General features: G+C 61.5%; 65 protein-coding genes, 1 tRNA gene and 1 pseudogene (2 of these 67 only partly in view). 40 read left to right on the forward strand and 27 right to left on the reverse strand.

The genetic code is table 11. The annotated features are described in order from the left end of the window. From paaC to J2X56_RS25075, 4 genes are all read right to left on the reverse strand, one after another. On the reverse strand, nt 1–341 hold the start of the coding sequence (gene paaC, locus J2X56_RS25060) for a 1,2-phenylacetyl-CoA epoxidase subunit PaaC (protein WP_121040452.1). The gene continues 412 nt to the left of window position 1, outside the view; 341 of the gene's 753 nt are visible here — the first part of the coding sequence; the start codon lies at nt 339–341; the stop codon falls past the left edge of the window. A gap of 12 nt (nt 342–353) precedes the next feature. Further along, complete coding sequence (gene paaB / locus J2X56_RS25065) at nt 354–638, reverse strand: 1,2-phenylacetyl-CoA epoxidase subunit PaaB (protein ID WP_008332574.1); 285 nt, start codon at nt 636–638, stop codon at nt 354–356. Nucleotides 639–731: 93 nt separating this feature from the next. Next, the gene (gene paaA / locus J2X56_RS25070; protein WP_121040450.1) at nt 732–1718 is read right to left on the reverse strand and encodes a 1,2-phenylacetyl-CoA epoxidase subunit PaaA; all 987 of its coding nucleotides are present in this window, start codon (nt 1716–1718) and stop codon (nt 732–734) included. Between the two features lie 128 nt (nt 1719–1846). Then, a complete protein-coding gene (locus J2X56_RS25075; RefSeq protein WP_121040448.1) occupies nt 1847–2449 on the reverse strand; it encodes a phenylacetic acid degradation protein PaaY in 603 nt (200 codons plus the stop codon). Between the two features lie 586 nt (nt 2450–3035). Here J2X56_RS25075 and J2X56_RS25080 point away from each other — a divergent pair. The 6 genes from J2X56_RS25080 to J2X56_RS25105 all read left to right on the forward strand — a co-directional run bounded on the left by J2X56_RS25080 (nt 3036) and on the right by J2X56_RS25105 (nt 10847). Beyond that, nucleotides 3036–3656 (forward strand): TetR/AcrR family transcriptional regulator, encoded by a 621-nt coding sequence (locus J2X56_RS25080; protein WP_039786324.1) that lies wholly within the window; start codon nt 3036–3038, stop codon nt 3654–3656. A 72-nt stretch (nt 3657–3728) separates the two neighbouring features. Beyond that, nucleotides 3729–4874 carry an ABC transporter substrate-binding protein gene (locus J2X56_RS25085; RefSeq protein WP_310163674.1) on the forward strand — a complete coding sequence of 382 codons (1146 nt, stop codon included), beginning with the start codon at nt 3729–3731 and terminating at the stop codon, nt 4872–4874. A gap of 72 nt (nt 4875–4946) precedes the next feature. Next, a complete protein-coding gene (paaZ, locus tag J2X56_RS25090) occupies nt 4947–7007 on the forward strand; it encodes a phenylacetic acid degradation bifunctional protein PaaZ (RefSeq protein ID WP_310163678.1) in 2061 nt (686 codons plus the stop codon). 156 nt (nt 7008–7163) lie between these two features. After that, nucleotides 7164–8216, forward strand: coding sequence for a branched-chain amino acid ABC transporter permease (locus J2X56_RS25095; protein WP_310163681.1), 1053 nt, complete (start codon nt 7164–7166; stop codon nt 8214–8216). 10 nt (nt 8217–8226) lie between these two features. After that, complete coding sequence (locus J2X56_RS25100) at nt 8227–10017, forward strand: branched-chain amino acid ABC transporter ATP-binding protein/permease (protein WP_310163683.1); 1791 nt, start codon at nt 8227–8229, stop codon at nt 10015–10017. After that, nucleotides 10017–10847 carry an ABC transporter ATP-binding protein gene (locus J2X56_RS25105; RefSeq protein WP_409025229.1) on the forward strand — a complete coding sequence of 277 codons (831 nt, stop codon included), beginning with the start codon at nt 10017–10019 and terminating at the stop codon, nt 10845–10847. The genes J2X56_RS25100 and J2X56_RS25105 overlap by 1 nt, the downstream gene beginning before the upstream one ends. Nucleotides 10848–10938: 91 nt before the next feature. Here the strand turns inward: J2X56_RS25105 and J2X56_RS25110 are convergent. From J2X56_RS25110 to J2X56_RS25135, 6 genes and pseudogenes are all read right to left on the reverse strand, one after another. Then, a pseudogene (locus J2X56_RS25110) lies at nt 10939–12271 on the reverse strand (purine-cytosine permease family protein). Nucleotides 12272–12470: 199 nt separating this feature from the next. Continuing rightward, entirely contained in the window at nt 12471–13448 is a 978-nt protein-coding gene (locus J2X56_RS25115; protein WP_034330710.1) for a biotin-dependent carboxyltransferase family protein, read from the reverse strand. Beyond that, nucleotides 13438–14337 carry an allophanate hydrolase subunit 1 gene (locus tag J2X56_RS25120; RefSeq protein WP_204727029.1) on the reverse strand — a complete coding sequence of 300 codons (900 nt, stop codon included), beginning with the start codon at nt 14335–14337 and terminating at the stop codon, nt 13438–13440. The genes J2X56_RS25115 and J2X56_RS25120 overlap by 11 nt, the downstream gene beginning before the upstream one ends. 1 nt (nt 14338) lies before the next feature. Further along, the gene (locus tag J2X56_RS25125; RefSeq protein ID WP_310163693.1) at nt 14339–15727 is read right to left on the reverse strand and encodes an acetyl-CoA carboxylase biotin carboxylase subunit; all 1389 of its coding nucleotides are present in this window, start codon (nt 15725–15727) and stop codon (nt 14339–14341) included. 10 nt (nt 15728–15737) lie between these two features. Next, nucleotides 15738–15986, reverse strand: coding sequence for an acetyl-CoA carboxylase (locus J2X56_RS25130; protein WP_121040433.1), 249 nt, complete (start codon nt 15984–15986; stop codon nt 15738–15740). A gap of 30 nt (nt 15987–16016) precedes the next feature. Then, on the reverse strand, nt 16017–16775 hold the full coding sequence (locus J2X56_RS25135) for a 5-oxoprolinase subunit PxpA (RefSeq protein WP_310163698.1): 759 nt from the start codon (nt 16773–16775) through the stop codon (nt 16017–16019). A gap of 129 nt (nt 16776–16904) precedes the next feature. On the opposite strand from J2X56_RS25135, the gene J2X56_RS25140 reads away from it, so the two are divergent. After that, nucleotides 16905–17822 (forward strand): LysR family transcriptional regulator, encoded by a 918-nt coding sequence (locus J2X56_RS25140; RefSeq protein WP_039786340.1) that lies wholly within the window; start codon nt 16905–16907, stop codon nt 17820–17822. A gap of 194 nt (nt 17823–18016) precedes the next feature. On the opposite strand, the gene ychF is transcribed toward J2X56_RS25140, so the two are convergent. Next, nucleotides 18017–19108 carry a redox-regulated ATPase YchF gene (gene ychF, locus J2X56_RS25145; RefSeq protein WP_034330723.1) on the reverse strand — a complete coding sequence of 364 codons (1092 nt, stop codon included), beginning with the start codon at nt 19106–19108 and terminating at the stop codon, nt 18017–18019. Nucleotides 19109–19518: 410 nt separating this feature from the next. Between ychF and J2X56_RS25150 the strand changes: the two genes are divergently transcribed. From J2X56_RS25150 to tatC, 24 genes are all read left to right on the forward strand, one after another. Then, nucleotides 19519–20322, forward strand: coding sequence for an ABC transporter ATP-binding protein (locus tag J2X56_RS25150; RefSeq protein WP_310163834.1), 804 nt, complete (start codon nt 19519–19521; stop codon nt 20320–20322). Continuing rightward, nucleotides 20319–21098, forward strand: coding sequence for a lipid asymmetry maintenance ABC transporter permease subunit MlaE (gene mlaE / locus J2X56_RS25155; RefSeq protein ID WP_121040431.1), 780 nt, complete (start codon nt 20319–20321; stop codon nt 21096–21098). Before J2X56_RS25150 ends, mlaE begins: the two co-directional genes overlap by 4 nt. A gap of 73 nt (nt 21099–21171) precedes the next feature. Beyond that, nucleotides 21172–21648, forward strand: coding sequence for an outer membrane lipid asymmetry maintenance protein MlaD (gene mlaD / locus J2X56_RS25160; RefSeq protein ID WP_034330727.1), 477 nt, complete (start codon nt 21172–21174; stop codon nt 21646–21648). Then, nucleotides 21645–22382, forward strand: a complete 738-nt coding sequence (locus J2X56_RS25165; RefSeq protein WP_121040429.1) for a VacJ family lipoprotein — start codon at nt 21645–21647, stop codon at nt 22380–22382. Before mlaD ends, J2X56_RS25165 begins: the two co-directional genes overlap by 4 nt. 292 nt (nt 22383–22674) lie before the next feature. Continuing rightward, nucleotides 22675–23316, forward strand: a complete 642-nt coding sequence (locus J2X56_RS25170) for a phospholipid-binding protein MlaC (RefSeq protein ID WP_134223472.1) — start codon at nt 22675–22677, stop codon at nt 23314–23316. Between the two features lie 45 nt (nt 23317–23361). Next, nucleotides 23362–23655 carry a lipid asymmetry maintenance protein MlaB gene (locus J2X56_RS25175; protein WP_034330732.1) on the forward strand — a complete coding sequence of 98 codons (294 nt, stop codon included), beginning with the start codon at nt 23362–23364 and terminating at the stop codon, nt 23653–23655. Nucleotides 23656–23982: 327 nt separating this feature from the next. Beyond that, nucleotides 23983–24903 carry an ABC transporter ATP-binding protein gene (locus J2X56_RS25180; RefSeq protein ID WP_039783846.1) on the forward strand — a complete coding sequence of 307 codons (921 nt, stop codon included), beginning with the start codon at nt 23983–23985 and terminating at the stop codon, nt 24901–24903. Further along, a complete protein-coding gene (locus J2X56_RS25185) occupies nt 24900–25664 on the forward strand; it encodes an ABC transporter permease (protein ID WP_034330737.1) in 765 nt (254 codons plus the stop codon). The genes J2X56_RS25180 and J2X56_RS25185 overlap by 4 nt, the downstream gene beginning before the upstream one ends. Before the next feature lie 47 nt (nt 25665–25711). Beyond that, the gene (locus J2X56_RS25190) at nt 25712–25948 is read left to right on the forward strand and encodes a BolA family protein (RefSeq protein ID WP_039783960.1); all 237 of its coding nucleotides are present in this window, start codon (nt 25712–25714) and stop codon (nt 25946–25948) included. Between the two features lie 9 nt (nt 25949–25957). Then, nucleotides 25958–27208 carry a UDP-N-acetylglucosamine 1-carboxyvinyltransferase gene (gene murA, locus J2X56_RS25195; protein ID WP_204727031.1) on the forward strand — a complete coding sequence of 417 codons (1251 nt, stop codon included), beginning with the start codon at nt 25958–25960 and terminating at the stop codon, nt 27206–27208. A gap of 30 nt (nt 27209–27238) precedes the next feature. Further along, nucleotides 27239–27889 (forward strand): ATP phosphoribosyltransferase, encoded by a 651-nt coding sequence (gene hisG / locus J2X56_RS25200; RefSeq protein ID WP_134223469.1) that lies wholly within the window; start codon nt 27239–27241, stop codon nt 27887–27889. Nucleotides 27890–27928: 39 nt separating this feature from the next. Then, nucleotides 27929–29245 carry a histidinol dehydrogenase gene (gene hisD / locus J2X56_RS25205; protein ID WP_034330743.1) on the forward strand — a complete coding sequence of 439 codons (1317 nt, stop codon included), beginning with the start codon at nt 27929–27931 and terminating at the stop codon, nt 29243–29245. 4 nt (nt 29246–29249) lie between these two features. Continuing rightward, nucleotides 29250–30083: a site-specific DNA-methyltransferase gene (locus J2X56_RS25210; RefSeq protein ID WP_204727033.1), complete on the forward strand. Its 834-nt coding sequence runs from the start codon at nt 29250–29252 to the stop codon at nt 30081–30083. Beyond that, entirely contained in the window at nt 30064–31170 is a 1107-nt protein-coding gene (gene hisC, locus J2X56_RS25215; RefSeq protein ID WP_310163837.1) for a histidinol-phosphate transaminase, read from the forward strand. The genes J2X56_RS25210 and hisC overlap by 20 nt, the downstream gene beginning before the upstream one ends. Before the next feature lie 72 nt (nt 31171–31242). Continuing rightward, nucleotides 31243–31839, forward strand: a complete 597-nt coding sequence (gene hisB / locus J2X56_RS25220; RefSeq protein ID WP_121040419.1) for an imidazoleglycerol-phosphate dehydratase HisB — start codon at nt 31243–31245, stop codon at nt 31837–31839. A gap of 61 nt (nt 31840–31900) precedes the next feature. Then, nucleotides 31901–32539 (forward strand): imidazole glycerol phosphate synthase subunit HisH, encoded by a 639-nt coding sequence (gene hisH / locus J2X56_RS25225; RefSeq protein WP_034330775.1) that lies wholly within the window; start codon nt 31901–31903, stop codon nt 32537–32539. Nucleotides 32540–32617: 78 nt separating this feature from the next. Further along, nucleotides 32618–33415: a 1-(5-phosphoribosyl)-5-[(5-phosphoribosylamino)methylideneamino]imidazole-4-carboxamide isomerase gene (gene hisA / locus J2X56_RS25230; protein ID WP_039783854.1), complete on the forward strand. Its 798-nt coding sequence runs from the start codon at nt 32618–32620 to the stop codon at nt 33413–33415. Between the two features lies 1 nt (nt 33416). Continuing rightward, on the forward strand, nt 33417–34181 hold the full coding sequence (gene hisF, locus J2X56_RS25235; protein WP_034330780.1) for an imidazole glycerol phosphate synthase subunit HisF: 765 nt from the start codon (nt 33417–33419) through the stop codon (nt 34179–34181). After that, nucleotides 34178–34681 (forward strand): phosphoribosyl-AMP cyclohydrolase, encoded by a 504-nt coding sequence (gene hisI / locus J2X56_RS25240; RefSeq protein WP_121040417.1) that lies wholly within the window; start codon nt 34178–34180, stop codon nt 34679–34681. Before hisF ends, hisI begins: the two co-directional genes overlap by 4 nt. After that, a complete protein-coding gene (locus J2X56_RS25245; protein ID WP_069374928.1) occupies nt 34678–35016 on the forward strand; it encodes a phosphoribosyl-ATP diphosphatase in 339 nt (112 codons plus the stop codon). Before hisI ends, J2X56_RS25245 begins: the two co-directional genes overlap by 4 nt. A 45-nt stretch (nt 35017–35061) precedes the next feature. Further along, nucleotides 35062–35442 carry a histidine triad nucleotide-binding protein gene (locus tag J2X56_RS25250; RefSeq protein WP_121040415.1) on the forward strand — a complete coding sequence of 127 codons (381 nt, stop codon included), beginning with the start codon at nt 35062–35064 and terminating at the stop codon, nt 35440–35442. 71 nt (nt 35443–35513) lie between these two features. Continuing rightward, a complete protein-coding gene (gene tatA, locus J2X56_RS25255; protein ID WP_039783860.1) occupies nt 35514–35723 on the forward strand; it encodes a Sec-independent protein translocase subunit TatA in 210 nt (69 codons plus the stop codon). Between the two features lie 122 nt (nt 35724–35845). After that, the gene (gene tatB / locus J2X56_RS25260) at nt 35846–36370 is read left to right on the forward strand and encodes a Sec-independent protein translocase protein TatB (protein WP_134136891.1); all 525 of its coding nucleotides are present in this window, start codon (nt 35846–35848) and stop codon (nt 36368–36370) included. A 42-nt stretch (nt 36371–36412) separates the two neighbouring features. Beyond that, on the forward strand, nt 36413–37186 hold the full coding sequence (gene tatC, locus J2X56_RS25265; RefSeq protein ID WP_121040411.1) for a twin-arginine translocase subunit TatC: 774 nt from the start codon (nt 36413–36415) through the stop codon (nt 37184–37186). Between the two features lie 88 nt (nt 37187–37274). Here tatC and J2X56_RS25270 read toward each other — a convergent pair whose 3' ends face one another. Beyond that, nucleotides 37275–37964: a DUF2461 domain-containing protein gene (locus tag J2X56_RS25270; protein WP_121040409.1), complete on the reverse strand. Its 690-nt coding sequence runs from the start codon at nt 37962–37964 to the stop codon at nt 37275–37277. A gap of 18 nt (nt 37965–37982) precedes the next feature. Further along, complete coding sequence (locus tag J2X56_RS25275; protein ID WP_034330798.1) at nt 37983–39164, reverse strand: Do family serine endopeptidase; 1182 nt, start codon at nt 39162–39164, stop codon at nt 37983–37985. Between the two features lie 49 nt (nt 39165–39213). On the opposite strand from J2X56_RS25275, the gene J2X56_RS25280 reads away from it, so the two are divergent. After that, nucleotides 39214–39978, forward strand: a complete 765-nt coding sequence (locus tag J2X56_RS25280) for a Nif3-like dinuclear metal center hexameric protein (protein WP_121040407.1) — start codon at nt 39214–39216, stop codon at nt 39976–39978. A gap of 70 nt (nt 39979–40048) precedes the next feature. On the opposite strand, the gene mscL is transcribed toward J2X56_RS25280, so the two are convergent. Continuing rightward, nucleotides 40049–40486, reverse strand: coding sequence for a large conductance mechanosensitive channel protein MscL (gene mscL / locus J2X56_RS25285; RefSeq protein WP_039783869.1), 438 nt, complete (start codon nt 40484–40486; stop codon nt 40049–40051). 292 nt (nt 40487–40778) lie between these two features. On the opposite strand from mscL, the gene petA reads away from it, so the two are divergent. The 6 genes from petA to J2X56_RS25315 all read left to right on the forward strand — a co-directional run bounded on the left by petA (nt 40779) and on the right by J2X56_RS25315 (nt 45005). Further along, nucleotides 40779–41387 carry a ubiquinol-cytochrome c reductase iron-sulfur subunit gene (petA, locus tag J2X56_RS25290; RefSeq protein WP_034330802.1) on the forward strand — a complete coding sequence of 203 codons (609 nt, stop codon included), beginning with the start codon at nt 40779–40781 and terminating at the stop codon, nt 41385–41387. Nucleotides 41388–41389: 2 nt separating this feature from the next. Beyond that, nucleotides 41390–42796: a cytochrome bc complex cytochrome b subunit gene (locus J2X56_RS25295; RefSeq protein WP_121040402.1), complete on the forward strand. Its 1407-nt coding sequence runs from the start codon at nt 41390–41392 to the stop codon at nt 42794–42796. 23 nt (nt 42797–42819) lie between these two features. After that, entirely contained in the window at nt 42820–43584 is a 765-nt protein-coding gene (locus J2X56_RS25300) for a cytochrome c1 (protein ID WP_310163729.1), read from the forward strand. A 98-nt stretch (nt 43585–43682) separates the two neighbouring features. Further along, complete coding sequence (locus J2X56_RS25305; protein WP_017453790.1) at nt 43683–44294, forward strand: glutathione S-transferase N-terminal domain-containing protein; 612 nt, start codon at nt 43683–43685, stop codon at nt 44292–44294. A gap of 121 nt (nt 44295–44415) precedes the next feature. Then, nucleotides 44416–44904, forward strand: coding sequence for a ClpXP protease specificity-enhancing factor (locus tag J2X56_RS25310; protein WP_039783873.1), 489 nt, complete (start codon nt 44416–44418; stop codon nt 44902–44904). A 25-nt stretch (nt 44905–44929) separates the two neighbouring features. Further along, a tRNA-Thr gene (locus J2X56_RS25315) sits at nt 44930–45005 on the forward strand. 119 nt (nt 45006–45124) lie between these two features. Here J2X56_RS25315 and J2X56_RS25320 read toward each other — a convergent pair. The 12 genes from J2X56_RS25320 to J2X56_RS25375 form a co-directional block, all read right to left on the reverse strand. After that, entirely contained in the window at nt 45125–45976 is an 852-nt protein-coding gene (locus tag J2X56_RS25320; RefSeq protein ID WP_310163738.1) for a hypothetical protein, read from the reverse strand. Nucleotides 45977–46070: 94 nt separating this feature from the next. Beyond that, nucleotides 46071–47087 (reverse strand): tyrosine-type recombinase/integrase, encoded by a 1017-nt coding sequence (locus J2X56_RS25325; protein ID WP_310163741.1) that lies wholly within the window; start codon nt 47085–47087, stop codon nt 46071–46073. 70 nt (nt 47088–47157) lie between these two features. Beyond that, nucleotides 47158–47400 carry a hypothetical protein gene (locus tag J2X56_RS25330; RefSeq protein WP_310163744.1) on the reverse strand — a complete coding sequence of 81 codons (243 nt, stop codon included), beginning with the start codon at nt 47398–47400 and terminating at the stop codon, nt 47158–47160. Continuing rightward, complete coding sequence (locus tag J2X56_RS25335; RefSeq protein WP_310163747.1) at nt 47397–47795, reverse strand: hypothetical protein; 399 nt, start codon at nt 47793–47795, stop codon at nt 47397–47399. Before J2X56_RS25335 ends, J2X56_RS25330 begins: the two co-directional genes overlap by 4 nt. Then, nucleotides 47792–47938 (reverse strand): hypothetical protein, encoded by a 147-nt coding sequence (locus J2X56_RS25340; protein ID WP_008331387.1) that lies wholly within the window; start codon nt 47936–47938, stop codon nt 47792–47794. Before J2X56_RS25340 ends, J2X56_RS25335 begins: the two co-directional genes overlap by 4 nt. After that, a complete protein-coding gene (locus tag J2X56_RS25345) occupies nt 47935–49986 on the reverse strand; it encodes a replication endonuclease (RefSeq protein ID WP_310163750.1) in 2052 nt (683 codons plus the stop codon). Before J2X56_RS25345 ends, J2X56_RS25340 begins: the two co-directional genes overlap by 4 nt. Further along, the gene (locus J2X56_RS25350) at nt 49976–50332 is read right to left on the reverse strand and encodes a hypothetical protein (RefSeq protein WP_310163753.1); all 357 of its coding nucleotides are present in this window, start codon (nt 50330–50332) and stop codon (nt 49976–49978) included. The genes J2X56_RS25345 and J2X56_RS25350 overlap by 11 nt, the downstream gene beginning before the upstream one ends. An 85-nt stretch (nt 50333–50417) precedes the next feature. Continuing rightward, nucleotides 50418–50639, reverse strand: a complete 222-nt coding sequence (locus J2X56_RS25355; RefSeq protein ID WP_310163755.1) for a hypothetical protein — start codon at nt 50637–50639, stop codon at nt 50418–50420. A 103-nt stretch (nt 50640–50742) separates the two neighbouring features. Continuing rightward, the gene (locus tag J2X56_RS25360) at nt 50743–50988 is read right to left on the reverse strand and encodes an ogr/Delta-like zinc finger family protein (RefSeq protein ID WP_310163757.1); all 246 of its coding nucleotides are present in this window, start codon (nt 50986–50988) and stop codon (nt 50743–50745) included. Further along, complete coding sequence (locus J2X56_RS25365; RefSeq protein WP_310163759.1) at nt 50979–51179, reverse strand: hypothetical protein; 201 nt, start codon at nt 51177–51179, stop codon at nt 50979–50981. Before J2X56_RS25365 ends, J2X56_RS25360 begins: the two co-directional genes overlap by 10 nt. Next, complete coding sequence (locus J2X56_RS25370) at nt 51172–51414, reverse strand: hypothetical protein (protein ID WP_006461600.1); 243 nt, start codon at nt 51412–51414, stop codon at nt 51172–51174. The genes J2X56_RS25365 and J2X56_RS25370 overlap by 8 nt, the downstream gene beginning before the upstream one ends. A 15-nt stretch (nt 51415–51429) precedes the next feature. Beyond that, entirely contained in the window at nt 51430–51630 is a 201-nt protein-coding gene (locus tag J2X56_RS25375; protein ID WP_310163760.1) for a hypothetical protein, read from the reverse strand. An 88-nt stretch (nt 51631–51718) separates the two neighbouring features. Here J2X56_RS25375 and J2X56_RS25380 point away from each other — a divergent pair, with 88 nt between their 5' ends. Together J2X56_RS25380 and J2X56_RS25385 are read left to right on the forward strand one after the other, a co-directional pair. After that, nucleotides 51719–52165, forward strand: a complete 447-nt coding sequence (locus tag J2X56_RS25380; RefSeq protein ID WP_310163762.1) for a helix-turn-helix transcriptional regulator — start codon at nt 51719–51721, stop codon at nt 52163–52165. A 255-nt stretch (nt 52166–52420) separates the two neighbouring features. Then, nucleotides 52421–52780, forward strand: a complete 360-nt coding sequence (locus J2X56_RS25385; RefSeq protein WP_310163764.1) for a hypothetical protein — start codon at nt 52421–52423, stop codon at nt 52778–52780. 366 nt (nt 52781–53146) lie between these two features. On the opposite strand, the gene J2X56_RS25390 is transcribed toward J2X56_RS25385, so the two are convergent. Continuing rightward, nucleotides 53147–53745, reverse strand: partial view of a hypothetical protein gene (locus tag J2X56_RS25390; protein WP_310163767.1) — the 3' portion only. Its footprint extends 193 nt past the window's final position; only the last 599 of its 792 coding nucleotides appear in the window; its start codon lies off the right edge, out of view; its stop codon occupies nt 53147–53149.

A 53745-nucleotide genomic window follows, 5' to 3' on the forward strand; every position in this document is an offset into this window, starting at 1 on the left:
TCACAGAGTCCCTCAAGCAGGAAGTAATGCCACACGTCGAAGAGGAACTGGCGCGCCAGCGTATCGGCATAGCTGCCATTGGGCAGCTCCACCAGCAGCAGGTTGTGGAACTGATGGGCATCGCGCAGGAAGGCCAACTGGTCTTCGTTGCGTCCTGCACCTTCCAGTTCAGCGGCGTAGGCCAGCCACAGGCGCGCCTGGCCGATCAGGTCCAGCGAGACGTTGATCAAGGCCATGTCTTCTTCCAGGGCCGGGCCCTTGCCACACCATTCGGAGAGGCGTTGCGAGAGCACCAGGACGTTGTCGCCCAGGCGTCGCACGTAATCGGTTTTGTGGGTCATGGTGCGCGCCTCTTACAGGTTCTTCAGTTCGGCCGGCATGGGGAAGAATGTCGGGTGGCGATACACCTTGCTGTTGGCCGGTTCGAACAGCGGGGCCTTGTCGCCGGGGCTGGAGGAGACGATGTCGGCGGCGCGCACCACCCAGATGCCCACGCCTTCATTGCGGCGGGTGTAGACGTCGCGCGCGTTGTTGATGGCCATCTCGCCATCGGGGGCATGCAGGCTGCCGACGTGTTTATGGGCCAGACCGTGCTGGCTGCGGATGAAGACTTCCCAGAGAGGCCATTCCTTGCTCATGATGCGTTTCCTTGTTGGCGGGCCGCCCGGTGATGTCGGGCGGCCACTGGCAGGTTGTGAGATGAAGCGATTCAGAAACAGACGATGGGCGACTCACGCCGCCTTGCGTGCGGCACGCTTGTCGGCGTGCGCCACCAGCGCATCGCGGAACCACGCACCGTCGTCATAGGCTTTCTTGCGGGTGGCCAGGCGTTCGCGGTTGCAGGGGCCATTGCCGCGCAGGACGTTGTGGAATTCGTCCCAGTTGATTTCACCGAAGTCGTAGCGGCCACGTTCTTCGTTCCACTTGAGATCGGGGTCGGGCACGGTCAGGCCCAGGTATTCGATCTGCGGGATGGTCTGGTCGACCATGCGCTGGCGCAGTTCGTCATTGGAGAAGAGCTTGATGCGCCACTGCATCGATTGCGCGCTGTTGACCGATTCCGCATCGGAGGGACCGAACATCATCAGCGCCGGCCACCACCAGCGGTTCAGCGCATCCTGCGCCATCTGCTTCTGCTCGGACGTGCCACGGCACAGCGCCAGCATGATGTCGTAGCCCTGGCGGGCGTGGAAGGATTCCTCCTTGCATACGCGCACCATGGCGCGCGAATAGGGACCATAGGAGCAGCGGCACAGCGGGATCTGGTTGATGATGGCCGAGCCATCCACCAGCCAGCCAATGGCCCCCATGTCGGCCCAGCTCAGGGTCGGATAGTTGAAGATGCTGGAGTACTTGGCCTTGCCGGAATGCAGGTCGCCCAGCAGCGCATCGCGCGACACGCCCAGGGTTTCTGCCGCGCTGTAGAGGTAGAGGCCGTGCCCGGCTTCGTCCTGGATCTTGGCCAGCAGGATGGCCTTGCGCTCCAGGGTCGGGGCGCGCGTGACCCAGTTGGCCTCGGGCAGCTGGCCGACGATTTCCGAGTGGGCGTGCTGCGAGATCTGGCGCACCAGCGTCTTGCGATAGGCCTCGGGCATCCAGTCCTTGGGCTCGATCTTGACGCCCGCATCGATGCGCGCCTGGAAGGCCTGTTCTTCGGGGGACATGTCATCGGCGCTGCGCACCTTGGCCAGTCCGGTTTCTACGAGTTGTGCATACATGCTGCTTCTCCATGAAGGTGGATCACGCGGAGGCAGGACGAACACGGTCCTTGCCGCAGGGACCAGCCCAGCGTCTGCGTGAGGTGTAAGCGTGAATCTTGAAACTGAAAAAAATGTGCTGCCGTCTGCTAAGCCCGTCTGGCCGCGATCAGCGGTTCGACGAAGGGCGCAGCCAGGCTCGGCCGGTTCTCTTCGATCTGCGCCAGGGGGCTGACCTCCCGCAGGCTCTTCAGGCTGCGCTTGGCGAGGTCGTGATACGTCTCGGTACCGGCCCGTTTCCAGGCCATCTCTTCTTCCGTCAGGTCGCGTACCACCTTGGCCGGCAAACCGGCCACCAGGGTGCGCGCGGGAATCTGCATGCCGGCGCGCACGAAGGCGCAGGCCGCCACGATGGACTGTGCGCCCACCACTGCCTCATCCATCACCACCGCATTCATGCCCACCAGCGCATCGCGTTCGACGGTGCAGCTGTGCAGCACCGCACCGTGGCCGATGTGGCCGTTCTCGCCCACCACCGTCGCATGGCCGGGGAAGCCGTGCACCACGCAGGTGTCCTGTACGTTGGCACCGCGTTCCAGCACGATGCGGCCGAAGTCGCCGCGCAGGCAGGCGGCCGGGCCGACGTAGCAATCGGGACCGACGATGACGTCGCCAATCAGCACTGCCGTGGGATGGACATAGGCGGCCGGGTCGACCACCGGGATCACGCCTTCGATCGAGTAACAGGGCACAGCGTCTCCTTGGCCGGCGCTTTCACTGCAGGCGCCAGCAGCTTGTGGTTGCAGCGTGCTGAACTTTGCTTGTCTTTCCCGGTTGAAACGCATGGAAAAAAGCATTTGCCTGCCGCTGTTTTTTGAGGAATAATAATTTCGACCGACCGGTTGGTCAATAATGTTTTGAAGATTTTTTTCTGACCGTGTTGAGGACGCAGGGAAGTCAGGGGCCTGTTCCCATTCAATCTGCGAGTGCGAGAGGTCGCCAAGCGTTGACTGCCTAGGCGCAGCGACGCGCCGTGGTGGTGCCACGGCAAGGAGCTGCAACAACGGCAGGCGACGCTTGGCGGCCTCTCCCGGAGGGTTGCCCCCAGAAGGCGTGCTGGCCGCGTTGCACGTCAGGGCTGGTGGCACCACCACCAGCCCTGACGCGCGCCTTGCCACCACGCCTTCTGGGGGCAACGCATCTCGCAGATTGAATGGGAACAGGCCCTGGGCAGGGCAGGGAGGCTGGCAGAACAGGATGTCTCCGATAGATGTTTCGTAAGAGTTTTGATTTACGGCACAATCATGACTTTGCGGAAATATCGACGAGGAAGCATTTATGCCACGCAAGCGAGCAGCGGGATACGACAACCAGCGCGAGACCATCATCGAACAGGCGGCAGCCCTGTTCGCGCGCAATGGTTTCGTGGGCACATCGATGAATGAGGTGGCGCTGGCGTGTGGCCTGTCCAAGGCGTCGCTGTATCACTACTTTGCCGACAAGCACCAGTTGCTGATGCACATCTGCGAAGACCACATCGATCGCCTCTGTGCGCTGGTCGATGAAGTCGCGCAGCAGGAGCTGGACCCCGAGCCGCGCTTGCGCCTGCTGATCCAGCGCTTCGTGGAGGAATATCGCGATGCGCAGAACGAGCATCGCGTCCTGACCGAGGACGTGCGTTTCCTGGAACCGGGAGACCAGAAGCGCATCCTCACCGGCGAGCGCAAGGTGGTCAAGGCGGTGGCCGAGGCCATGTGCGCGGTGCGGCCGGAACTGGATCGCAGCCGCATGGCCAAGCCGCTGGCCATGCTGTTGTTCGGCATGATCAACTGGATGTTCATGTGGTTGAAGCCCGATGGCGAACTGACCCATGAACGCATGGCCGTGGTCGTGTCCGATTTGTTGTTTGGCGGAATCGGTGCCGTCAGCCTGGAAGGCACCGGGAAGAAGAAACGATGACGTGAGCCCTTGATCGGTAGCGTCATTGCAGGCATGCAGCACCACAATGACAAAATCATCAAGGAGACCTCCATGCAGTTTGCTCGCCCTTTGCTGGCGCTGGCTTTGGCCGGCTGCGCGCTCGTCGCACACGCCGACATCAACGTCGGCGTCACCGTATCCACCACCGGCCCGGCCGCTTCGCTGGGCATCCCCGAAAAAAACACCATCGCACTTCTGCCTGCCACCATCGGCGGGCAGAAGATCAACTACATCGTCCTCGATGACGCCTCCGACACCACGCAGGCGGTCAAGAACGCACGCCGCTTCGTCTCCGAAAACAATGTGGATGTGATCGTCGGTTCGTCGGTGAGCCCCAACTCGATCTCGATGATCGAAGTGGCCGCCGAAGCGCAGACGCCGATGATCTCGCTGGCCGCGGCCGCGCGCATCGTCGAGCCCATGGACGCCAAGAAGAAGTGGGTCTTCAAGACCCCGCAGAACGACATCATGATGTCGCTTGCCATCGCCAAGGACATGGTGGCGCGCGGCTACCAGCGCATCGCCTTCATCGGTTATTCCAACGCCGATGGCGAAGGCTGGTACGAAGAATTCAAGAAGGCCGCCGGCCTCAAGAAACTGGAACTGGTGGCCAATGAACGCTTCGCCCCCAACGATACCTCGGCCACCGCGCAAGCCCTGAAGCTGGTGGCGGCCAAGCCGGATGCCATCCTCATCGCCGCCTCCGGCACCCCGGCCGTCGTGCCGCAGCGTGCCTTGAAGGAGCGCGGCTTCAAGGGCCAGATCTACCAGACCCACGGCGTGGCCAATGCCGACTTCCTGCGCGTGGGCGGCAAGATGCTCGACGGCACCCTGCTGCCGGCCGGCCCCGTGCTGGTAGCGGCGCAGCTTCCTGCGGCCAACCCCATCCGCAAGGTGGCGCTGGACTACACCGCCAAGTATGAAGCCGCGCATGGCAAGGACAGCGTCTCGCTCTTCGGCGGCTATGCCTGGGATGCCGGCGTGCTGCTGCAGTCGGCCATTCCGGTGGCATTGAAGCGCGGCAAGCCGGGTACGCCGGAATTCCGCGCCGCCCTGCGCGATGCGCTGGAAGCCACCAAGGAAGTCACCGGCGTGCATGGCGTCTACAACATGTCGGCCACCGATCACCTGGGCCTGGACCAGCGTGCTTCGGTGATGGTCAAGATCGTTGATGGCGCCTGGCAGTACCAGCCCTGATCCACCTTTGTCCGGCGCTGCGTGGCTGCATTGCCCGCAGCGCAGCGTTCACCCTGCCTACAGGAGTTTTCGATGTCCGCCCGTCCCCCTCTGCTCCAGAGTTTCATCGCCGGCCGCTGGTTCGGTGAAAGCCCGGCCCAGGCACTGCACAGCGCAGTCAATGGCCACACCGTCGCCAGCACCCACCAGGAATCCATCGACTTCGGCGAAGCGCTGGAGCACGCCCGCAAGAAGGGCCTGCCGGCGCTGATGCAGCTGGACTTCCAGCAACGTGCAGCGATCCTCAAGGCGCTGGCCAAGTACCTGGTCGAGCACAAGGAAACGCTCTACGCCGTCTCCGCCCACACGGGCGCGACCCGCACCGACAGCTGGATCGACATCGAAGGCGGCAGCGGCACGCTGTTCACCTATGCCAGCATCGGCACCAATGAATTCCCCTCGTCCAACCTGGTCCACGAAGGCCCGGCCATCTCGCTGGGCAAGCAGGGCCGCTTCGCCGGGACGCACATCCTGGTGCCGCGTGGAGGCGTAGCGGTGCACATCAATGCGTTCAATTTCCCGGTCTGGGGCATGCTGGAAAAATTCGCCCCGACCTTCCTGGCCGGGATGCCCTGCATCGTCAAGCCCGCCACCGCCACCAGCTACCTGGCTGAAGCGGCGGTGCGCCTGATCCAGCAGTCGGGCCTGCTGCCCGAGGGCAGCCTGCAACTGGTCATCGGCAGCACCGGCGACCTGCTCGAGCGCCTGCAGGCGCAGGACGTGGTGACCTTTACCGGCTCGGCCGATACGGCGGCCAAGTTGCGTGCGCATCCCAACCTGATTGCGAATTCCATTCCCTTCAATGCCGAAGCCGATTCGCTGAACTGCGCGATTCTTGGCCCTGACGTCAATGCCGACGATGAAGAATTCGATCTCTTCGTCAAGGAAGTGGCGCGCGAGATGACCACCAAGGCCGGCCAGAAATGTACCGCCATTCGCCGCGCGATCGTGCCGCGCCAACACTTAGATGCAATTTCGGAAAAACTCGTCGCGCGCCTGTCGAAGACCGTGATCGGTGACCCTGCGCTGGAGTCGGTGCGCATGGGACCGCTGGCCTCACGCGCACAACAGCGCGATGTGGAAGAGCGCGTGGCCTTGCTGAAACAAAGTGCCGAGCTGATCCTGGGCGCTGGCAGCAGCTTCCAGCCGCAAGGAGAAGGCGTGGGCGAGGGCGCGTTCTTCGCGCCGACCCTGCTGCTGGCGCGCGATACCTCCGCCGGCAGCCCGGTGCATGAAGTGGAAGCCTTCGGTCCGGTCAGCACGCTCATGCCCTATGACGATCTCGATGAAGCCCTGGCGCTGGCCGCACGCGGACGCGGCAGCCTGGTGGCCAGCCTGGTCACGCGCAGTCCATCGGTGGCCGCGCGCGCCATTCCTGTAGCGGCTGCCTGGCATGGCCGCCTGCTGGTGCTCGATCGCGAAGCAGCTCCGGAATCCACCGGCCACGGCTCGCCCCTGCCGCAGCTCAAGCACGGTGGTCCTGGCCGCGCCGGTGGCGGTGAGGAACTGGGCGGCTCGCGCGCCGTGAAGCATTACCTGCAACGCACGGCGGTGCAGGGTTCACCGACCATGCTGGCCGCAGTCGTGGGCGAACACGTGCGGGGCGCGAAGGTGCGCGAATCGGATATCCATCCCTTCCGCCACTATTTCGAGGATCTGCAGATTGGCGACTCGCTGGCTACGCACCGCCGTACCGTCACCGAAGCCGACATCGTCAATTTCGGTTGCCTCTCGGGCGACCATTTCTACATGCACTTCGACGACATCTCGGCACGCCAGTCGCCGTTCGGCAAGCGCATCGCGCATGGCTACTTCGTGCTGTCGGCAGCGGCCGGCCTGTTCGTCTCGCCGGCGCCGGGTCCGGTGCTGGCCAACTACGGACTCGATACGCTGCGCTTCGTCAAGCCGGTGGGCATCGGCGACACCATCTCGGCGCGCCTGACCTGCAAGCGCAAGATCGACCGCAACAAGAAGGATGCCAACGGCCAGGGGCAAGGTGTGGTGGCCTGGGATGTGGAGGTGAGCAACCAGGACGGCGAGCTGGTGGCGTCCTACGACATCCTGACCCTGGTGGCGAAGAAGCCGCAGGCTTGAGCCATCCGGTTTTTTGCAGAAAGCTTCATGCTCCATCCGGTATTCCGCGCCAGACACAAGAAAGCAGCCCCAAAGGTTCATCTCTGACAAGAACCGGGCCTATCCCGGCCAGTCGCAGCCCGATCTGCGGCGGCCGGCATCAACAGGAGGAGACAAGTGGATACCAGCATTCTGACCGTGCTGATCCAGGACGGCATCACGACCGGCGCGATCTATGCGCTGCTGTCGCTGGCGCTGGTCCTGGTGTTTTCAGTGACACGGGTGATTTTCCTGCCGCAGGGCGAGTTCGTCGCCTTCGGCGCATTGACTCTGGCGGCCATCCAGAACGGGCAGGCCCCCGGCACCGCCTTGCTGCTGGTGGCGCTGGGCGGTGTGACGCTGGCCGTTGAAGGCGGCAACGCGCTGCGCCTGGCCGCAACGCGCGCGCGTTTTCTGCGCCGCCTGCCGTCGCTGCTGGCGATGCACATCGGCCTGCCGCTGGTGCTCTACGCACTGACGCGCTACGTGGACCTGCAAGCGCTGGCCATGCCCTGGCAGATCCTGCTGACGCTGCTGATCGTGGTGCCGATGGGGCCGATGATCTATCGCGTGGCTTACCAGCCGCTGGCGCATTCGAGCGTGCTGGTGTTGCTGATCGTCTCACTCGGTGTGCATCTGGCCATGGTCGGATTGGGACTGCTGATGTTCGGCCCCGAGGGGACCAACACCAAGCCCTTCACCGAGATGCAATTCAACCTGGGCGAGAGCCCGGTCTCGGGCCAGAGCGTGATCGTGCTGGCGACGGTGGCGGCCCTGATCGCCGTGATCTACGTCTTCTTCGAGCGCACCCTGACCGGCAAGGCCCTGCGTGCCACTGCCGTCAATCGTCTCGGTGCGCGGCTGGTGGGGGTGGGCATCAACCAGGCGGGCAAGCTGTCCTTCGCGATGTCGGCTGGGATCGGTGCGCTGTGCGGGATCCTGATTGCGCCCTTTACCATCGTCAACTATGAGTCCGGCTTCATCATCGCCCTGAAAGGCTTTGTGGGGGCCATCTTCGGCGGACTGGCGAGTTATCCGATTGCGGCATTGGGCTCGGTGTCGGTGGGGCTGATCGAGAGTTTTTCTTCCTTCTGGGCCAGTGCCTTCAAGGAGCTGATCGTCTTCACGGTCATCATCCCCATCCTGCTGTGGCGTTCGCTGACCAGCCACCACATCGACGAAGAAGCCTGAGGACGCCGCCATGACTGCATTCACATCGCATCGCGCCGCCTTGCCGGTGCTGTTTTTCGCCATCGTGCTGGTACTGCCGCAATTGGGCCTGGCGCCGTTCTGGGTCACGCTGCTGTCCTATGTGGGCCTGTATGCCATCGTCGCGCTGGGGCTGGTGCTGCTGACCGGCGTGGCGGGATTGATCTCGTTCGGGCAGGCGGCGTTTGTCGGCATCGGTGCCTACACCACCGCCTATCTCACGACGCAGTTCGGACTCTCCCCTTGGGTAGGATTGCTGGCCGGGATCGGGCTGACGGGCTTGTCGGCCTTCCTGATCGGCACGCTCACCATGCGCATCTCCGGCCATTACCTGCCGCTGTCCACGATTGCCTGGGGCCTGTCGCTGTACTACCTGTTCGGCAACCTGGAGATGCTGGGCAAGCATGACGGCATCAATGGCATCCCGCCGATTGCCATCGGCCAGTTCACCTTCGGCAACGGGGCCTCGATGTATTTGCTGATCTGGGCCGTGGTGATCCTGGCGCTGGTATCGGTGGTCAATTTCCTCGATTCGCGGGCGGGGCGCGCGGTGCGTGCGCTCAAGTTCGGCACCGTCATGCCGGAAGCCATGGGGGTCGATACGGCGCGGCTGAAGATCGTCATCTTCGTCTACGCGGCCGTGCTGGCCGGCATTTCCGGATGGCTCTACGCGCACCTGCAGCAGGCGGTCAATCCCACGCCCTTCGGTTTGAAATACGGCATCGACTACCTGCTGATGGTGGTGGTCGGTGGTGCCGGCCATGTGTGGGGAGCGATCCTCGGTGCGGGCCTGCTGGCGGTGCTGAGCAATTTCCTGCAGGAGTGGTTGCCGGGGGTGCTGGGCACCGGCGGCAATTTCGAGGCCATCGTCTTTGGCATCGCGCTGGTGATCTTTTTGCAGTTCGCCAACGAGGGCTTGTGGCCGCGTCTGCAGGCGCGATTCGGGCGTCGCCTGCCGCGTCAGCTGCCGGCGGATGCTGCGCCATTGACGCAGATTCCCAAGCCAGCGCGGGGCGAAGTGATCCTCGAAGTGGAGGCGGCGCGCAAGCAGTTCGGTGGACTGGTGGCGGTCAATGATGTGAGTTTCTCGGTGAAGGCCGGAGAGATCGTGGGACTGATCGGACCCAATGGCGCGGGCAAGTCGACGACCTTCAATCTGGTGACCGGTGTGCTCTCCATCACAAGTGGCAAGCTCAATTACCGCGGGCAGTCGCTGGCGGGCTTGTCCTCGCGCGAGATTTCCAGCCGTGGCATTGCGCGCACTTTCCAGCATGTGCGGCTGGTGCCGGGCATGAGCGTGCTGGAGAACGCGGCCATGGGCGCATTCCGGCGCGGCCAGTTCGCGCCCCAGCGCGGCATCCTGGCCAGCCTGGCGCGGGCCAATCGCAAGGAGGAGGCGCGCATCCTCAGTGAGGCGCGGCGGCAGCTGGAGCGTGTCGGCCTGGGCGATCTGATTGACCGGCCTGCGGGCAGCCTGGCGCTGGGCCAGCAGCGCATTCTGGAGATTGCACGGGCGCTGTGCTGTGATCCGGCGCTGTTGTTGCTGGATGAACCGGCGGCCGGTCTGCGCCTGAAAGAGAAGCAGGCGCTGGCGGCATTGCTGGACAAGCTGCGCGGCGAGGGGATGGCGGTGCTGCTGGTGGAGCACGACATGGACTTCGTGATGCAATTGACGGACCACATCGTGGTCATGGAATTCGGCACCAAGATTGCCGAGGGCACGCCGGCCCAGATCCAGGTCCACCCGGCGGTGCTGGAAGCCTATCTGGGAGGAGCCCAATGATGACCGCCGCGACCATGATGAACCCTGCCAGTGTGGAAACTGAAGTGCGGGCGGCGAGTGCGCCGCTGATGCTGGAAGTCAGCGGGCTCTCGGCGCGCTATGGCAAGGTGGCGGCCTTGACCGAGGCGGCGCTGTCGCTGCGGGCCGGGCAGATCGTGACCGTGATCGGGCCCAATGGGGCGGGCAAATCGACCTTGCTCAACGCCATGATGGGCGCGATGCCGGCGGGTGCGGCGGCCAGTGGACGGATCGCCTTCCAGGGCGAGGATGTGAGCCAGATGGAGGTGGAGGAGCGCGTGGCGCGCGGGCTGTCGCTGGTGCCGGAAAAACGTGAATTGTTTACGTCCATGAGCGTGGAGGACAATCTGCTGCTGGGTGCGTACAAGCGGCGGCGCAATGGCGAATCCGGTTATCTGGATCAGCAGGAGTTTGTCTATGCCTTGTTCCCGCGCCTGAAGGAGCGGCGCAAGCAGGCGGCCGGGACGCTGTCCGGTGGCGAGCGCCAGATGCTGGCCGTGGGGCGCGCCTTGATGGCCAAGCCGCAGGTGCTGATGCTGGATGAACCCAGTTTGGGGCTGGCACCGTTGATCACCAAGGAAATTCTTTCCATCATCAGCCAGTTGCGCAGCACCGGCGTGGCCACCTTGCTGGTGGAGCAGAATGCGCGGGCGGCCTTGCAGGTGGCTGATTACGGGTATGTGCTGGAGATGGGGGAGATCGTTTGTGAAGGGCCGGCGGGGGTGCTGGCGGCGGACAAGAAGATTGTGGAGAGTTATCTGGGGGTGGCGCGGGAGCCGGTGGAGCTGATTCAGCGCAGCGCGGTTTCCTAGCGGACCAGTTGCCCGGCAGCCCGAGAGCACAGGTCATTCGGACATCAAAAAAGGGCAGCCATGGCCGCCCTCGTGTTGCGCCGGAACGCAATCACTTCGCCGTCTGCCAGGTCTTGCCTGTGCGTCCCCGCTGCTGCCACAAGGCATACACCCCCATTGACGCCACGAAGGTCAGCGGTGCCGACAGCGATGGCCAGAAGCCCGTCATCTCCATCAGCACGAAGCCCGGCACCACGCCGCAGAACCATGCACCCAGTCCGACACGATTGATGCCGGCCGACCCTTCACCGGTGCCAGCGTGATCCGGTACGGTGAGAATATGCGCCAGCGCCACGCCCACCCAGGCCACCACGAACACGCCCTGATAGGCCAGTGCCTTGAGCAGATAGGAAAACACGTCCGCCAGCATCAGCGCATAGACCACTGCCCCCGACCACCACCGACCACACCAGGCGCGAGGCGTGCAGGCCCAGCAGGTTGCCGAAGAAGGCCTGCATGTTGACCGTTGCCAGATAGTAGTTGGCGGTATTGATGCGCGTCTGCGTGACCCAGACGAAGAGCAGTCCCCAGAAGCCCATCAGCTTGAGGATGGCCATCACCACCGACACCTCGGACAGCGGGCCATCCTGCGGAATGCTGCTGGCCAGGTAGATGCCGGCGGCGCCATTGAGCAGGATGGTGACCAGGTAGAAGGGCATCCCGAAATTGAAGCGGCCGTGATACGTCGCATCTTCCGGCTTGCCGAAGCGGGCGTAGTCGAAGGTGAACATCATCAATACCCACACGCCCATGTAATACGTGAAGCAGCTCCACCAGCCATCTGCCGGCGGCACTGCCGGGCCGAAGTCCAGCCACTGCGGCTGGTAGCCATACTGGCTCACCGCCAGCACCAGCGCCATCAGCAGGCCCAGCAGATAGAACGGCAGCAGCACGCCGTTGAACTTGTCCAGCCAGTTCTGCACGCTGCCAAACACCAGCGGCACGCTGTAGAGCACCACGATCAGCGCCGCGACCGGATAGAGCAGTGAGGGATAAAGATGATGCAGGGCCACCGCAATCACCGAGCCCTCGAAGACGGCGTAATAGATCGCGGTGGAAAAGAAGATCAGCGTGGCCAGCGAGGCCCCGAGCCGGCCGAACAGGATGCGCGAGAACAGGGCCACCGACAGGCCGGTGCGCATGGCGTAGCGGCTGATGCAGGCATTGATGAGTCCGTAGCTGATGACCGAGAGCACCATGCCGATCAGGGCATTGCGCGCGCCGTAGGTCAGCGCCAGCGATGCGCCCACGACGATGTAGAAGATCGCGCTGCAGACGGCCCACCAGGCCATCGTCAGCGACAGTTTGCCCATGCGCGCGCTGGCGGGAACGCTGTGGGTGGAGAGATCGGTTTCCTTGTTCTGCGTGTGTGATAGGCCGGCCATGTCAGTTTCTCCAGAGACGTTGAAGCAATGATTCAATGAGGCGGATGAGAGGCAAGAAGGACGTTCCAACAAGTTGCTGCAAGTTGCTGCGACTGCGAGTACGAATGGGAAGGCAAAGCCGGGCCCGGCCCCAGGGCAGCCGCCTGTGCGGACTGGCCTGGGGACAAGCGTCAAACGCGGTGTGACCTGCGCCGAAGTGTCAGCTGCCCAGCAGGCTGCTCAGGCGCTGGAAGCGCTGCTGGTACTGGCGGCGGGCCTCCAGGGCCTGCTCCAGCGTCACCCGCACGAACTGCGCCTTGTGGTTGGGCTGCAATTGCCCGATCAGGTCGAGGTCGGCGCTGATGACCGTGCCGATGGTGGCGTAGCCGCCGCCGGAGACTGCATCCCGCAACAGGACGATGGGTTCCAGGCCCCCGGGGATCTGGATCGAACCGATGGGATAGCAGGCATCGACGATGTTGGAGGGATCCGAGCCGGCGCCGAAGGGCTGTTCGCGTGGCTTGAACTGCATCGCCTGGCCGCCCTTGAAGCGGTAGCCGATACGGTCCGCTTCCGAGCCGACGGTCCAGGTATCGGCAAAGAAGCGCTCCACGGCCTCCTCGGTGAGACGATGTATATACAGCCCCGGCACCACGCGCAGCGTGGCTTCGCGATCGAAGACCGGCACCAGTGACAGCGGCAGGGCACGCCCCTCGACCGCCTTCGGCGAGGCCCGGCCAAGCGGCAGTTCATCCTCCTTGGCCAGCTTGCGTCCCTGCCACCCGCCCAGCGCACCCAGCGCATAGGTGGAACGGCTTTCCAGCACCACCGGCACATCGATGCCGCCGGCGATGGCGAGATAGCTGCGTGCGCCCGCTTTCGGATAATCGAAGCTCAGGACCTGGCCGCTGCGCACCATGAAGGCGGTATCGAGCGGGCGTTCGCTGCCATCCACACGCGGCTGCATGCGTGCTCCGGTCACGGCGACCAGGGCGTCAGACCGGAATTCCAGTTGCGGTCCGAGCAGGCTGCACTCCAGCGCGGAGGTGGTGGCGTGGTTGCCGACCAGCAGGTTGGCGCTGCGCAGGGCGTACTGGTCCAGCGCCCCAGAGGGCGGGATGCCCAGATGGTAGTAGCCTTCCCGGCCACCATCCTGCACCGAGGTCGCCAGGCCGGGCTGTTTCACCTTAATCGTCATGGAGGGCCTCCTTGAGAGCATGGATGCAGGCCTGGGGATCGGCCTGGAAGGCATCGAGATCAAAACGCGCCGGGCGGATGCGCAGGTCGAAACGACCGGCATCGACGGCCGCGATGGCGGCGTCATACGCGCTGCGATCGATGGCCTTGAATTGCACGATGTCGCCAGCGCGGAAGAACACCATCGATTCCTGCAGGTAGGGCAGGCCCTGTTGCGGATCGTAGATTGGCGCAGGCGTGACGCCGAACATCTGGTAACCGCCCGCACCGCGTACCGAGTAGATGCAACCGAAGCAGCCGCCGTGTCCCAGTGTCAGCTTCGGGGTGTCGGTGCGCGGACGCAGGTACTTGGGGACTTGCAGTTGCCGGTCCTGTTCAACCATCTGGTACATGAAGGGAAGGCCGGCCACGAAACCCACCATGGAGACGAACCATGGCGTGCCACTGTGGGCTGCGATGAAGGCTTGCACTTCGTCGTAGCCATTGATGCGCGCTGCGTATTGCAGGTCGGTGGAGGCGGGATCCTGGTGACGGTCGCGGAAGCGCGCCTGTGTTTCATTGGTCCAGGGATCGTCATACAGCACGGGGACTTCGATGATGCGCGTGTCGATGCGGCGCTCGGCCGTGGTGCTGCTTTCCAGCGCCTTGACCTGTTCCAGCAGGGCCAGCGGATGGATCAGGTCGGGATCGAAGCGGATCTGGAAGGAGGCATTGGCCAGGCAGACATCGAGTACGCCGGGCAATGCCAGCTGTTCCACTGCGCGCGTGATGGCCATGGCGCGGAAGAAGGCTTCCAGTGACATCGACTCCGATACTTCCGCAAAGAGGTGTTCGTCACCTGCAATGCTGTAGCGAATGGGCGTGGCAGGGGCGGTCTGTGGGCGGTTCATTTCAGGCCTCCTCAAGTTGCGCGGTGCGCGCGTTGGCACGTTCGGCCAGCCAGCTTTCCAGCGCGCCGGTATCGAAGCGGGCGGCCTGTACGCGGGCATCGGCCAGCAACCACTGATGCAGGGGCAAGGTGGTGGCCATGCCGGTGATGTGCGTGGCAGCAACCGCCGCCTGGGCGCGGGCGATGGCCTGCGCGCGGTCCTTGCCAAGGACCACCAGCTTGGCCAGCAGCGAGTCGTAATACGGCGGGATGCGATAGCCCGCATAGAGATGGCTCTCCACTCGGATGCCCTCGCCCTGCGGCCACTGCAGTTCGGCAACAGTGCCGGGGCAGGGGAAGAAATTGCGCTCGGGATCTTCGGCATTGATGCGCATCTCCAGCGCTGCGCCTTGCATGCGGATGTCGGACTGCTGCAGGCCCAGCGGCTCGCCACCGGCGATGCGCAACATGGCCTGGACCAGATCGATGCCGGTGATCATCTCGGTGACGGGATGCTCGACCTGGATGCGGGTATTCATCTCGATGAAGAAGAACTCGCCGCTCTCGTCGTCGAACAGATATTCGAGCGTCCCGGCACCGCGGTAGCGCAGCCGGGCGGCCAGACGCACGGCGCTGTCGCAGAGGGCCTGCCGCTGTTGCGGCGTGAGCGCAGGTGAGGGGGCTTCTTCGAAGACCTTCTGGCGACGCCGTTGCAGCGAGCATTCGCGTTCGAACAGGTGAACGGCTCGCTGGCCATCGCCCAGGATTTGTACTTCGATGTGGCGCGCACGGCGGATGAAACGCTCCAGATACACTGCACCGGAACCGAAGGCGGCCTGGGCTTCGCCCTGCGCCAGCGGGAACTCCCGCGCCAGTTCGGCGGCATCGCGCGCCATGCGGATGCCACGGCCGCCGCCTCCAGCAGAGGCCTTGATCAGCAGCGGATAGCCGACCTCGTCGGCACAGGCCAGCGCGCTGGCAATATCCTCCAGTTCGCCCGCCGAGCCCGGCACCACTGGCACCCCGGCGGCGGCCGCGGTACGACGCGCTTCGGCCTTGTCGCCCATGCGGCGGATGGTATCGGCCTCCGGTCCCACGAAGATCAATCCGGCCGCGCTGACGGCTTCGGCGAAGGCAGCGTTTTCGGAGAGGAAACCATAGCCAGGATGGATGGCATCGGCACCGCTGTCGCGTGCCGCCTTCAGCAAGGCGTCCACATTGAGATAGCTGCGGTCGGCGCGGGCCGGGCCGATGAGTTGGACTTCATCGGCCATGCGCGCGGCCAGCGAATCGGCATCGGCTTCGCTACAGGCAGCTACCGTCTTGATGCCCAGGGCTTGTGCGGCACGAATGATGCGCACCGCGATCTCGCCGCGATTGGCGATGAGGAGTTTGCGCAGGGAAGTCGTCATGATGCCGGCCTCAGTCTGCGGTCTCGATCACGGCGACCAGCTGGCCGGGTTCGACCGGGTCGCCGTTGCCGACGTGGAAGGCCAGCAGCTTGCCGCCGTGCTCGGCCTGCAATTCCGTAAATTGTTTCATCACTTCGATCAGGCCGATCACGCGGCCGGCTTCGATGACGTCGCCTGCCTCTGCATAGGGTGGGGCATCGGGGCTGGACCGGCGATAGAAGGTGCCGGGCAAAGGGGAGTGCACTTCGTGGACTGCCATGACTTTTCTCCTTCGTAACGAATGGGGGGATCAGCGCGGCGCGGCAATGGCGATGTCGGCCGCGTCCAGGCTCTTGCGCGTGGCCTGCACCAGCGCCAGTGCACCAGGGGTATCGCTGTGGATGCAGACGGAGTCGAAGGCGATGGGGATGTCGCGGCCTTCGACCGTCCGCACCACGCCTTCGCGACACGCCCGCAGCACCTTGGCTGCGACCTGGGCCGGATCGAGCGCACCGACGCGGCGGGTGAAGACGATGGAGCCGCTGTTGTCGTAATCGCGGTCGGCATAGAACTCGCAGACCACCGCCTGCTGCAGTTCCTGCGCCACGCGCCAGACCGCCGAGCCGTGCATGCAGAAGAGAAGCAAGTTCGGGTCCAGCTGGCGCAGCGTCTGTACGAAGACGCGGGCGGCCTCCTCATCGCGGGCCAGGTGCATGTAGAGCGCGCCGTGCGGCTTGATGTGCTGCAGGGGCATGCCGTTGAGGCGGGCGAACTCACGCAGGGCACCGAGCTGGTAGAGCATGTCGTTGACCAGTTCGATGGCCGGCGCGTTGAGATGGCGGCGGCCGAAGCCGAGCAGGTCGCGAAAGCCGGGATGTGCGCCGATGGCCACGCCGTGTTGCCGGGCCTGTTCCACCGTACGCCGCATGGTGTTGGGATCGCCTGCGTGAAAGCCGGTGGCGATGTTGGCTGAACTGATCAGGGGCATGATGGCCGCGTCGACGCCATCGCCGATGGTCCAGGGGCCGAAGCCTTCGCCCATGTCCGAATTCAGGTCGATTGTCTTCATCTGGTGGTCTCCGGTGCTGTCGGAATCAGCACATGAAACCGAGTATAGAAATCGTCAACGGTATTGGACAGATGTATTATCAGAGGGCTTGATATCGAAAAATCCGATAGCTTATGAAGGGCGTCAAACATGGCCATCACTCTCCGGCAGATCCGTTATTTCGTGGCCACAGCGGAAGTGGGACAGATTTCGCAGGCGGCGATCCATCTGCACATTTCGCAATCCTCGGTCACCAGTGCCATCCAGGAACTGGAGGCTTTGCTGGGGGCACCGCTGTTCATCCGTTCTCCGCAGGGGATGATCCTCACCGACAGCGGGCGGCATTTCCTCAACCATGCGTATTCGATCCTGCGCAGCGTGGACGACGCGATGAAGAGTCCCTTGCCGGACAACACGGCCAGCGGCAGTTTGCGGGTGGCGGCCAGTTACACGGTGCTGGGGTATTTTTTGCCGCACCACCTGCAGCGGCTGTCGCAGTCCTATCCGGGCATCAAGATCCACGTGCATGAGAAGGAGCGCGCGGAGATCGAGCAGAGCCTGGTGGAGGGCGAGATCGATATGGCGGTGGTGCTGACATCCAATCTGCGTCACCGCGAGATTGCCTATGAGACCTTGTTCGGATCAGTGCGCCGCCTGTGGCTGCCGGCCCGGCACGCGCTGGGCGAGCGCACGGTGGTGAATTTGTCCGAAGTGGCCAATGAGCCCTTCATCCTGCTGACGGTGGACGAGGCCGACAAGACCGCGCTGCGCTACTGGAATCAAAGCGGACGCAAGCCCAACATCATCATGCGCACCAGTTCCATCGAGGCGGTGCGTAGCATGGTGGCCAATGGGTCGGGGGTGGCGATTCTGTCGGACCTGGTGTACCGGCCCTGGTCGCTGGAGGGATTGCGGATCGAGACGGTGCTGCTGATGGATCACGTGCCGGCCATGAATGTGGGGCTGGCCTGGCGCAAGGGGGTGACGTTTACGCCAGCCATGGAGGCGGTGCGGGAGTATTTCAGGCAGTCGTTTTTGACGCCGCAGTTGAGTAGTGGGAGGAGATAAGGGCCGGCAAGGCGAGCATCCGGACGCACTTGCCGATCAGTGGCTGGAATCCTGATCGCGAGCCGGAGGCGTTTCAAGTGGAAGTACTACATGTTGGTACGACATTGAATCAAGCCGCAAGGCGGCTGTTAATAAAAAACCCCGAATCAATTCGGGGTTTTTATTGAGGTCGACTCGCGTCGATCGGGAAGGCGTCACACGTTGAACAAGAAATTCATCACATCCCCATCCTTGACCACATACTCCTTGCCTTCCGCGCGCATCTTGCCCGCTTCCTTGGCACCGGCCTCACCCTTGAAGGCAATGAAGTCCTCAAAGGCAATGGTCTGCGCACGAATGAAGCCGCGTTCGAAGTCGGTGTGGATCACGCCAGCCGCCTGCGGGCCGGTCGCGCCCACCGGCACCGTCCAGGCGCGCACTTCCTTGACGCCAGCGGTGAAGTAAGTCTGCAGGCCCAGGAGCTTGAAGGCGGCGCGGATCAGGCGATCCAGGCCCGGTTCTTCCATGCCCATGTCGGCCAGGAAGTCGGCCTTGTCGGCGTCGTCCAGGTCGGCGATCTCGGCTTCGATGGCTGCGCAGATGGCCACGATCGGGGCGTTCTGTTCCTGGGCGTAGGCAGTCAGCTGGTCCAGCAGCGGGTTGTCGGTGAAACCGCTGTCGGATACGTTGGCCACGTACATCGCCGGCTTGGCCGTGATCAGGCACAGCGGCTTGATCAGCAGCATCTCTTCAGCATCCAGGCCCAGCGCGCGCACCGGCTTGGCTTCGTCCAGCGCCGGCATGATGCGCTCCAGCAGGGCCACCAGCTTGGCGGCATCCTTGTCACCGGAACGGGCCTTCTTCTGCTCGCGGTGGATGGCCTTCTCGACCGTGCCCATGTCGGCCAGCGCCAGTTCGGTCTGGATCACGGCGATGTCGTCCAGCGGGCTCACGCGGCCAGCTACGTGGATCACGTTCGGATCTTCGAAACAACGCACCACGTTGACGATGGCGTCGGTCTCGCGGATGTGCGACAGGAACTGGTTGCCCAAACCTTCACCCTTGGAGGCGCCCGCCACCAGGCCGGCGATGTCCACGAATTCCACCGTCGCCGGCAGGATGCGCTCGGGCTTGACGATCTCGGCCAGCGCCTTCAGACGCGGATCGGGCACTTCCACGATGCCGACGTTGGGCTCGATGGTGCAGAACGGATAGTTCTCGGCGGCGATGCCCGCCTTGGTCAGCGCGTTGAAAAGAGTGGACTTACCGACGTTGGGCAGACCCACGATGCCGCATTTGAGGCTCATGACAGATTCTTCCGAAAGCAAAACCGACATTGTAGCAAGCCGCACGCCCCAAGCCCCAGCTTTGCGATGCAGCATCCTTCCGCACCCCCGCGCTGTGGTATCTCCCCATCACTGGTAACATGCGAGCCTTGATTCGCGTCTCGGAAAATTGTCTGCATTGCACCATTTCGTTGCAGATGCACCACGCAATGAGAAATTTTTTGCCGATGCAATATTTAAATGACTCAATCGTCATCTAGTTGGTTGACGGAAATTGTAGTTATTTGTAGTGAACATGCCTGTAACTTGTAAAGAACGGGGCTTTTCGGCTCCCGCCATTTACAGGCTGTATTGCCTTCTTGAAAGCGATTTGTAAAATTTGCTCTACAATGTCGGTTTTCCCAAATCCTCAACGAATCCCTTTGCCTGCTTTGACTAATATCGTCGAAATCCGCGATCTGCACTTCCGTTATGGCGACCGGCCTATCCTGACCGGTCTGCAGATGGACTTCCCGCGTGGCAAGGTGGTGGCGGTGATGGGCGGTTCCGGATCCGGCAAGACCACCATCCTGCGCCTGATCGGCGGCCAGCTGCAGCCGCAGGAGGGCAGGGTGGAAGTCGATGGCGAGAACGTGCCGTCGCTGACGACCAAACAACTCTACGTGTTGCGTCGCAAAATGGGCATGCTGTTCCAGAACGGCGCGCTCTTTACCGACATGACGGTGTTCGACAACGTGGCCTTCCCGCTGCGCGAGCATACCGATCTGGATGAAACGCTCATCCGCGACCTGGTGCTCATGAAGCTCAACGCCGTGGGACTGCGCAATGCCGCCTCGCTCAAACCCGCCGAGATCTCCGGCGGCATGGCGCGCCGGGTGGCGCTGGCACGGGCCATCGCGCTTGATCCGGCCCTGATCATGTATGACGAACCCTTCGCCGGGCTCGATCCGATTTCCATGGGCGTGACCGCCAATCTGATTCGCCGGCTCAACGATGCTCTGGGCTCGACCTCGATCCTGGTATCGCACGACGTCAATGAATCCTTCGCCATTGCCGACTATGTGTATTTCCTGTCGGCCGGCAAGATCGTGGCGCAGGGGACACCGCAACAAATGCGTGAATCCACCGATCCCTATGTGAAGCAATTTGTCCACGCCCAGGCGGACGGCCCGGTGCCGTTCCACTATCCCGGCAAATCGCTGGCCGAGGACCTGGGCCTGGGAGGTGCAGCATGATCGCCGGTTTCGTCAGCGGCCTCGGCCGCAGCGTGCGCGAATTCGTGGTCGGGGTCGGCTTTGCCGGACGCATGTTCATCAATATGCTGGGCGCCTCCCTGGGCCTGCTGCGCCGCCCGCGCCTGATCACCGACCAGATCCACTTCATCGGCAACTACTCGCTGGTGATCATCACCGTGTCGGGCCTGTTCGTGGGCTTCGTGCTGGGGCTGCAGGGCTATTACACGCTCAACAAGTATGGTTCGGAACAGGCGCTCGGTCTGTTGGTAGCCTTGTCGCTGACCCGTGAACTGGGGCCGGTGGTGACAGCCCTGCTGTTTGCCGGCCGCGCCGGGACCTCGCTGACCGCCGAGATCGGACTGATGAAGGCCGGCGAGCAACTTTCTGCCATGGAAATGATGGCCGTGAACCCGCTGCAACGCGTGGTGGCCCCGCGCTTCTGGGCTGGCGTGATCGCCATGCCGGTGCTGGCGGCCATCTTCAGTGCCGTCGGCGTGCTGGGCGGCTATGTGGTCGGCGTGCTGCTGATCGGCGTGGATGAAGGCGCCTTCTGGTCGCAGATGCAGGGCGGCGTGGATGTGTGGAATGACATCGCCAATGGCGTGTTGAAGAGCATCGTCTTCGGTATCGCCGTCACCTTCGTGGCGCTGTTCCAGGGCTATGAGGCGCAGCCAACCCCCGAAGGCGTGGCTCGGGCCACCACCCGGACCGTGGTGATCGCCTCGCTGACCGTGCTGGGCCTGGATTTCCTGCTGACTGCACTGATGTTCAGCTGAGTGCCGCAGTGCTTGGACAAGCGCCCGGTCGGGGCGCAATGATGTGAATAAAAGGGTAGAAAAAGGGTTCAATATGCAACGTAAATCTCTGGATGCCTGGGTAGGAATCTTCGTGCTGGCCGGTGTGGCCGCGCTGGCGTTCCTGGCGCTCAAGGTCGGCAACATGAGCTCGATGTCCTTCGGCCAGAAGACCTATGCCCTCAAGGCCAATTTTGACAACATCGGCGGCCTGAAGTCGCGTGCGGCGGTCAAGAGCGCCGGTGTGGTCGTGGGCCGGGTGGATTCGATCCGCTTCGATGACCAGACCTTCCGCGCCGTGGTCACGCTGAACATGAACGAAAGCTACAAATTCCCCAAGGACAGCTCGGCCAAGATCCTGACCTCGGGTCTGTTGGGTGAACAATACATCGGGATCGAGCCAGGCGGCGATACTGCTAACCTGGCCTCGGGCGATACGATTAAGATGACACAATCCGCCATCGTTCTGGAAAACCTCATCGGTCAATTCCTGTACAGCAAGGCGGCAGAGGGAAAGGATGATTCCAAATGAATAAAAAAGCCATCAGCACCGTCTACGCAGGCCGTCTCGGCGCCCTGACCCTGGCGGCGGCAGCCCTGACCGGCTGCGCCAGCACCAGCAACAATCCGAACGATCCGCTGGAAGGCTTCAACCGCACCATGTTCAGTTTCAACGACACGGTCGACAAGGTGGCCCTGAAGCCGGCCGCGCAAGCCTACGACACCGTGGTTCCGACCCCGATCCAGCATGGCGTGGGCAACTTCTTCGGCAACATCGGCGATGTCTGGTCGTCCATCAACCAGCTGCTGCAGGGCCGTATCGAGCAGGGCGTCTCGACCTTCATGCGTGTGGCCATCAACACCACCTTCGGTCTGGGTGGCGTGCTGGACGTGGCGACCGAAGCCCGCCTACCGCGCGAGAAGTCCGATTTCGGCCAGACCCTGGGCAAGTGGGGCGTCGGCTCCGGCCCGTACGTGGTGCTGCCGTTCTTCGGCCCGTCCACGCTGCGTGACACCGCCGGCATGCCGGTGGACCTGTACGGCGACCTGTGGACCTACAAGCGTCCGACCCGCTGGCGCAACGTCGGTGCCGTGGTCCGCATCGTCGACCGCCGCGCCCAGTTGCTGGATGCCTCGACCCTGCTGGAAGATGCCGCGCTGGACAAGTACGACTTCGTGCGCGACGCCTACCTGCAACGTCGCCAGAGTCAGATCAATGGTGGCTCCAGCGGCCGCGAGCAAAAGGAAGAAGCGATCAAGCCCTGATGGCCGCCGACCTTGCCCCGCTGACCAGCGGGGAGGCCGCGGTCTCGCTTGCGGTGCCGCAGTCTTGTCTTGAAATGTGGGCCAATTGCCCAATCTGCGCTGTCTGCCCAGTTTCTTTGCCCTCCGAGGGCAATCTGTAACATCCGTGCCGAACTGTGACGGCACGGGAACCCCGCTCCCGGGCGGGCTTCGAAGGACATGCCGGCTGCCGTCGGCGTACGCATCGCGACTCATTGCGATGCAGCCGGGGCAGCCCCGGCACCTTCTGCTGACTCGAATGGAAAACCGACTTATGAAGATGCTTACCAAACTTTTCGCTATCGCTGCCTTCGCGGTTCCCGCGCTGTCCTTCTCCGGCGCAGCGTCCGCCCAGGAAGCCCCGGATGCGCTGGTCAAGCGCATCAGCTCGGAAGTGCTGGATACTGCCAAGAATGACAAGGATATCCAGTCCGGCGACAATACCCGCATCATGCAGCTGGTGGAACAGAAGATCCTCCCCTACGTCGACTTCGAGCGCATGACCCAGCTGGCCGCCGGCCGCTACTGGCGCCAGGCCACCCCGGATCAGCAGAAGCAGCTGATTACCCAGTTCCGCAGCCTGCTGGTGTTCACCTACTCCGGCGCGCTGTCGCAGGTGCGTGACCAGAAGATCGAATTCAAGCCGCTGCGCGCCGCCCCGACCGATACCGAAGTGGAAGTGAACTCGCAGGTGATCTCCTCGCGCGGCGGTGAGCCGATCCAGCTGAGCTATCGCCTGGAAAAGAAGCCCGACGGCTGGAAGCTGTATGACGTCAACGTGCTGGGCGCCTGGCTGGTGGAAGCCTACCGCGGCACCTTCTCCAACGAGATCAGCAAGGGCGGCATCGACGGCCTGATCAAGGCGCTGACCGACAAGAACCAGCAGTTGGCCGCACGCGGCAACGGCAAGAAGTAAGCTGTTCCGTTCATCGACCAATCTCCTGAACCGAAAGAACGCACCATGTTCAAGCCCGGCGCCTCGCTGACCTTCACCAATGCCAGCACCGTCCTGCGCGAAGGCCTGTCGGCCATCGCCGCCGGCCAGGCCAGCATTGACGTCAGCGAGGTGGCCGTGGTCGATTCCTCGGCCGTGGCGACCCTGCTGGCCTGGCGGCGTGCCGCTGCCGGTCGCGGCGCCGCGCTGGATTTCGGTCCCTTGCCGGCCAACCTGCAGAGCCTGGCCGATCTCTACGGCGTGACCGCCCTGTTGCAAGGTGCAGCCGCACCGACCTCCGCTACCGATCGACATCACTGATCGCGTTTTCTCCTTGCGACCCGGGCTCCCGGGTGCCGGGAAGCCCGTGCTACGGCGGCCCGGAATATCGAATTCCCCTATAATCGAAGGTTTTGCAGGCGCGCTGGCGGCGTTGGCAGCGGATCACGTTTCCGCCAGGCATTCTCCCGCCCGTCGGCATCAGCAAAACATTCCGGCTATTTCATAGCGCAACGACAACATGACTGCGTCATACGCTTCCCCGTCGGGAGGATGGCGCGGCCGAGGCGAGGCGGACAGCGGATTCCCCGGTGGAACTCCTGGCTCCTTATTTCTTTCTGGCAAGTAACGTATTGAACGGGCGAGGCAATGGCCGCTCTCCAAATCACAGACATCAAGAAGCGCTACCAGTCCCTGCAGGCGCTGGGTGGTGTGTCGCTGGCAATCGAAGAAGGTGAATTCTTTGGTCTGCTGGGCCCCAACGGCGCCGGCAAGACCACGTTGATTTCCATCATCGCCGGCCTGAACCGGGCCGATTCCGGCTCGGTCACCATCCACGGGCATGACGTGGTCAGCGACTATCGCGGCGCGCGCATGAACCTGGGCGTGGTACCGCAGGAACTGGTCTTCGATCCCTTCTTCACCGTGCGCGAGACATTGCGCATGCAGTCCGGCTATTTTGGCCTGACCAACAACGACAAGTGGATCGACGAGGTCATGGACAACCTCGACCTCACCAACAAGGCCGATACCAACATGCGCGCACTCTCCGGCGGCATGAAGCGGCGCGTGCTGGTGGCCCAGGCGCTGGTGCACAAGCCGCCGGTCATCGTGCTCGATGAGCCGACCGCCGGGGTGGACGTGGAACTGCGCCAGACCCTTTGGCAGTTCATCGGCCGCCTCAACCGCGAGGGGCATACCATCGTGCTGACCACGCACTACCTGGAAGAAGCCCAGGCCCTGTGCAATCGCATCGCCATGCTCAAGTTCGGCAAGGTGGTGGCGCTGGATTCGACCGATGCGCTGATCCGCCGCATCTCCGGTTCGCAGATGGTGCTGCGACTGAAGCGCGGCAGCCTGCCCGATGGCCTCAAGGCTCTGGTCACCCATCCAGAGGAGCTGCTGGCCGGCAATGCCGCCAACAAGTACACGCTGCGCGTGAATGACTACAAGGAAGTCGAACCCATCCTGGCCACGCTGCGCGCCTCGGGCGCGGAGATCGATGATCTGCAATTGCAGCAGGCCGACCTGGAAGACGTCTTCATCCAGATCATGGGAGATGAAAAATGATCGGTTTCCGCACCCTGTTCTACAAGGAAATCCTGCGTTTCTGGAAGGTCGCCACCCAGACCATCACTGCGCCCATCGTCACGGCCCTGCTGTACCTGCTGATCTTCGGCCACGTCCTGCAGGACCGCGTGCAGGTCTATCCGGGCGTGAACTACACCGGCTTCCTGGTGCCGGGCCTGGTGATGATGAGCGTGCTGCAGAATGCTTTTGCCAACAGCTCTTCCTCGCTGATCCAGTCCAAGATCACCGGCAACCTGGTGTTCGTGCTGCTGACCCCGCTGTCGCACTGGGAGCTGTTCGGCGGCTACGTGCTCGCGGCCGTGGTGCGTGGCCTGATGGTGGGTGCGGGCGTGTTCGTGGTCACCGTCTGGTTCGGTCACCTGGACTTCGTCGCCCCCCTGTGGATCCTGGTGTTCGCCCTGCTGGGTGCGGGCATCCTGGGCACCATGGGCCTGATTGCAGGGATCTGGGCGGAGAAGTTCGACCAGTTGGCGGCGTTCCAGAATTTCCTGATCGTGCCGCTGACCTTCCTGGCCGGCGTGTTCTATTCGATACACTCGCTGCCCCCGTTCTGGCAGGCGGTATCGCATTTCAACCCGTTTTTTTATATGATCGACGGTTTTCGCTACGGCTTCTTCGGCCAGTCCGACATTCCCCCCATGACCAGCCTCGGTATCGTCGCCGTGTTCTTCGTGGCGCTGTCGACCCTGGCCGTACGCATGCTCAAAAGCGGCTACAAGCTGCGCGCGGGTTCGCATTGAACACCCTGCGCCCCGCCATCTCCCCCATTCCCGTGAAGAGCCTCACCATGCTACCCACACCTGAACTCGTCAAAAGCTACATCGCCGCCGGCCTCGACTGCCAGCACCTGGAAGTGGAGGGCGATGGCCAGCACTTCACCGCCGTCATCGTCGCCGAGGCTTTCACCGGCAAGCGCCTGATCCAGCGCCATCAGCTGGTCTATGCCGCCCTGGGCGACCGCATGCGTGAAGAGATCCACGCGCTGTCGATGAAGACCCTGACTCCCGAAGAATTCCAGAAATAAGGCAACACGATGGACAAGCTTTTGATCCGTGGCGGCAAGCGCCTCTCCGGTGACGTCACCATTTCCGGTGCCAAGAACGCCGCCCTGCCCATCCTGTGCGCGGGCCTGCTCACCGATGGCGACCTGGTGCTCTCCAATGTGCCGCACCTGCAGGACGTGGTCACCATTACCAGGCTGATGAGCCAGATGGGCCTGCGCGTGCGCGAGAACGGCGAGCAGCTGGTCTTGAACGGCAACGACATCACCCGCCCGGAAGCGCCGTATGAACTGGTCAAGACCATGCGTGCCTCGATCCTGGTGCTGGGCCCCTTGCTGGCGCGCTTCGGCCAGGCCAAGGTGTCGCTGCCCGGCGGTTGTGCCATTGGTTCACGTCCGGTGGACCAGCACATCAAGGGACTGCAGGCGATGGGCGCGGAAATTCATATCGAGGCCGGATACATCCATGCCAAGGCCAAGCGCCTCAAGGGCGCGCGCATCGTCACCGACATGATCACCGTGACCGGCACCGAGAACCTTCTGATGGCCGCGGCCCTGGCCGATGGCGAGACCGTGCTGGAAAACGCGGCACGCGAGCCGGAAGTGGGCGACCTGGCCCACCTGCTGGTGAAGATGGGTGCAAAGATCGAGGGCATCGGTACTGACCGTCTGGTGATCCAGGGGGTGGAGAAGTTGCACGGTGCCGAGCATGAGGTCATCGCGGACCGCATCGAGACCGGCACTTTCCTGTGCGCTGTCGCCGCCACCGGTGGCGACGTGACCTTGCACCGCACCCGTGCCGGATTGCTGGATGCCGCACTGGACAAGCTGCGCGAAGCCGGTGCCATCCTCACTTCGGGTGAAGACTGGATCCGCATCCAGATGGCGCGCCGTCCCAAGGCGGTGAGCTTCCGCACTACCGAATATCCGGGTTTCCCGACTGACATGCAGGCGCAGTTCATGGCCTTGAATTGCCTGGCTGAAGGTACCAGCCACGTCACCGAGACCATCTTCGAGAACCGTTTCATGCACGTGCAGGAATTGAATCGCCTGGGTGCGGCCATCGATGTGGAAGGCAATACCGCCATCGTCACCGGCGTGGAAAAATTCCTCGGTGCGCCAGTGATGGCGACCGACCTGCGCGCGTCGGCCTCGCTGGTCATCGCCGGGCTGGCCGCGCAAGGCGAGACCGTGGTGGAACGCATCTACCATCTCGACCGCGGCTATGACCGCATGGAAGCCAAGCTGTCGGCCATCGGTGCCGATATCGAACGTATCAAGTAAATTGACGGACCCCAGAAAACGCACACCATCATGACCCAACAACTGACGCTGGCGCTGTCCAAGGGCCGTATCTTCGAAGAGACCCTGCCGCTGCTCAAGGCCGCGGGCATCACCGTGGCCGAGGATCCCGAATCCTCGCGCAAGCTGATCCTGCCGACCAATGACCCCGACGTGCGCGTCATCATCGTGCGCGCCTCGGACGTGCCGACCTACGTGCAATACGGTGCGGCCGATTTCGGCGTGGCCGGCAAGGATGTGCTGATGGAACACGGCGGTGAAGGCTTGTACCAGCCCATCGACCTGAACATCGCCAAATGCCGCCTGTCGGTGGCGGTGCAGGAAGGTTTCGACTACGCCAGCGCGGTGCGCCAGGGCGCGCGCCTGCGCGTGGTGACCAAGTACGTCAATACCGCGCGCGAGCACTTCGCCGCCAAGGGCGTGCACGTGGACCTGATCAAGCTGTATGGCTCGATGGAACTGGGCCCGCTGGTGGGCCTGTCGGATGCCATCGTCGACCTGGTCAGCACCGGTGGCACGCTGCGCGCCAACAAGCTGGTGGAAGTCGAGCACATTATCGACATCTCCTCGCGCCTGGTGGTGAACCAGGCCGCGCTGAAGTTGAAGCGCGAGCGCCTGCAGCCGATTCTCGATGCCTTCGAGAAGGCTTCCAAGGCCAAGTAATCCCACGACCCCAGATATCTTCGCAGAGCAGGTGAGACCATGAGCATTGCCATCCGAAAACTCGATTCCGCCGAAGCCGGCTTCCGTGACAAGCTGTCGGCCGTGCTGGCCTTCGAAGCCAGCGAAGACGAGGCCATCGACCGCGCCGCAGCGACCATCCTGGCCGATGTGAAGGCGCGCGGCGATGTGGCCGTGCTGGAATACACCCAGCGCTTCGACCGCCTACAGGCCGCTTCCGTGGCCGGCCTGGAAATCGGCAAGGATGCGCTGCAAGCCGCACTGGCCGGCCTGCCCGAGGCGCGCCGCCATGCGCTGCAGACCGCCGCCGACCGCGTGCGCGCTTATCACGAGCGCCAGAAGAAGGAATGCGGATCGGATGGTTTCCTGTATCGCGAAGCCGATGGCACCGAGCTGGGCCAGAAGGTCACGCCGCTGGATCGCGTGGGCATCTACGTGCCGGGCGGCAAGGCCGCCTATCCTTCGTCGGTATTGATGAATGCGATTCCGGCCAAGGTGGCCGGCGTGCAGGAAGTCATCATGGTCGTGCCGACTCCGGACGGCGTGAAGAATGAACTGGTGCTGGCCGCGGCCGCCATCGCAGGTGTCGATCGCGTCTTCACCATCGGTGGCGCGCAAGCCGTGGGCGCGCTGGCTTATGGCACCGCCACCATCCCGCAGGTGGACAAGATCGTCGGTCCCGGCAATGCCTATGTGGCCGCCGCCAAGCGCCGTGTGTTCGGCGTGGTGGGCATCGACATGATCGCCGGTCCTTCGGAAATCCTGGTGATCTGCGATGGCGCGACCGATCCCGACTGGATCGCCATGGACCTGTTCTCGCAGGCCGAGCACGACGAGCTGGCGCAATCCATCCTGCTGTGCCCGGATGCGGACTACATCGCCAAGGTGGAAGCCTCGATCAACCGCCTGCTGGAAGACATGCCGCGCAAGGACGTGATCCGCACTTCGCTCACCGACCGTGGCGCCCTGGTCAAGGTGCGCGACATGGAAGAAGCCTGCGAGATCGCCAACATGATCGCCGCCGAACACCTGGAGATTTCCGCCCAGGAGCCGCAGCAGTGGGCGGACCAGATCCGTCATGCCGGTGCCATGTTCCTGGGACGCTTCTCCTCCGAATCGCTGGGCGACTACTGCGCCGGTCCCAACCACGTGCTGCCGACGTCGCGTACCGCTCGCTTCTCTTCACCGTTGGGCGTGTATGACTTCCAGAAGCGTTCGAGCATCATTCGCGTCTCGGAAGAGGGCGCGCAGACGCTGGGCAAGATCGCTGCCGAACTGGCTTACGGTGAAGGCTTGCAGGCGCACGCCCGCTCGGCCGAACTGCGGCTCAGGAAGTGACAGGATGACCTCCGCCACCGACTCCCTCGCAGGTGCCGGCTGGCTGGACCGCGTATTCTGCGAGGATGCGCTCTCGGCCACCGCTGGCCTGGCGCGCATTCCCGATGGCAGCGTCGACCTGATGATCGCCGATCCGCCCTATGGGCTGGGCAAGGATTACGGCAACGATTCCGACAAGCTCGATACGGCCGCTTATCTGTCGTGGACCGAGCAGTGGATCGATGCCGCGCTGCCCAAGTTGAAGCCCAATGGCAGTCTCTACATCTTCCTGACCTGGCGCAATTCGCCGGAAATCTTCGTGATGCTCAAGCAGCGCATGACCATGATCAACGAGATCATCTGGGATCGCCGCGTGCCCTCCATGGGCGGCAGCACCCGGCGCTATTCCTCGGTGCATGACACCATCGGTTTCTTCGCGCGGGCCAAGGATTATTTCTTTGATCTCGACGCCATCCGCATTCCCTACGATGCCCAGACCAAGAAGGCGCGTTCACGCTCCATCTTCGTCGGGGCCAAGTGGCTGGAAATGGGCTACAACCCCAAGGATGTATGGAGTGTGTCGCGCCTGCATCGTGAACATAAAGAGCGCGCCGACCATCCCACCCAGAAACCGCTGGAAGTGGTGGAGCGCATGGTCAAGGCGTCTTGCCCGCCGGGCGGCGTGGTGCTCGATCCCTTCATGGGCAGCGGCACTACCGCCGTGGCTGCGCGCCGTTGCGGTCGCCACTTCACCGGCTTTGAACTCAATCCCGATTATTGCGAACTGATCCGCCAGCGTCTCGACGCTCTCGATGCGCCGGCGCCTGCGAGCCAAGATGATGAATCCCTCCAAGCCTGAGACCGTGGACGACCTGGTAGCCAACGTGATCCGCCCGCTGGTGCGCGGCTGGCAGTCCTATCACGTGCCGTCGGCCGAAGGGATGGTCAAGCTCGATGCGATGGAAAATCCCTACCTGCTGCCGCCGGCCTTGCGTGAAGAACTGGCGCAGCGGCTGGCAGCGCTGGAGCTCAACCGTTATCCGGTGCCGTCCTATACCCGCCTGAAAGCGGCCATCTGCGCGCAATTGGGTGTGCCGGCGGGCTATGACGTCCTGCTGGGCAATGGTTCGGATGAGCTCATCACCATGCTTTCGGTGGCCTGTGCCATTCCGGGGCGGACCATCCTGGCACCGGAACCGGGGTTCGTCATGTATGGCGTCTCGGCAAAAATGGCCGGGCTGGATTATGTGGGCGTGCCACTGCGCGCGGACCTGACGCTGGACCTGCCCGCGATGCTGGCAGCCATTGAGCAACACAAGCCGGTCATCACCTGGCTGGGTTATCCCAACAATCCGACCGGCACGCTCTATCCGATGGCCGACGTGCTGCGCATCATCGAAGCCGCCGCACCCTATGGCCTGGTGGTGGTGGACGAGGCTTACCAGCCTTTCGCTGCATCGACGCTGATGCCGGCATTGCCGCAGCACAACAACCTGGTGGTGATGCGCACCGTCTCCAAGCTGGGGCTGGCGGGCATCCGCCTGGGCTACCTGTCGGCGGCCCCGGCGCTGTTGCGCGAATTGGACAAGGTGCGTCCGCCCTACAACGTCAACATGCTCACCGAAGCGGCCGCGCTGTTCGTGCTGGAACACTTGCAGGTGCTGGAGGCGCAGGCGGCGCAGCTGCGTGAGGCGCGCAGCGTGCTGGCGACCGAACTGGCGGCGCTGGAGGGGGTGGAGGTGTTCCCTTCGGCGGCCAATTTCATCCTGATCCGCGTCCCGGACGCCGATAAAGTCTGTGCCGCCTTGCTGGCGCGCAGGGTACTTGTCAAAAATGCCGGTAGAATGCACGTATTGCTGCAAAACTGTTTGCGCATTACCGTCAGTACGGATGAAGAAAACGCCATCTTCCTGACGGCCCTGAAAGATGCACTGCGCGAGCAGTGAAGGTTTGAAGGTCCACCGCAGGCAAGCAGGCATTACGCATTACCAACGATAGAACCCCGTCCAACCCCGACCATGTCTACACCGAGAACCGCCGAAGTCGTCCGCAATACCAACGAGACGCAGATCCGCGTTGCGATCAACCTGGATGGCACCGGCCAGCAGAAGCTGGATACCGGCGTGCCCTTCCTGGATCACATGCTGGACCAGATCGCCCGCCACGGCCTGATCGACCTGGACATCCAAGCCAAGGGCGACCTGCACATCGACGCGCACCATACGGTGGAAGACGTGGGCATCACCCTGGGCATGGCGTTTGCCAAGGCCATCGGCGACAAGAAGGGTATCCGTCGCTACGGCCATGCCTACGTGCCGCTGGATGAAGCCCTGTCGCGCGTGGTGATCGATTTCTCCGGGCGTCCCGGCCTGGAATACCACATTCCCTTTACCCGCTCGATGATCGGTTCCTTCGATGTGGACCTGACCAGCGAGTTCTTCCACGGTTTCGTCAATCATGCGCAGGTGACCCTGCACGTGGACAACCTGCGTGGCGTGAATGCCCACCACCAGGCCGAAACCGTGTTCAAGGCCTTCGGCCGCGCGCTGCGCATGGCCGTGGAACTTGATCCGCGCGCTGCGGGTACGATTCCGTCCACCAAGGGCAGCCTGTAAAACGCAGGGTATCGCTAACTCATCTGGGTTTCCCGGCGCGCGAGCGCCGTTCAATGTCGCCATGAATAAAATTGTTGTAGTCGATTACGGCATGGGCAACCTGCGCTCGGTGGCGCAGGCGCTGCGCCATGTCGCGCCTGAAGCCGACGTGCGCATCTCCGGCGAAGTCGCCGATATCCGCGCCGCCGACCGTGTGGTCCTGCCCGGCCAGGGCGCCATGCCCGATTGCATGCGCAGCCTGCGTGAATCGGGCGTGCAAGATGCGGTCCTTGAAGCTTCCCGCACCAAGCCGCTGTTCGGCGTATGCGTGGGCGAGCAGATGCTGTTCGACTGGAGTGAAGAAGGCGACACCCCCGGCCTGGGCCTGCTGCCCGGCAAGGTGGTGCGCTTCGAGCTCGAAGGCGTGCGCCAGGACGATGGATCGCTGTTCAAGGTGCCGCAGATGGGCTGGAACCATGTGCATCAGACCAGCGCCCATCCGCTGTGGGAAGGAATTGCGGATAATGCCTTCTTCTATTTTGTCCACAGCTACTACGCCGTCCCGGCCGAATCGTCGCACATCGTTGGCCAAACGCCGTATGGCCGTGACTTCGCCTGTGCCGTGGCCCGCGATAATATTTTTGCAACCCAGTTCCACCCGGAAAAAAGTGCCTCGGCGGGTTTGCAGCTGTATCGGAATTTCGTACACTGGAAACCTTGATTTTTTGCCTTTCCGGCAAGAACCTCGCCGCAGACCGTCGCCAACCCTTCTTTTTTACTGACTAGTCATCCCCTAGCCATGCTGCTCATACCCGCCATCGACCTGAAAGACGGTCATTGCGTACGCCTCAAACAAGGTGATATGGAACAAGCCACCGTTTTCTCCGAAGATCCGGCGGAAATGGCCCTGCACTGGCTCAAGCAGGGCGCGCGCCGCCTGCACCTCGTGGACCTCAATGGTGCCTTCGCCGGCAAGCCCAAGAACGAGGCGGCGGTCAAGGCCATCCTGAAGGCGGTCGCCAGCTTCGCCGAAGAGAACGACGTCGAGGAAATCCCGGTGCAACTCGGTGGCGGCATCCGCGATCTGGATACCATCGAACGCTACCTGGACGATGGCCTCTCCTACATCATCATCGGCACCGCCGCGGTGAAGAATCCCGGCTTCCTGCATGACGCCTGCAGCGCCTTCCCCGGCCAGATCATCGTGGGCCTGGATGCCAAGGATGGCAAGGTCGCCACCGATGGCTGGAGCAAGCTGTCCGGCCACGAAGTGGTGGATCTGGCGCAGAAATTCGAAGGCTATGGCTGCGAAGCCATCGTCTACACCGACATCGGCCGCGACGGCATGATGGGCGGCGTCAACATCGAGGCCACGGTGCGCCTGGCGCAGGCCGTGACCATTCCCATCATCGCCTCGGGCGGCGTGCACCACGTGGGCGACGTCGAGGCGCTGTGCCGGGTCGAGGATGAAGGCATCGAAGCCGTCATCTGCGGCCGTTCCATCTACGAAGGGACGCTGGACCTGCGCAGCGGCCAGGATCGTGCGGATGAACTGACGCGCGAACTGGAAGCCAACCGCCTCTCCGGCAGCAAATAACATGGCCCTTGCAAAACGCATCATCCCTTGCCTGGACGTGACCGCTGGTCGCGTGGTCAAGGGCGTCAATTTCCTGGAGCTGCGCGATGCCGGCGATCCGGTCGAGATCGCGCGCCGTTACGACGAGCAGGGTGCCGATGAGCTGACCTTCCTCGACATCACCGCGTCCTCCGATGGCCGCGACCTGATCCTGGACATCATCGAAGCCGTGGCTTCGCAGGTCTTCATCCCGCTGACGGTGGGTGGCGGCGTGCGCGCGGTGGAAGATGTGCGCCGCCTGCTCAACGCCGGGGCCGACAAGGTCGGCATCAACACCTCGGCCGTGACCAATCCGCAGCTGGTGGCCGATGCCGCCAACAAGTACGGCTCCCAATGTATCGTGGTGGCCATCGACGCCAAGCGCGCCGGCGACGGCAAGTGGGAGGTCTACACTCACGGCGGACGCAAGGCCACCGGCCTGGATGCGGTCGAATGGGCGCGCAAGATGGCGCAGCTGGGCGCGGGCGAGATCCTGCTGACCAGCATGGACCGCGATGGTACCAAGAGCGGTTTCGACCTCGACCTGACGCGTTCGGTCTCCGAAGCCGTCAGCATCCCCGTGATTGCTTCGGGCGGCGTGGGCGGCCTGCAGGACCTGGCCGACGGCATCACCAAGGGCAAGGCCGATGCGGTGCTGGCCGCCAGCATCTTCCACTATGGCCAGCACACCGTGCAGGAAGCCAAGCGCTTCATGGCCGACCAGAACATTTCCATGAGGCTGGCATGAGCATCAGCGCCAAATGGCTCAACAAGGTCAAATGGGACGAAGTCGGCCTGGTGCCGGTGATCGCCCAGGAAGTCGGATCCAATGATGTGCTGATGTTCGCCTGGATGAACCGCGAGGCGCTGGCGCGCACCGTGGAGATCGGCCAGGCGGTCTACTGGAGCCGCTCGCGCAAGAAGCTCTGGCATAAAGGTGAAGAATCAGGTCACTTCCAGAAAGTGCACGAAATCCGCCTGGACTGCGACGAAGACGTGGTGCTGCTCAAGGTCGAGCAGGTGGCCGGCATTGCCTGCCATACCGGCCGTCATTCCTGCTTCTTCCAGAAATTCGAAGGCAGCGCTGACAGCGGCGAATGGGTCACGGTGGAGCCGGTGCTGAAGGATCTGCAGCCGGGTGCCGGCGGTGGCCCCGCGACCGCAGTGGCCGCTGAGCCGGCCGCCAAGCCCAAGCGCGTGCGCAAGACCATCCCCAAGCCCGTGGACAGCGACAAGACCCCATCATGAGTGAAACCCTGAAGCGACTGGCCGAAGTCATCGAGTCGCGCAAGCTGGCCAACGGTGGTAATCCGGAGAAATCCTACGTCGCCAAGCTGTTCTCCAAGGGGGATGACGCCATCCTCAAGAAGATCGGCGAGGAAGCCACCGAAACCGTGATGGCCGCCAAGGATGCCCGCGTCTCGGGCGACAAGTCCAAGGTGCTCTACGAATGCGCCGACCTGTGGTTCCATTCCATGGTCCTGCTGGCGCAGTTCGATCTGAGCCCGCAGGATGTGCTCAACGAACTGGCGCGCCGTGAAGGCCTATCGGGCCTGGAAGAAAAGGCTGCCCGCAAGGACTGAGCGTCCTGCGCACTTCCCATCCCCTTGTTTCCCAGGAGTACGGCGTTGGATAATTGTATTTTCTGCAAGATCGCAGCAGGCCAGATTCCCTCGAAGAAGATCTACGAGGACGAGGACCTGATCGCCTTCCACGACATCAACCCGGCCGCGCCGGTGCATTTCCTGATCGTGCCGCGCCAGCATGTGGCAACGCTGGCCGATTGCGGTGAGCAGCATGCGGCCTTGCTGGGCAAGATGCTGGCCCTGGCACCGCGCCTGGCGGCCGAGCAGGGCTGCGGTTATGGCATCGATGCCGAAGGCAAGCCCACCGGCGGTTTCAAGACCCTGGTCAACACCGGACCGGATGGCGGCCAGGAGGTGTACCATCTGCACATGCACGTGATTGGCGGCCCGCATCCCTGGCGGGTACGGTTCGTGCAACAATAAGCATTCGCCGGCCCGGGGGCTGGCAGGTTTCACTTGTACACAGGGCAGGGATGTCCGCTTAGGAGAAGAGAATGGGTTCGTTCAGTATTTGGCATTGGCTGATTGTTCTGGTGATCGTGATGCTGGTCTTCGGCACCAAGAAGCTCGGCAACATGGGTTCCGACCTGGGCAAGGCAGTCAAGGGCTTCAAGGATGGCGTCAAGGGCGGCGAGGAAGATCCGGCCAAGAAGGACCCGGCCATCGACGTGCAGGCCAAGGAAAAGGACAAGTCCGGCAGCTGATCAGGCCGCCCGCCAGCCCTCCTGGCGGGCTTGCATGGGCCCGCATCGTGATTTGCAGCGGGCACTCCCGTCTTCAAGCGCATGGCGCGCCCGCGTTGTCCTCTTAATGTCCACACAGACTCATGATTGATATCGGCCTTACCAAGCTGGCCTTGATCGGCGTGGTCGCGCTGGTCGTGATCGGCCCCGAGCGCCTGCCCAAGGTGGCGCGCATGGCCGGCACCCTGTTCGGCCGCGCCCAGCGCTACATCAACGACGTCAAGTCCGAAGTCAGCCGCGAGATGGAACTCGACGAGCTGCGCAAGATGCACAAGGATGTGCAGGACGCCGCCAGCGACGTCAGCAACAGCATTCATAAAAGCATGTCCGATACGGAAGCGTCGATCAATGACGCCTGGAACGGCGGCGACGATTCCTCCGTGTCCGACAGCAGCAGTGCCGGCAGCAGCTGGACCCGCACGCCCGACCCCTCCCTGCATGCGATCAAGGCCAAGGCTTTCCGCCGCAAGAAGCTCTCGCGCACCACCGGCGTGCCGTCCTGGTACAAGCACCAGAGCGGCCACAAGACCCGCGTGATCTCGGCCTCGGCCCGCGTGGCCAAGTATCGCCGTCCGGTCGGGGTGGGCAAGTCGGCAGGTTTCTTCTAATTTGGCGCAGCGCGTCTCACTTCATCAGAATGCTCCGAATCCATGGCTGAAGAAAACACCCAAGCCGAAGACACCTTCATCTCGCACCTGATCGAATTGCGCAGCCGTATCGTCAAGGCGGCTGCGGTGGTGCTGGTAGTGTTCCTCTGCCTGATGCCGTTTGCGGCCCATATCTTCGACGTGCTGGCCGCGCCGATGATCCATGCGCTGCCCGCCGGCAGCAAGATGATCGCCACCGGCGTGATCACTCCCTTCCTGATCCCCATCAAGGTCACCATGCTGGTGGCCGTGCTGATCTCGCTGCCTTGGGTGCTGTACCAGCTGTGGGCTTTCGTCGCGCCTGGCCTGTATGCGCACGAGAAGCGCCTGATCGCGCCGCTGGTGATCTCGTCCTCGCTGCTGTTCGTGGCGGGTGTGGCGTTCTGCTACTTCTTCGTCTTTGGCGTGGTCTTCCCGTTCATCAACAATTTCGCGCCCAAGTCAGTCTCGGTGGCACCGGACATCGACAGCTACGTCGACTTCGTGCTGACCATGTTCGTGGCTTTCGGCGTGACCTTCGAGGTTCCGGTGATCGTGATCGTCCTGGTTCGCATGGGCCTGGTGCCGCTGGCCAAGTTGAAGCAGATCCGTCCCTACGTGATCGTCGGTGCCTTCATCGTTGCCGCCGTGGTCACGCCGCCGGACGTGATGAGCCAGCTGATGCTGGCCGTGCCGCTGGTGTTGCTCTACGAGGTGGGCCTGCTGGTGGCACCGATCTTCGAGCGTGCCACGCGTGCGCCGGAGGCGGAACCTGGCAGTTCCGTGCCCACCGAATAAGCCTGGCAATTCACCAAAAACAAAGCCCGCTCGATGATGAGCGGGCTTTGTCGTTTCTGGCTTCAGGAGAAGGAGCTGGATAAACCGTTCACTCTTCGATAGTCACCAGCGGAATCTCGCGCAGCCATTGCACCAGCGGATAGGCATCCTTGAAGCCTTCCAGTACCTGCTTCCCGAGGTCGGCCGGAATCTTCTTGCGGATGTCCTCTTCGGTCCAGACGATGAAACTCTTGAGCTTCACGTATTCGATGTTTGGGGTGTCCGGATCGAAGCCCTTGGGCGGGCGCTGCAGTTTTCCTTCTTCCTGCAGGTCGCCATATGTCGCAACAAGCTTCTTGTTCTTGCGCATCTTGGTGAAGCCTGCTGCATCCTCCACCACGCGGTTGCGGATGGCGCGCAGGCGCGGCGTCGGTGGCAGGTATTCACCACCGGCAATGAGCAGTTGTCCCGCTTCATTGATGTGGAAGTAGTAGGCCGGACCGCCGCCCTGGCTGGGCTTCTTGAGCCCGCTGGCCGTGATGGCGGCCGAGAAGTGCGTCTTGTACGGGCGCTTGTCATGGGAGAAGCGCATGTCACGGTTGATGCGGAACAGCGCCTTCTTCGGATTGCAGCCGGCAATGGCCGGATCGAACTTGCTGATCTCGGCGATGAGCTTGATGGTCAGCGCCAGGAATTCCTCGCGCAGGATGTCATAGCGCGGCTTGTTCATGACGAACCAGGCGCGGTTGTTGTTTTCGGACAGTTCCCCGAGGAACTGGATCAGGTCACGCACGTGCATGGATCAGATTCTCCTGGCTCATTCTTCGTCGGCATCATCGTTTTTGGGCGGCGGCGGACGCTTGCCCACGGTGATGTTCAGCTTGGTTTCCTGCGCCTTGCGCAGCACCGTCATGGCGATCTGCTGGCCCGGCGTCAATTGCGCGATGACGTTGAGCATCTCGGTGGTATCGGCCACCGGCTTGTCGTCGATGCTCACCAGAATGTCGCCCGGACGCATGCCCGCGCGGTCAGCCGGACCGCCCTTGAGCACGCCGGCGATGATGGCGCCGGTCTTCTTGCCCAGGCCGAAGCTTTCGGCCAGTTCCGGCGTGATGTCCTGCGGTTCCACCCCGATCCAGCCGCGCACCACCTGGCCATGGCTGATGATGGCTTCCATCACGGTCTTGGCGGTGGACATCGGGATCGCAAAGCCGATCCCCAGGTTGCCGCCGGTGCGCGAATAGATGGCCGTGTTGATGCCCAGCAGGTTGCCGTTGGTATCGACCAGCGCACCGCCCGAGTTGCCGGGATTGATGGCGGCATCGGTCTGGATGAAGTTCTCGAAGGTATTGATGCCCAGGTGGTTGCGGCCCAGTGCTGAGACAATGCCCATGGTCACCGTCTGGCCCACGCCGAAGGGATTGCCGATGGCCAGCACGACGTCACCTACCGAGCTGTTTTCCGGATGGCCCAGGGTGATGGCGGGCAGGTTGGGCAGGTCGATCTTGATGACGGCGAGGTCGGTCTCGGGGTCGATGCCGACCACCTTGGCGCTGGCCTTGCGGCCGTCGGCCAGGGCCACTTCGATCTTGTCGGCGGCTTCCACCACGTGGTTGTTGGTGAGGATATAGCCTTGCGGGCTGACGATCACGCCCGAACCCAGGCTGGATTGCTTGTCATCCTGCTGCTGTTCGTCGAACTGGTCGCCGAAGAACTTGCGGAAGAACGGATCGTTCTGGAAGGGGCTCTTCTGCGGGCGCGCTTCGGTCGTGGTGAAGATATTGACCACCGAGGGCATTGCCTGGCGCGCGGCGTGGCGATAGGAGTCCAGGGCGGGCGCGGCGGGTGTGGCTTCCTGCATCTGGATGGTGGACTGGGCAGGGCGTGCACGCGAAGTGAAGGATCCGGACAGCCAGTCCGGCTTCAAGGTCGCTACAATGAACCACACCGCCAGACCCACTGTCACGGTCTGGGCAAACAACAGCCATAAACGTCGCATAAAAGAATTTTTGGTATTTGGATTGAAAATCTGATCGGATGAGGAAGAGATGACCCGCCACATTAGCAGAAACGAGTTCGCAGTCTATCTGGGGCAGACGCTTAACGCGGCGCAATATCGCGATTATTGCCCAAACGGCTTGCAGGTGGAAGGGCGCGCCACCATTGGGCGCGTGGTCAGCGGCGTCACGGCCAGCCTGGCCCTGATCGAGGCGGCAGTGGAATGGCAGGCCGATGCCATCCTGGTTCATCACGGTTACTTCTGGCGCGGTGAAGACATGCGCGTGATCGGGCAGAAGCAGCGGCGCCTGAAGCTGCTGCTGGGGCATGACATCAATCTGTTCGGCTATCACTTGCCGCTGGATTCGCATCCGGAGCTGGGCAACAACGCGCAACTGGCCAAACGACTCGACTTTGACGCCACTGGCCGCTTCGGCGAGAACGACATCGGCTGGATCGGACGTTGCCATGCGCCCTCCGTCAAGACCGCCGCCGACCTGGCGATGCTGATCGAAAAACGCCTGGGACGCATGCCCTTGCTCATCGGCGATCCGCAGCAGGCCATCGGGCAGGTCGCCTGGTGTACCGGTGCAGCGCAGGGCATGCTGGGCGAGGCCATCGAAGCAGGAGCCACGGCCTACATCAGCGGCGAGATTTCAGAACCGACCGTGCATCTGGCGCGCGAGAGCGGCACCGTCTATCTCGCCGCCGGCCATCACGCCACCGAGCGCTATGGCATCCAGGCGCTGGGGGAACATGTGGCCAGGCACTTCGGCATCGAGCATCGCTTCATCGATATCGACAATCCCGTGTGAGAGGGGCTGCGATACTTGTCGCTTCACTTACCGTGTCAGGTAAGTGAAGCTTTTTGGGGCAGGGCAGGCGTCAGCCTTGCTTCTTGAGCGAATCGCGGATTTCACGCAGCAACAGCACGTCTTCCGGCGTTGGTGCCGGCGCGGCCGGTGCGGCTTCTTCATGCTTGGAAGCCAGGTCGCGCGCCTTGTTGATGGCACGCACCATCTGGAAGATGATGAAGGCCAGGATCAGGAAGTTGATGAAGATGGTCAGGAAGTTACCGTAGGCGAAGACTGCTCCGGCCTTCTTGGCTTCGGCCAGCGGCAGGCCATAGGCTTGACCGTTCAGGGGAAGGTAGTAGTTGGCGAAATCCAGGCCGCCGAAGATCTTGCCGACGAGCGGCATGATGATATCCTCGACCAGAGAACTGACGATCTTGCCGAAGGCCCCGCCGATGATGACACCGACGGCCAGGTCGACCACGTTTCCCTTGATCGCGAAGGCGCGAAAATCCTTGAGCATGCTCATCCCTGGTTTCTCCTTTGAAAGTTGCTGTTTAAACATGAGGCGGGCTTACAACGCGTTATATCCTGCCCGCCAGCAAAAGTAAATCGGACAAGCACTGACGCCGCACTGCAAAAAAACTGAGAACGAGAGCAGATTGACAAGGGGTTGCGCTGCGTCAAATGTTCATTTTCGCAAGCCTGTACCATACCGGCCGTTAGCTACAAAACCCTATTCAGCTTATATATAATCGAAAAGTTGCATGAGGGTCACTTAGAAGGTCCACGCTAACTTACATTTGGAGATTGGGGTCTTTATGACTGACGAGAATCAGGTCGACGCAAGTCGACGAGGTTTGCTTGTTGCGACTTGTGCGGCCGGAGGTGTAGCGGGTTTGGCCACCGCTGGAGCATTCGTCTCCACCCTGCAACCTTCAGAACGCGCCAAGGCAGCAGGCGCACCGGTGGAAGTGGATATTTCTTCACTGGCTCCCGGTGAAATGCGCACCGTTGAGTGGCGCGGCAAGCCGGTCTGGATTCTCAAGCGCACCCCCGAGATGATCGAGTCCCTCAAGAAGACCGATGGCGAGGTGGCCGATCCCAACTCCAAGCGCACCGATTTCTCCGAAACGCCCGACTATGCGCTCAATGAGTGGCGTTCGCTGCGCAAGGACATCCTGGTCGTGGTCGGCATCTGCCCGCACCTCGGCTGCTCCCCGAGTTCCCGCTTCCAGAGCGGCCCGCAGCCTTCGTTGCCGGACGACTGGCATGGCGGCTTCCTGTGCCCCTGCCACGGCTCGACCTTCGACCTGGCTGGCCGCGTGTACAAGAACAAGCCGGCGCCGGACAACCTGCAAGTCCCGCGCTACATGTTTGAAGGCGACAACAAGCTCGTCATCGGCAAGGACGAGAAAGGGGAGGCCTGATCATGGGAGCATTTCACGAAAAGAAGCTGCCGGATGATGCACCGGTAGCAGCCAAGGCCCTGAACTGGGTCGATTCGCGCTTTCCGCTGACGGCCACCTGGAAAGCCCACCTCTCCGAATACTACGCCCCGAAGAACTTCAACTTCTGGTACATCTTCGGCTCGCTGGCACTGCTGGTGCTGGTGATCCAGATCGTCACCGGCATCTTCCTGGTGATGCATTACAAGCCGGACGCCAACCTGGCCTTCGCCTCGGTCGAATACATCATGCGTGATGTGCCCTGGGGCTGGCTGGTGCGCTATATGCACTCCACCGGCGCTTCGGCCTTCTTCATCGTCGTTTATCTTCACATGGTGCGGGGCCTGCTCTACGGCTCCTACCGCAAGCCGCGCGAACTGGTGTGGCTGTTCGGGGTGGGGATTTTCCTCTGCCTGATGGGTGAAGCTTTCTTCGGTTACCTGCTGCCCTGGGGGCAGATGTCCTATTGGGGCGCACAGGTGATCGTGAACCTTTTCGGCGCCATCCCCTTCATCGGCCCGGACCTGTCGCTGCTCATTCGCGGCGACTATGTCGTTTCCGACGCCACGCTGAACCGCTTCTTCTCCTTCCACGTGATCGCCATTCCGCTGGTGCTCATCGGACTGGTGGCTGCGCACATCATCGCGCTGCACGAAGTGGGTTCCAACAACCCGGATGGCGTGGAAATCAAGGAAAAGACCGACGAACGTGGCGTACCGCTGGATGGGGTTCCTTTCCATCCGTATTACACGGTGCATGACATCTTCGGTGTCTCGATCTTCCTGCTGGTGTTCTCGGCCGTGGTGTTCTTCGCGCCGGAAATGGGCGGCTACTTCCTGGAGTACAACAACTTCATCCCGGCCGATTCGCTCAAGACCCCGCCGCACATCGCACCGGTCTGGTACTTCACGCCGTTCTACTCGATCCTGCGTGCGACCACAGCGGACTTCATGGGCTGGCTCATCGCCGGGGTGGCGTGCTACGTCGCCCTGCTGGTGTTCAGGTCGCGCCTGACGGCCAAGCTGAAGATCGTGGCCATTGTGATCGGCCTGGCCATCATCGCCGGCATGCTGGTGTTTGATGCCAAGTTCTGGGGCGTGGTCCTGATGGGCCTGTCGGTGGTGATCCTGGGCGGCCTGCCGTGGCTCGATCATTCGCAGGTCAAGTCCATCCGCTATCGTCCCAGCTGGCACAAGTATGTGTACCTAATCTTTGCCATCGCCTTCGTCATCCTTGGCTACCTCGGCGTGCAACCGCCGACGGCCATCGGCACCACCGTCTCGCAGGTGTGCAGCTTCATTTACCTCGGCTTCTTCCTGCTGATGCCGTGGTGGAGTGCTGCCGGTACCTTCAAGCCGGTGCCCGAGCGCGTCGTCTACCATCCGCACTAAGCCAGCCGCCAAAGGACAAGAACATGACATTGCTCAAGAAAGTGATTGCCGCGCTGGCCTTGCTGCCGGCGCTGGCCTGCGCCAACGAAGGGGGCTTCCCTCTGGATCATGCCCCGGACCGTACCAAGGATGTTTCCTCGTTGCAAAACGGGGCCAAGCTGTTCGTCAACTATTGCCTGAACTGCCACTCGGCCTCGGCCATGCGTTACAACCGGCTGCGCGACATGGGCCTGACCGAAGACCAGATCAAGAACAACCTCTTGTTCAGTGGGGAAAAGGTCGGCGACCTGATGAAGATCTCGATGTCGCCGCAGGACGCCAAGGCCTGGTTTGGCGCGACGCCGCCGGACCTGTCGGTGATCGCCCGGGCCAAGGCCTCGGAGGCTGGCAGCGGTCCGGACTGGATTTATACCTACCTGCGCAGTTATTATACGGACGACAGCCGCCCCACCGGCTGGAACAACATGCTTTTCCCCAACGTCGGCATGCCGCACGTGTTGTGGGAATTGCAAGGTATCCGCAAGGCCAAGTTCGTGGAAGAGAAGGATCCTCACGACGCGAACAAGACCATCCACAAGTTTGCCGGCTTCGAGCAAGTCAAGCCGGGCAAGATGAGCGCGGCGGAGTATGACAACAATGTCGCCGATCTCGTTGCCTATTTGCAATGGATGGGCGAGCCGGCGCAGAATACGCGCAAGCGGCTGGGTGTCTGGGTACTGTTGTTCCTGGGAATCTTCTCGGTATTGGCGTGGCGTTTGAACGCGTCCTATTGGAAGAACATCAAGTAAAAACGTACAATCACGTATCCGCGCAGTTTTTGCGGAATTGCGTATCGGGGTGAGCGTTATGCGTCTCGCCCCCCTTTTGTTTTTAGGGCTCTGAAAAAATGATGGTTCTCTACTCGGGCACGACCTGCCCATTTTCGCAACGTTGCCGCCTTGTCCTGTTCGAAAAGGGCATGGATTTCGAGATCCGCGACGTTGACCTCTTCAACAAGCCGGAAGACATTTCGGTCATGAACCCGTATGGGCAGGTGCCGATTCTGGTTGAACGCGACCTGGTCCTGTATGAATCGAACATCATCAATGAATACATCGATGAGCGCTTCCCGCATCCGCAGCTGATGCCGGCTGACCCGCTGATGCGTGCGCGTGCGCGCCTGATGCTGTTCAACTTCGAGAAGGAACTGTTCGTTCACGTGCACACCCTGGAAAATGAAAAGTCCAAGGCTGCCGAGAAGAACCAGGAAAAGGCCCGCCACGAGATCCGTGACCGCCTGACCCAACTGGCACCGCTGTTCCTGAAGAACAAGTACATGCTGGGCGACGAGTTCTCCATGCTGGACGTGGCCCTGGCCCCGTTGCTGTGGCGTCTGGATCACTATGGCATCGAGCTCTCCAAGACAGCGGCACCGCTGATGAAGTATGCCGAGCGCATCTTCTCGCGTCCTGCCTACATCGAAGCACTGACCCCGTCCGAAAAGGTCATGCGCCGTTAAGCTGTTCCGGCTGCACTGCCGCCTTGGGCGGCGGTGCAGTTCACAGAAGTTCATATTGCTTTCCACCCCGGCCTTGCCGGCAGATGCGGTTTTTACCGTCGCATCGCAGACCACACCAGTCATGCCAGAAGTCTCCACCAAGCCTTATCTGCTGCGCGCCATCTATGAGTGGTGCACCGACAATGGCTACACGCCGCACATTGCCGTGGTCGTCGACAGCAGCACCCGCGTGCCGATGCAATTCGTCAAGAATGGCGAAATCGTCCTCAACATCAGCTTCGAGGCCACCAGCGGCTTGAAGATGGAGAACGACAACATTCACTTCAGTGCCCGCTTTGGTGGTGTTTCGCGCGACATCCTGATCCCTGTGGAAAACGTGATCGCCATCTACGCCCGTGAAAACGGCCAGGGCATGGCGTTTGAAGCGCCTGCGCCGGCCACGGCCGACGAGGTGCAACCGGCTCCTGAGCAGGAAAGCAGTGCGCCTGTGCTGTCCTCGGTACCTGTTTCCGAACCCGAAAAGAAGCCGGCTGAAAGCAGCGACAAGGGCGATGATGATCCGGAACCACCGAAAAAGGGTGGCCGTCCTGTACTGACACGCATCAAGTAGGCTATAATCGCCGGCTGAAGTTTTTGCTGGCTTAGCTCATCTGGTAGAGCACCTGACTTGTAATCAGGGGGTGGCGGGTTCAAGTCCTGCAGCCAGCACCAATACCGAAGCGGCTCACAGAGATGTGAGCCGCTTTTTTTGCTCCGCAATTCTGGCTGTGCACCGCAATTCTTACACTTAGCGGATGTTGCCAAAATTCAATCGCATTACGCAGCGACCTTTAGGGGGATGCTCCACCTTGCGGATTACGACCTTTTTTCAGTTCATCAATGACCACTTGTGGCAACTGTCTCAGGTCTGCCTGCTTATATCCCTCGCCTGGTTCAGAGAGGCGAACCAGCTTCATTTTGGGATAGTGCTCTGATGCAACTTTTGCAAGGTCGTCGTATGCCTTGACATAGAATTGCTCGTCCTCCAAACGCAACAACAATCCCAGATACAAATCCCTGACGCTGTACGTAAGGCGCGGGCCGATAGCTTCACTGTCCTTCTCCCAATCAATTTTCTCTATCTTTTCGAGCTTGTCTTGAATCGCATCGACCATTGGCGACATTTGGGAGTCGGCAGTTTCTAAGTCTTTATAGGCTTTGATCAAATGTAGATAGCTGGCGAATGCAGTGCGCCCGGCCTCGCTCGAATTCAAGAAATGCAGTGCTTTCAAATCAGCATCCCCTGCAGCGTTGAAAGTGAAAAGCATGCGCCCTGCATAGGTCCAAATAGGGGCAACACCTTCAAATTGCCGGTGAAACTCTTCTCTGTCGGCGGCGACATCATGAATGCACCGACGATAGCGTAAGAAATCAACGTACATTGAGCGGATCAAAGCCGCTGCCCCGTAAATTTCTGCCGACTCATCTTCTCTGCGCCGATCTTCTTGCAACCATCGGTTGAAGCTGAAAGCAAGTGTTGCGCCGATGAACGGACCGACTACTACCTTGAGAAGCTCCCAAACAAATTTATTGACCTCCCATGCTATGTTGACGCGCATCGCGTCGATAGCAAGGATCGATGCAGCAATGAACCACAAGGCGACGAATAAGTTGAAGCCTGTTCGCACGATATTTTTTTTCATTAATTCCCCGAGTTGTTGGTCGATTCCTGCCTATCGTACATGCGTATGACGCTCAACTACCAGGCGAAAAAAATGCCGCCCGAAGGCGGCATTTTCATTCAGTCGGCATGACCTTACGGCCACGGCGCTTGCGGACGTAGTTTTCCGTCATCACCACACTTGCGTGGCCGAGCTGCTGCTGGGCCTCGCGGATATCCTTGGTCTTGTCCGTCTTGTCGGTAGCAGCCTTCGCACGCAGGTCGCGGAACTGGAATTCATCCCCCTCAATGCCAGCAGCGTTACGTGCGGCCTCGAAGCGGAAGCGCAGCGCCGCCCGGCCCAGCGGCTGACCTTCCTCATTGACAAGCAACCTTGTTGAGACCACGACGCCGGATATGCCGCGCTTTCTCGCCTTGATGCGCTCCATTAGCGCCGCGAGCTTTCCTTCGATAGCAATGCGCAGCTTGTGCCCGGTCTTGTTCTGACGCACTTCGATGCTGCCTTCACGCAGGTGCGTTTCATCGATCTTCAGCAGGTCTGCCGGCCGGCCACCGGTGAGATATGCCAGGTCCATTGCCTCGCGGGTTGGAACGTCAGCTTTGTCCCATACAGCCTGGAAGGCGTCATCATAGACGTACGTCTCACGGCCGTATTCGCGGAACGATTTGATACCTGAGCATGGGTTCGGAAGGTCGGTGAGTCCTTCGGCCCGTGCTGCATTCCAAATGTGAGAAATGAGCGACTTCTCTCGATTGGCGGCTACGCGGCCTTCGTTACCTTCCACCGGTTCCCCTTTCTTGCGCAAAACATCTTGAGTTCGTTGGACGCGCCATGACAAGAACTGCTTAATGTGAATGGGCTTGATTTCTTCCAACGGCGCTGGCGGATTATCGAAGAATGCAAGCAGTGTCTCAATCTGCCGCAATTTCTCTTCCCGCGTCTTCGGTGCATTCTCGATCAAGTATTTTTTCTGATAAACCTCGCACGCATAACGGAACGTCACCACCTTTGAGACGGTGGTGGGCGGCAGCGCCTCCAGCTCCGCCCACTTTCGCACGGCCTCGACATAGTTAGATCCAAGCGGAATCTCACGACGCGGCTTGCCGCCGGCATCGTAGTAGTAATAGATCACCCCACTCCGCTGCTCACGCGCACGCACGCCGCGTGGAAGATTCGAATTTTTCGACGGCCTGCGCCCCATGTCATGCCCCAATCACTGCTGGTTTCCATCCCTGTTTCGGTGCCTCTGCCATGCGGCGCGATTCTACCGCCGACAGCAGCACCACCGGCCGGCCGCGCGCATTCGAGATAAAGGGAATCCCGATTTCGCGCAGGAACGCGGCCTGCATTTCATACTTGGTCTGCTTGACACCGGCGCGTGTAGAACCGCGCCGAATGCCTGTGAGACGATCCAAGCTCTCGTCATCAAGAAACAATTTACTCATGACTGTGGTTCCCTCTTTCCAATTTCAACACCCAGATTGCCGCTGTAGTCGCCCAAGCAAAGACGTTTGGTTTCTGCATTCGCGGTATTGCGACGTAGATCTCCCGCATCATCGCAAGTGAGGATGTCCGCCAGCGGCACGCCTCGGAATTGCCCCGCCAGCTCCTTGTCCAGCTCCACCCACGCGAATTTCTGGCCGTTGCCCAGGTGCTGGCGGATGACTGACACATAGCCGGCCAGCACGCCGTCATCGGGTGTATTGAACGTAATGCGGTCCAGGGCCTGCGGTGGCAGCATGACGAAATCACGCTGCTTCGGCTGCTTGGCGAAATACTTGGCGGCGTAGCCTTCGGCGCGGTAAGACACGCCGGGATTGGTGGTTGTGATTGCGTTCACTTCTGGTTCTCCTGGATGGCCGTAACAGAACACACGCCAAAGCGATCGACGGCGGCGGCGATCACGTCGCAGCTATGGGCTGCGATGGCGGTGTAGGAATGGCGTGCGCTGGCGGTGCGCACGACGACACGAAACGCGGTCATGGGGCGTTCCCTTTCGTTGGATTGGTATCAATCGGAAGTTCGGTCACATCGAGCCGGCCGGCGCGCCAGTCGGCCACCTGGCGAGGCGTGCCGTGGCGCGGGGACCTGTCCGGCACAGGCACCACGCGTGGCCAGGGGCACGCCTTGATGGCATCCCAGGCGGCCAGGGCCCGGCGCTGTTCATCGGCGGTCATGGCTGGCCCTGGCCATGTCGGCATGTCGTCCACCACCGGTCGAGGCCAGGGACATGCGCCCAGGGCGAGCCAGGCATGACCGATCTGCGCGGCCTGGTCCGGCTTGAACATGACCGCCGCTGGCGCGGTCTTCGGCTCAAATGACACATCGGCCGCAAAGTCAGGTCCAGCGGGCTGCGTACAGTTATTTACACGAGTCCAAGGGAACCCCGAACCCGCCGATGCGCGGGCGTCGCGCCCTTGAACTGGCGTCCATGTGTGGCGAACGGATTTAAAAACTACACCGACCATCTGACGGCACTGGACGCCATAGGGCATCACGCGTTCGCACTCCTCATAGCGACCGGTGACAGTCTTGTTTTCCTTAGCCAGCGTGACCATCAGATCGTCGCGTTTTACAAGCGCGCCGCCCTGCGCACGCAGGTAACTGGCCCAGCATGCACGCTTCTCGCCCTCGACCTTTTGCACGGCATCCCAGGCAGCGGCCATGGCCGGGGGGGCCTGTTTGACCATGTCTGCCGGCACGCGGCGCAGCTCGCGCCAAACGCTCACGGGTGCGCCACCCCATTGCTGGAACTGGCGAATACCCCAGCGAGCCGCCCAGGCTTCGACACGGGCCGAGGGCGTCAGCTCACGATCCCCCGCCATATCGGTGGTGATGAGGTAGCCTTCTTTGGTCTTGTGGTCGGCGACGCCATCGATATTCTTGGCCACGTACTTAGCGATATAACCGGAAGCACTACCTTTCGCCCAATCAATGCGCTTCACATCCAGGCGACGCTTGAATGCGCCCGGCTCACCGCGATCCACGCGCCAGGCGTATCGCTTCATGATGCGGATAGCGCGGCTGGCCACGTCCTTGACGTGGGGCGAGGTGTAGTCCGGCAGCGCGCGTACGAACACCAGCATGTGCCAGTGCGGGCATCCATCGTGATGCGGTTCAGCAATCCGGAAACCGTACAGTCCGATGCCGCGACGAGCCAGCGCCGAGCGCGCCAGCGCTGTCATCTTGCCGAGGTACTTATTGGCAGTGCGTGGGTCGGAGCCGTCATACTTCGGATTTGGCTTGCCCGTATGCAGCGTCGCATGGAAGCGCGATGGGCACGACCAGGTGAGGAACAGTCCCTGATCGTTGCACTCTTTCGCAATTACCTCGAAACCATTGATACGCAGCATGAGTTCGCCGCGACGGATGGTCTTATTGGCGGTCGTTTTTTCGGCCAGTTCAGCAATACTGAATTCCTGGCCAGCCTCATTGCGCACAATGGTCGCTTCCAGAGCAGCCGCATTTCTCCGGTTCTGCGCAAGGCGAGACAGTACGGCGTCATTACTGGCATAGGGCTCACCGTGATAGTGCACATAGCCCAAGCGAATATTGCCGCCCTCAAAGGCGCGGCCGACCACCTTGCGCAGTTGCCTGCGCCACCATCGCGGATCCACGACACGCGCAATGATGGCGCGCAGGTCGTTATCATCCACCTCAGGCATATCAATGCCGTAGTCGCTGCATTCTTGTTCGATGAGGTCGCGGGCGTGGGTATCAGAAATCGCTTTCCACAAGACTTTCTTGACGTTCTCGGCGGCTTTCTCGGCGGTGGCGCAAATATCGACATCATCCTGCGACAGATCCACGCCGGCCGGCACGTACTGCTCAGCGAACTCGCGGACGAACTGAACGGCGACCGGTTCAAAGATCTTGTTCCAGTGCCATACCGACATCAGTTCCAGCGCCTGGCTCACGACACGTCCACGCCACTTCAGCGGAATACGTGCCAGTTCCCCGGCAAACTGGGGCGACTCGACGAAAGCCCGATGCCGACGGCGTGTCTTTGCATCGACTGTTCTAGACTGCATTGAGAGCTCTTTCATACGTCGTAATAGCACGCAGCACTGCATGGCGCATCGCCAGGCGTTCAGCTTCAGTGAAGGAGTGAATAGGGGATTCCCAGCGATCCGCCGAGAATCCCGCCAGGGCGAGGATGTGTCGACGCACTGGCTTGGGCATCGCCGCCCAGGAGTAGGCAATGCCGGTTTGGAGATTCGGCCGCCTGCGATTACGCAGCAGGGAAATGGATTTACTTAATTCAGCCTTGGCAGCTTCATTACCCGGAGGCGTCGGCACCCATGCCGCGCGCTCGCGCAGCAGGTCCGACGCTGGACGGAATGACGCATGGTCCTTAATTCGCGCGCCACGCATCATTACCCTTTCACCAAGCCGAGGGCGGCCAGCAAGGCAGGCGCGAGCAGCAAGAAGCCAGCGATGCCATGAGCGATCACAGTACGCATTACCACGCCCCCATCAGGCCGCCGAGACGCTGCAAGCGCTGAACAAGGCGGGCGGATATAACGTCCTTCCCTTGCCAGATCACATTCCACTGCAGTTCGTCTTGCAGAACCGCTTTGCGCTGAAGCATGCGCTGGGCGCACTGAAATTCTTTGAGGTCGTCGCCCATGCGAAGCCGCAGCGAGGCGAGCGCAAGCGTTGTCTGTTGCTGATCGAGAGCCATGTGAGGTTTCTTCAGGGTGAGCGAATCCCGCGTGCGCCAAACGGCGCACGACAGGTCTTAGTCAATTTGGGATTCAGCGACCGGCTAGGCGGTCAGCAGCAAATCAGGCAGTACCTGTTCCTTGGGGTGCAAGGTACGCACGGGGCGAGATGGGAAGGCTCACCTCGGGATTGGGCGTGGCCGACAGGGAAACGGTACGAGAAATCTCCAGCGTGGCAACGAAGGTATGGCCGCAATCGACGTTCTGGCATCGATAGGTGATTTCCTTCATCAGCGTAGACATGGTCCGGCTTTTGGCTGCACGCACTGGGCTTTGGCAATGAGGGCACGGCAGGCTGATTACACGCATGTTGTTTTCTTTCCCTTGATGGCATAGAGTGCACGCCCCTTGCCGGTAACACGTTTGATACCTTCTCGAACAGATTGCGCTAGAGCGAACTCAGCGGCCTGTTCAATCGTGTCGAAGCCTTCGCGGATCATGATCACTTCCAGGGCTTCGACTAACGCAGGATGGGTGAACGGTAATTCGATATCAGGCATTGCGAGGCACTGAAAAGTGGCTCGTGAGCGCCTTGGCTTGCACGTTCTGCTCGGATAAGATCGGCATCGAATAGGATTGCGCCAGAGCGATGGCCTGATGCATCAACAGATCGTGAGCCAGCGTGGCCAGGTTTTCACCTTGGTACTGCGCCAGGGCTTTCATGATGTCGTAGTTGTCGTCATTGACGCGCACAACGATGCGGCGATGACGGATTTTGCGGGGATCGTCGTACATGGCTGCCCCCAATGCTCAAGCCCGTTCGGCTTTGACGTCTTTGTCGTAGGCGGCCATGCCGCGCAAGATCAGCAGGCGCACAAAAGAAGAGCGCGTGCGCAAATCCTGGCGGGCCAGCTCAGCCAGTCTTTGTTCTTCATCAGCTTCAAGGCGAAAGGTAACGGCCACCGAGGTATCGATATGGGGATGGGCTACGTGCTTGGAGAAAGTAGGCATATGGGATAATTGGTTGTACACGTCACTTAGCAATGACGGCACTTTAGTACAAATATTTTTACTTTGCAACCATAAGTGTAGAAATTTGATGACTTTCGGCCAGCGATTAAAAGAAGAAAGAAAGCGTTTGGGGATGACGCAGCCCGACTTTGCCTTGGTTGGCAAGGTCGAGAAAAATACCCAGATTAACTATGAGCAAGACAAGCGATCACCCACCGCCGAATATCTTTTGGCGATTTCTGAGATCGGGGTGGATGTTCACTACGTCCTCTATGGCTCACCGTCCTCTGATAGCCTGACCGAAGATGAGAGGGAGTTACTGGCCGGCTATCGCAAACTTGATTTGCGCGCTAAGGCTAGAGTTCTTGGTGTGATCGAAGGAGCGAGCGATACAGAGACACCCGCACCCGCACCCGCTCCCAAAGGCCGAGCGAACATCACCATTCACGGCGGAGTCGGGCAACAAATTCACGGCGAGACCTTTAAAAAGGTCGTTGGTCCTCAGATTGTCAAAGCCCCGTCTAAGAAGAAATAGATTTCTAATTTGTCGTGAACTTGAGCAGTGCGTTTGCGATGTAGGCGGAAGGCTGCATTAAAGATCGTTTTTGGAAATAGGGTAGGAATGGTAAGAAAAATAAATATTCGGGGGAATGTTTCTCAACTCATCAATGGGGATGTCCATAGTGTCACCGGACCGACGACCACTGAGACTCGGAGCTCGAGTGAGGTAAAAGAAACAGAAAATCCCCGAAGGATCACTGAGTTCCAGCGGAAAAGAATCAACGTATTAGTGAAAGAATGGTCGGCAATTTCCGGTGAAAAGGAAGTCGAAATTTATAAGATCTTTATGAAAGATTTTGGAATTCGGTATTTCCGTGAGCTCCCGATTGAGCATTATTCAACCGTGAAAGAAACACTAGAGGAATGGATTGCGGCTAGCGCTGCCAAAGCGCACCCTGTTGCGGTCCCAGAGGTGGAAAAAGTGGTGCAAAGTGAAAGAGCGCAGCATCAACATGGATGTCCCACTTGCCTGGAAAAGGATGCATCTTTCGCCCGACATCAAAGGGAGCTATTGGTGCTGCAAGCTTTGGCTTTCGCGCTCTCACTGTTGTGCGGCTGGCTCCTCTACAAGATGCCAACTCAAATGTAGCCTTGTCTGAGTGCTGGTAAGAGTCTTTCGGGCTTTGCCCTAAAGGTCCTTTGCACGATCAATGCGAGCCAGCGGCGAAGGTTCTTGGCGACCATTTGGGAGCCTAGATACGTCGGCACCATACGTCACCATGGCCTCAGCGAGGATATCAACGACGTTACTACGTATCTGCCTGGCCACGTGCAGCGCGAGGCAACGGCGAGTGAGCTCATCGACGAGCACCAAGACTTTCAGGAAACGCCGGCGGTGACCCGTAATGATGATCGCCGGTTGTTCGGCTTGGCCGCGATTGACGGGCAGAAAAAGAAGCAAGGCCGCATGCGCCAGCCTATGGGACTGGCGACAAGGGCTACTAAGAGAAAGACACTAAACCGCTTGCACAAAGTCTGGGCGCGGCACTTTGGGCATGTTGTCGTATGCCTTCAAAATGGTTTGCAATGGTGTCAATGTTTCATCGTTATGCCAGTAGACGATTTTGAGCCATGTCGCGGCGCGTATGAACTGCCCACTACCTAACCAAGTGTCTTGCAAGTTAGCTTGCAACATTTTGCAGCCCGCTTTGAACAAGTCTTTTTCGTCGAATGATTCGCGGGCCGCCCGGTGCAGACACAAAGCGTAACCAAAGTCACGCGGCTTCAAGGCTTTGGATAGCGTTACTTCGGTTTTACCTGTCCAGCGTTCGTACATTTCTATCCCAGCCTCAAAGCCGTCATCATACTCCCCCCCCTGATAGGCGAAGGCCATGTAATCATCCAGGCCAGATTTGACAATTTCATGCGTCGACCAAGGACGCTGCTCATAGCGCCAACGGGCTTCTTCGAAAACTCTGGCTGTATCCCATTCTCCCTCATAATTCCAGCCGTCTTCCAGCCAGCCACCAATCGCCCTGGCCCAGTGCAGAGTCGTGCGGTGAGCGTTGGGGTCAGGACCAAATTTCTCATCTTCCTTAATTGCTCTGTCCAGCC

Origin of the sequence: Herbaspirillum sp. 1173, from assembly GCF_031455335.1 — a bacterium.
GTDB lineage: Bacteria > Pseudomonadota > Gammaproteobacteria > Burkholderiales > Burkholderiaceae_D > Herbaspirillum > Herbaspirillum huttiense.

Bases quoted from the DNA above. Each gene is read 5' to 3' on its own strand.
- paaB (WP_008332574.1), bottom strand. From the start codon at position 638: ATGAGCAAGGAATGGCCTCTCTGGGAAGTCTTCATCCGCAGCCAGCAC.
- paaA (WP_121040450.1), bottom strand. From the start codon at position 1,718: ATGTATGCACAACTCGTAGAAACCGGACTGGCCAAGGTGCGCAGCGCC.
- J2X56_RS25080 (WP_039786324.1), top strand. From the start codon at position 3,036: ATGCCACGCAAGCGAGCAGCGGGATACGACAACCAGCGCGAGACCATC.
- J2X56_RS25085 (WP_310163674.1), top strand. From the start codon at position 3,729: ATGCAGTTTGCTCGCCCTTTGCTGGCGCTGGCTTTGGCCGGCTGCGCG.
- paaZ (WP_310163678.1), top strand. From the start codon at position 4,947: ATGTCCGCCCGTCCCCCTCTGCTCCAGAGTTTCATCGCCGGCCGCTGG.
- J2X56_RS25100 (WP_310163683.1), top strand. From the start codon at position 8,227: ATGACTGCATTCACATCGCATCGCGCCGCCTTGCCGGTGCTGTTTTTC.
- J2X56_RS25105 (WP_409025229.1), top strand. From the start codon at position 10,017: ATGACCGCCGCGACCATGATGAACCCTGCCAGTGTGGAAACTGAAGTG.
- J2X56_RS25115 (WP_034330710.1), bottom strand. From the start codon at position 13,448: ATGACGATTAAGGTGAAACAGCCCGGCCTGGCGACCTCGGTGCAGGAT.
- J2X56_RS25120 (WP_204727029.1), bottom strand. From the start codon at position 14,337: ATGAACCGCCCACAGACCGCCCCTGCCACGCCCATTCGCTACAGCATT.
- J2X56_RS25125 (WP_310163693.1), bottom strand. From the start codon at position 15,727: ATGACGACTTCCCTGCGCAAACTCCTCATCGCCAATCGCGGCGAGATC.
- J2X56_RS25130 (WP_121040433.1), bottom strand. From the start codon at position 15,986: ATGGCAGTCCACGAAGTGCACTCCCCTTTGCCCGGCACCTTCTATCGC.
- J2X56_RS25135 (WP_310163698.1), bottom strand. From the start codon at position 16,775: ATGAAGACAATCGACCTGAATTCGGACATGGGCGAAGGCTTCGGCCCC.
- J2X56_RS25140 (WP_039786340.1), top strand. From the start codon at position 16,905: ATGGCCATCACTCTCCGGCAGATCCGTTATTTCGTGGCCACAGCGGAA.
- ychF (WP_034330723.1), bottom strand. From the start codon at position 19,108: ATGAGCCTCAAATGCGGCATCGTGGGTCTGCCCAACGTCGGTAAGTCC.
- mlaE (WP_121040431.1), top strand. From the start codon at position 20,319: ATGATCGCCGGTTTCGTCAGCGGCCTCGGCCGCAGCGTGCGCGAATTC.
- mlaD (WP_034330727.1), top strand. From the start codon at position 21,172: ATGCAACGTAAATCTCTGGATGCCTGGGTAGGAATCTTCGTGCTGGCC.
- J2X56_RS25165 (WP_121040429.1), top strand. From the start codon at position 21,645: ATGAATAAAAAAGCCATCAGCACCGTCTACGCAGGCCGTCTCGGCGCC.
- J2X56_RS25170 (WP_134223472.1), top strand. From the start codon at position 22,675: ATGAAGATGCTTACCAAACTTTTCGCTATCGCTGCCTTCGCGGTTCCC.
- J2X56_RS25175 (WP_034330732.1), top strand. From the start codon at position 23,362: ATGTTCAAGCCCGGCGCCTCGCTGACCTTCACCAATGCCAGCACCGTC.
- J2X56_RS25180 (WP_039783846.1), top strand. From the start codon at position 23,983: ATGGCCGCTCTCCAAATCACAGACATCAAGAAGCGCTACCAGTCCCTG.
- J2X56_RS25185 (WP_034330737.1), top strand. From the start codon at position 24,900: ATGATCGGTTTCCGCACCCTGTTCTACAAGGAAATCCTGCGTTTCTGG.
- J2X56_RS25190 (WP_039783960.1), top strand. From the start codon at position 25,712: ATGCTACCCACACCTGAACTCGTCAAAAGCTACATCGCCGCCGGCCTC.
- murA (WP_204727031.1), top strand. From the start codon at position 25,958: ATGGACAAGCTTTTGATCCGTGGCGGCAAGCGCCTCTCCGGTGACGTC.
- hisG (WP_134223469.1), top strand. From the start codon at position 27,239: ATGACCCAACAACTGACGCTGGCGCTGTCCAAGGGCCGTATCTTCGAA.
- hisD (WP_034330743.1), top strand. From the start codon at position 27,929: ATGAGCATTGCCATCCGAAAACTCGATTCCGCCGAAGCCGGCTTCCGT.
- J2X56_RS25210 (WP_204727033.1), top strand. From the start codon at position 29,250: ATGACCTCCGCCACCGACTCCCTCGCAGGTGCCGGCTGGCTGGACCGC.
- hisC (WP_310163837.1), top strand. From the start codon at position 30,064: ATGAATCCCTCCAAGCCTGAGACCGTGGACGACCTGGTAGCCAACGTG.
- hisB (WP_121040419.1), top strand. From the start codon at position 31,243: ATGTCTACACCGAGAACCGCCGAAGTCGTCCGCAATACCAACGAGACG.
- hisH (WP_034330775.1), top strand. From the start codon at position 31,901: ATGAATAAAATTGTTGTAGTCGATTACGGCATGGGCAACCTGCGCTCG.
- hisA (WP_039783854.1), top strand. From the start codon at position 32,618: ATGCTGCTCATACCCGCCATCGACCTGAAAGACGGTCATTGCGTACGC.
- hisF (WP_034330780.1), top strand. From the start codon at position 33,417: ATGGCCCTTGCAAAACGCATCATCCCTTGCCTGGACGTGACCGCTGGT.
- hisI (WP_121040417.1), top strand. From the start codon at position 34,178: ATGAGCATCAGCGCCAAATGGCTCAACAAGGTCAAATGGGACGAAGTC.
- J2X56_RS25245 (WP_069374928.1), top strand. From the start codon at position 34,678: ATGAGTGAAACCCTGAAGCGACTGGCCGAAGTCATCGAGTCGCGCAAG.
- tatA (WP_039783860.1), top strand. From the start codon at position 35,514: ATGGGTTCGTTCAGTATTTGGCATTGGCTGATTGTTCTGGTGATCGTG.
- tatB (WP_134136891.1), top strand. From the start codon at position 35,846: ATGATTGATATCGGCCTTACCAAGCTGGCCTTGATCGGCGTGGTCGCG.
- tatC (WP_121040411.1), top strand. From the start codon at position 36,413: ATGGCTGAAGAAAACACCCAAGCCGAAGACACCTTCATCTCGCACCTG.
- J2X56_RS25270 (WP_121040409.1), bottom strand. From the start codon at position 37,964: ATGCACGTGCGTGACCTGATCCAGTTCCTCGGGGAACTGTCCGAAAAC.
- J2X56_RS25275 (WP_034330798.1), bottom strand. From the start codon at position 39,164: ATGCGACGTTTATGGCTGTTGTTTGCCCAGACCGTGACAGTGGGTCTG.
- J2X56_RS25280 (WP_121040407.1), top strand. From the start codon at position 39,214: ATGACCCGCCACATTAGCAGAAACGAGTTCGCAGTCTATCTGGGGCAG.
- mscL (WP_039783869.1), bottom strand. From the start codon at position 40,486: ATGAGCATGCTCAAGGATTTTCGCGCCTTCGCGATCAAGGGAAACGTG.
- petA (WP_034330802.1), top strand. From the start codon at position 40,779: ATGACTGACGAGAATCAGGTCGACGCAAGTCGACGAGGTTTGCTTGTT.
- J2X56_RS25295 (WP_121040402.1), top strand. From the start codon at position 41,390: ATGGGAGCATTTCACGAAAAGAAGCTGCCGGATGATGCACCGGTAGCA.
- J2X56_RS25300 (WP_310163729.1), top strand. From the start codon at position 42,820: ATGACATTGCTCAAGAAAGTGATTGCCGCGCTGGCCTTGCTGCCGGCG.
- J2X56_RS25305 (WP_017453790.1), top strand. From the start codon at position 43,683: ATGATGGTTCTCTACTCGGGCACGACCTGCCCATTTTCGCAACGTTGC.
- J2X56_RS25310 (WP_039783873.1), top strand. From the start codon at position 44,416: ATGCCAGAAGTCTCCACCAAGCCTTATCTGCTGCGCGCCATCTATGAG.
- J2X56_RS25320 (WP_310163738.1), bottom strand. From the start codon at position 45,976: ATGAAAAAAAATATCGTGCGAACAGGCTTCAACTTATTCGTCGCCTTG.
- J2X56_RS25330 (WP_310163744.1), bottom strand. From the start codon at position 47,400: ATGAGTAAATTGTTTCTTGATGACGAGAGCTTGGATCGTCTCACAGGC.
- J2X56_RS25340 (WP_008331387.1), bottom strand. From the start codon at position 47,938: ATGACCGCGTTTCGTGTCGTCGTGCGCACCGCCAGCGCACGCCATTCC.
- J2X56_RS25345 (WP_310163750.1), bottom strand. From the start codon at position 49,986: ATGCAGTCTAGAACAGTCGATGCAAAGACACGCCGTCGGCATCGGGCT.
- J2X56_RS25350 (WP_310163753.1), bottom strand. From the start codon at position 50,332: ATGATGCGTGGCGCGCGAATTAAGGACCATGCGTCATTCCGTCCAGCG.
- J2X56_RS25355 (WP_310163755.1), bottom strand. From the start codon at position 50,639: ATGGCTCTCGATCAGCAACAGACAACGCTTGCGCTCGCCTCGCTGCGG.
- J2X56_RS25360 (WP_310163757.1), bottom strand. From the start codon at position 50,988: ATGCGTGTAATCAGCCTGCCGTGCCCTCATTGCCAAAGCCCAGTGCGT.
- J2X56_RS25365 (WP_310163759.1), bottom strand. From the start codon at position 51,179: ATGCCTGATATCGAATTACCGTTCACCCATCCTGCGTTAGTCGAAGCC.
- J2X56_RS25370 (WP_006461600.1), bottom strand. From the start codon at position 51,414: ATGTACGACGATCCCCGCAAAATCCGTCATCGCCGCATCGTTGTGCGC.
- J2X56_RS25375 (WP_310163760.1), bottom strand. From the start codon at position 51,630: ATGCCTACTTTCTCCAAGCACGTAGCCCATCCCCATATCGATACCTCG.
- J2X56_RS25380 (WP_310163762.1), top strand. From the start codon at position 51,719: ATGACTTTCGGCCAGCGATTAAAAGAAGAAAGAAAGCGTTTGGGGATG.